We start from the raw sequence: 54,925 nt of genomic DNA on the forward strand, positions 1-54,925 counted from the left end.
CGCCGGTGACCATCGGCGGTCAAGTGGGGGACTGGCTGACCGGGGCGTACGCCGCCGCGATGACGCTGGCCTTCCGCGCCCGCGCGCAGCGCGACGGCCACGGGGAGCTCATCGACCTGTCCGAGCTGGAAGCCCAGATCCTCTGTCTGACCTACTATCCCGTCACCTACTTCGAGATGCTCGGCAGGCCGTGGCGCACCGAACGCCGGCCCACTGTGCCCGGGGTGGCGCAGGCCGCCGACGGGCTGGTGGCGCTGGGCTGCGGCACCGCCCAGCAGTGGTGGGATCTGTGCGCGATGTCGGGCCACGACGAGTGGATCGACGAGACCACGCAGCTGACCATCACCGAGCAGGCCAACCTGCACGCCGAGGAACTCTACGAGTGGTTGCGCGATCAGAACGTCGATGACGTTCGGGACCTGGCGTCGGCCTTCCGGATCCCGAACTCACCCGTCGGCAACGGCGCGAACGTCACCGCGATGGACCACTTCGTGGAGCGTGGGGCCTTCGTGCCCAGCCCCGGTGGCGAATTCACCCAGCCCGCGCACCCCTACCGGTTCACCGGCGCCGCGTTGCGTGCCCCCGCACCCGCGCCCGCGCTGGGTGAACACACCGAGCAGGTGCGCAATGCCACGCTGGTCCCGCGGCCGGCCCCCACCGCGGACGCGGACCGGGACCGGTTGCCGTTCAGCGGCCTTCGGGTACTGGACATGACCACCTTCTGGGCCGGGCCGTCGTGCACCCACGCGCTCGGCATGCTGGGGGCGGACATCATCCACCTGGAATCCACCCCGCGGCCCGACGGCACCCGGCTGATCGCCGGTATCCCCGCCACGGTCGAGCAGTGGTGGGAGCGCTCGCCGATCTTCAGTGCGCTCAACACCAACAAGAAGAGCGTCACGGTCGACTTCCAGACCGAGGCCGGCCGAGAGGTGTTGCGCCGCCTCATCGCCGACAGCGATGTGGTGGTGGAGAACTTCACCCCGCGCGTCATCGATCAACTGGGGCTGGATTTCGACTCGGTGCGCGCACTGCGTGACGACATCATCATGGTGCGGATGCCGGGTTTCGGGCTGGACGGACCGTGGCGCGACAATCCCGCGTTCGCCTACATCATCGAAGACGCCTCCGGGTTGAGCTGGCTCACCGGCTACCCGGACCGCACCCCGTTCGAGCCGTACTCGGTGGGTGATCCCAACGCGGGCGTGCATGCGCTCAACGCCCTGATGCTCGCGCTGGAGCACCGCCGCACCACCGGGCAGGCGGTCCTGGTCGAGGCGGCCATGGTCGACGCCGCGCTCAACATCGCCGCCGAGCAGGTCATCGAACACTCCGCACACGGGGTACTGCTGCAGCGCGACGGCAACCGCGGGCCGACCGCCGCGCCGCAAAACCTTTACCAGAGCGCCGAACCCGACGAGTTCGGCCGCGACGACAGCTGGGTGGCCGTCGCGGTGCAGACCGACGCACAGTGGGATGCGCTGCGTGCGGCACTCGGGCATCCGGACTGGTCGGCCGACGCTGCGCTGTCCACCTTCGTGGGGCGGCGAGCCGCCCACGATGTGCTCGACGAGCATCTGGCGGCGTGGTGTCGCACCCGCACCGGTGATGAGATCGTCGAGACCCTCTGGGGGGCAGGCGTGCCCGTGGCCAAGGTGATGCAGCCGCACCGCCAGACCGAGCTGGCCCAGCTGCGTCATCGCCGGTTCTTCGAACATGTGGGGCATCCGGTGAACACCGCCGCGGCGCACAGCACCCTGCCCGTCACGCTGGCGAACGGGCCCGACGCGTTCCACCGCCAACCCGCGCCGCTGCTCGGTGAGCACAACCACACCGTGCTCAGCGACCTGGGCCTGTCCGAGGACGAGATCGCAGCACTGGCCGAGGACGGTGTGATCGGCACCGAACCCGGTAAGGGCGGCCGCAAGGCCGCTCGCTGAGCTACCCGATTCGGCTCAACAATGCACCGAAATCGTTGTTTTCCCAGAGGTTGAGGACGTTGGTGAGCATCAGCAGCTGGGCCCGTACCGGTTCGCTCTCGCTGACCCGCGGGTCGAAGCGGTCGGGCACGTCGGCCAGGGCCGGCACGGCGGCGCGCAGATAGCCGGGCACCTCCAGCAACCACGCCACCCCCATCACGGCGGCGTACAGCAGCAGCTGATCCCGCAGCAGGTGAAGGTCCATCCGCGGGCCGCCCGAGGCGGTGTATTCGTCGGCGAACAGGGCGAGCAGCTTATCGAGATGGTCGTCCCACATGGCGGTCTCGGCGCTGCACAGGCTGCCCCACAGCGCCATCGCGACGTTCATCACGCTGACGCAGCCCCAGTCCATCAGGCCACACTCGACCCCGCCCTCGGGTCCGCGCCAGAACCAGGCGTTGTCCACGTTGGCATTCCAGTGGCACAACGCGATGTGGTCCCCGGTGGCGTGCAACCACCCCATGATCGCGTCCTCGCGCTCGGCGATCTGGGCGGCCTCGGCCCGTATGCGCCTGCCGAAATCCGGCGTCCGTAGGTGCGCCGGAAACAGGTCGGGGTGCGCGGCGCAGAATTCGACCAGACCCTCGACGCGAGCTGACAGCTCCTCGCTGGTGTAGCGGATCCGTTTGCCGACAGTCACTTTCGACTCGTCGTAGCGGAACTGCTGGTCCACTGAGGCGGGCAGTCGGCCGGCCCTGTGCGCACCCGCCAGCCGGGCGACCGAGGCGAGCAGCGTTCGGTAGTGCGTGACGGGATCAGGCATGGCGTAGTCGCGGCACTTGTCGTAGTGCGGCTCCACACCATCGGTTCCGTAGCCGACCCGATCGGTGAGCAGCATCCCGGTACACGACGCGCCGTGGTAGTCGGCGAACAGGCAGGCCGGCACGGTGATCGGCAATGCGGTGGCGGCCGACATTGCACCGAACGCGACCTCGAGTTCCATCTGGGAGGCGCCGCGATCTCGGCGCGGGTCCCCGAAATCGCGGGAGAACTTGACGAACAGTGCATCCGGTATCGCGCAGGGCTGTTCGTATTCGATGTCCAGCAGCGCCTTGCGTCCCGTGCTGCCCCCGCCGACCGCTTCGATGCGGGTGATTCGGCGGACGCTGTTGTCGGGGCTCAGGGTGCCGAACGCGTGCATGGCCGAGGTGAGGAAGTCGGCGCCGGCGTGCCCGAGGGTCTCGGGGTCGGCGGGGAAGGACACGCCCGTGGCGTCGCCGGTGGCCCAGCGCGTCATGCCCGCTGCGCGGTGAAGAACGCCACGGCGCGCTCGATGGCTCCGTGGATGGGCTCGGGTTCCCAGCCGAGTTCGCGAACCGCCTTGGAGTGGTCCAGTCGGCCCATCCGGTCGACGATGCGCATGCCGACGGCGGCGAACGGCAAGTCGCGGTTCAGGATGCGGGCCGCGAGGTCATTCACCCGGGCCCCGGCGTAGAGCACCGGCAGCCCCAACCCGATCCGTGGTCGCCGGACCCCGCCGGCCGCGGCGGCCACCTCGTGCAGTTCGCGCGAGGTCAGGTACCGCTCGGAGATGATGTAGCGCTCACCGCTGCGCCCGTGTTCGGCGGCCAACAGCATGGCCTTCGCGGCGTCCTCGATGCCGACTACCTCCAGCGAGTAGCCGAAGTAGAACGGGAAGCGGCCCGCGGCGACCATGGCCAACGCGCCGCCGTGCGGGGTCGGCTGCCAGTCGCCCGGCCCGTAGGTGGTGGAGATACACAATGCGACAGCGGGCAGGCCGCGGGTGCGGGCGTACTCGAGGACCAGATCCTCTGCGGCGATGCGGGATTCGATGTAGGGCCCACCGCCGTCCCAGTCCACCGGGTCGTCTTCGGTGACGAGTGCGCCGTCCCCGCCGGCCAGGGTCCCGACGGTGCTGGTGAAGACGAATCTGCTGACCCCGGTCGCCAGTGCCGCGTCCAGGACGTGCCTCAGCCCGTCGACATTGGTGGCGAACAGGGTTGCCGCGTCCCGTAACCACATCCGGGCGTCGACGACGCAGTAGTAGACGACATCGCAACCGGCCATCGCCGCACGCAGCGCCTCGTCGTCGAAGAGATCGCCGTAACAGCGTTGCACCGTCAGGTCATCGATGCCACGGGTCGAACTGGACCTGCGCAGGAATACCCGGACGTCGTCGCCGCGCTGCGCCAGTTGACGGGTGACATGCGAGCCGAGAAAGCCGCTCGCTCCCATCACCAGTGCGGTCACGGAGCGGCGGTGTCCAGGCTGGTGTCTCCCAGGCGGGCGCTGAGCGCCCGCCACGGGTCTGCGTAGATCCCGGGCGACTTGCGGTAGGCGCCTTGACGTTTGACGAACGCTCGGGCCGCCGGGGCGATCAGCCTGGAGGGATGACGCTTCCATCCGGTCTGGGCCCGCATCTCGTCGAGCATGGCAGGCCAGGAATGGTGCTGGAACTTCAGCACCTCTTGGGCTCTCGCGGTGTCCATCCAGTCGGTGATGAACCAGTCGTCGTCGCTGTCGGGGTCACCCGGGCGGCCGGGCGGCAGCACGCCGGGCAGGCCGCGCGCCGCGGCGAGGGCCGCGCCGACATCGCCCTGGAGCATGCGGTGCGTGTCGTCGCCGGCGATCAGCAGGACCTCACCGACCGCGTCCGCGACGGTTGCAGCGGCGAAAGCGCTTGCCACATCGCGCACATCGACCATGTGGATCCGGTTGTCGACCGGCAGCGCGCTCTCGAAGTACAGCGCGTCGAGGGTGAACGGCATGGCGTTGAGGTCGGTGCTCATCACACCGCCCAGTCGCAAAACGACCCAGTCCAGGGCCGATGCCCGGACGTAGGCCTCGGATTCGAGTTTGTGGCCGCCGTACAGTTCGGTCGGCCGCGGCGGCGTCTGCGCCGAGACCGGATCCGGATTGCGGTGCGGGTTGCGGGATCCGTAGACGGCATTGCTGGACGCCTGGACGAAGCGTGGCGGATTGGGCGCGGCAGCGGCGGCGTCCACCAGCGTCTTGGCGGCGTCGACGTTGACTTTGCGGGCCAACCTCGGGTTGCGGTAGATCGGGGGCGGGATCACCGCGGCCAGATGGATGATCGCCTCGGGGGCGACCTCGGTGATGAGCCGTTGGGCGTCGGCGGGCGCCGTCAGGTCGGCCCAGCGCGCTTCCACACCGAGTGGAAGCGCCTGGGCCTTGGCCCGATTCGCGTCGGTGGCGAGATCCGTGGCCACCACGCGGCGACCCTCGGCGGCCAGTGCTCTGACCGTTGCCGACCCGACGAGCCCGAACGCCCCCGTGACGAGGACAGTGTCGGACATCGATTACTTCAGGCAGCTACCGGCATCGACCGGCAAGGTGACGCCGGTGATGTAGCGAGCCTCATCGGAGGCCAGGAACAGCACGGCGTTGCTGATGTCCACGGCGTTGACCCACGGGATCGGCAGGGTGTGGAACATCTGGCAGATCGGCGCCATGTCGTCGGGGCCCGGGTTCTCCAGGTCCGGCCGGAACATCTTGAAGGTGCCCTCGTTGTGCAGCATGTCGGTGTTGACATGGGTGGGATGCACGGTGTTGGCGCGGATGTTGTGGTGGCCGAGCTCGACGGCGAAACCGCGCATCAGGCCGACGACGCCGTGCTTGGCGGAGACGTAGTTGCCACAGTGCGGGTAGGCCTTGAGGCCGCCGACCGAGCTGGTGAGGATGATCGAGCCACCGCGTCCGCCGGCGATGATGTGCGGCACAGCGGCTTTCACCGACTTCCACACGCCGGACAGGTTGATGTCGATCATCTCGTCCCAGTCGAGCTCGCTGGTCTCGTGCAGCGGGTCGCCGCCGTTGCCGATGCCGGCGTTGGCCACGACGATGTCGAGGCGGCCGAGCTGCTCGACACCACTGTCGACCGCGGCCTTGAGGGCGGCGGCGTCACGGACGTCCACCTCGGCGGTGACGATGCGGCGGTTGAGACCCTTGACGAGGTTGGCGGTTTCCGCCAGGTCATCGGGGGTGGAGGCGGGGATGGCCGTCTCCACGCCGGGACGGATGGGTCCTGCGATGTCGATCGCGATGATGTCGGCGCCTTCTTCGGCCAGCCGCACGGCATGGCTGCGGCCCTGCCCGCGTGCTGCACCCGTGACGAATGCGACCTTGCCTTCTACCCGCCCTGCCATCTGGTCCTCACTTCTCGAGACGTTCGTGTTTGGCACTTGCTCAGCACTCTGTCACCGGACGTCTGCCCATGTCAATGACAGAATCAAAACCAGATAATTAACCTCTCCGCTTAGAAGAATCATCTTCTCATTGCGGTGCGGCGATGCAGTTCGACGCGGCGGGCATGCGAGAACGGCATGTGCGACGGCGTGACGACCCTGTCCGAGTGCGCCGTGCGGAACGAGGCGTGAGCAACCGTCCACCGACACTCCGGTTGCGGCGATTGCGACGTCCGGAGGGGGCCGCTGCGTCCGCCGTTCTCAGATGCAGGCACTCGGGCGAGTACACCGGCGGGTCGGGCGCGGCACCAGTGTGAGTGCAGCTCTACCGCTGCGAGAATGGAGTTCTCAGTCGGCGACGGCGAAGCCATGCGCGACGAAGTCCCAGACTTCCTCGGCCGAGATCGGCTTGTTGGTTGCGTCGTCGCTGCCACTGGACTGTGCGACGAACATCACGGTCTGCATGGTCATGGCGGCCATCCGGCGAGGGTTCAAGCCCGGGCGCAGTTTGCCGGCCTCGAATGCCTCGTCCATCAGCTCGGTGAGCAGGGCCACCAGCGGGGCGTGGGCAACCTTGACCTCGGACGGATGTGACACCAGCAGGCGCGGGGCGAAGTCGGTGAACAGCGGTCGTTTGGCGCTGGGATCGGGTCGCGAGGACTCGAACAGCAACTCGATGGCGACCTTGAGACGCTCGATCGGATCGGCCTGGCTGGAGGTGGCGGCCCGGATCTGGTCCGCGGACCGGCTCAGGGCGTCCTCGAACAGGGCCAGTAGCAGCTCGTGCTTGCCGTCGAACTGCAGGTAGAAGCTGCGAAGCGACTGGCGCGAGCGGTCGACGACCTCTTGCACGGTGAAGTCCGTGCTGCCCTTCTCGATGATGATCGACTGCGCGGCGTCGAGGAACCGCTGCACGCGCTGTGCGGCACGGAGCTTGGCTGTCTTGATCGATCGTTCGACCGCGCGCTGCTTCCAGGCAGGCTCTTCGCTTGCGGTGGTCACCGGCCGCTCAACTGCCTGCCGATTTGGGAGAACATGAGGGGACTGTACCGGAGAACGCCTGGGCATTGCGGTGCTCGCCCCCCTCCTGACGGTCGTGTCGGAGATCCCAGCTTTCTCATGATGAGAATACTATTCTCATTTTCGCATTTTCAGAAGGTCTACGCGGAAAGCGGCTTTCCGGATCAGTCCGGCCCGGACATGAGTGTGGATGTCACATCCGGTCGGATATGACACCCACACTCATGTCGTGCGAATGCGGATCAGAGTTGCGCCAGGCGGGGTGCCGAGCCGCGGGCCCGCAGTCCGGCGCCGGCCTTCTTGGTCAGCTCCCGCGAGCTGCCCAGCAACCCGTCGAGCACCAGCGCGCGCTTCACGTGGTGGTGCAGGTCGTGCTCCTCGGTGAAGCCGATCCCGCCGAGGACCTGCTGGCAATGCTTGGCCGCGGTCAGTGCCGCCTTACCCGCGGCGGCCTTGGCGAGCAGCGCGGTCAGGTCGGGGTTGTCCGCACCCGGAAGGGTCAGCGTCGCCTCGGCACCTTCGATGGCCACCAGCGTTTCGGCCAACTTGTGCCGGACCGCTTGGAACGACGCGATGGGCTTGCCGAACTGCACCCGGTCCAGGGCGTGCTGGCGGGCCAGCGACAACATGGCCCTGGCCGAACCGACCAGCCACCAGGCCACTGCGACGCGCGCTTCGGCGACCCGGATCGGGTAGCCCTCCTCTTCGCGGCGCAACGGCAACCCGCCGAGCGTGGGCTCGGGGGTCTCCGCCGAGATCCGGTCCCAGACCACCCACGTGTTACCCGTGTAGGGCAGTGGAAGTTCGACGGTGTCACCGATGTTGTTGCCCGTCGCATGAAGCACGACGTCGACGAGAACCGAAGCATGCGAGCCGGTTTCGCCGAGCAGCCGGAACACCAACGGCACCGCCAGCTCGGGGACGTCGGTCAGCATCTCGGCCCAGCCGAGTTCGGTCAGCGCGGCATCCAGGGACGGACCCGAGGACGCGAGCATGGTCTTGCGCAGAGTGTCTTCGAGAAGCGTCAGCGACTCGGCGTCGAGAGACGTGGTCATCTCTACTCCTTCCCGAGATCGAGCAGGCGGCGGGCGATGATGTTGCGCTGCACCTCGGCGGTGCCGCCGTAGATGGTGGCGGCGCGCGAATACAGGTACTCGGTGCGCCATTCGGAGTCCTCGAGCTCGATGGCTCCGGGCAGCAGATCATGCGCGGTGTCATAGAGCCGCTGTTCGGCACCGGACAGCAGCACCTTGTCGATGGAGGTGTCGGGGCCCAGCTTGTGGCCCTCGGCCAGGCGGTGCTGGGTGGCGCGGGACCGGCAGCGCAGGGTGTGCAGCGCCAGATACGCCTCACCCATATCGGTGTCGACGGCCTGACCTTGTCCCTTGACCTCGTCGATCAGCGCGTCGAAACGCGAATAGAGGTAGGCGATGCGCTGCCAGAAGCAGGTCGACCGCTCGTAGGGGAGCAGGTCCATCGCCAACTGCCAGCCGTCGCCCGGCTTGCCGAGCATCCGGCTCGCGTCGACCTCGACGTTGTCGAAGTAGACCTCGCAGAACTCGTCCACGTCGTGCATGGTGTGCAGCGGGCGGATGGTGATGCCCGGGGTGTCGGTGTCGACGAAGAACGCGGTGATGCCCGCGTGCCCCTCGCCGGTGCGGGTGAGCAGGATGCAGCGATGCGAGAACTGGGCGAAGCTGGTCCAGACCTTCTGCCCGTTGATGACGTATTTGTCGCCGCGCTGTTCGGCCTTGGTGGTGAGCGACGCCAGGTCGCTACCGGACCCCGGCTCGGAAAAGCCTTGGCACCACTGCTCTTCGCCACTGAGGAGCTTGGGCACCATCTCGGCGGCCAGTTCCGGGGTGGCGTAGTCGATCATCGTCGGGGCCAACACCTCGAGCATCGAGTAGGGCCCCGGCTCGGCGAGCCGCCGGCCCACCACCTCTTCGCCGACGATGGCGCGCAGCATCGCCGGACCGCCGAGGCCGCCGGCGTGCTCGGGCCAGCCGTAGCGGCTCCATCCCGCGTCGTACAAGGCCTTCTGCACCCGCGCGAACTGGCGGATGTGGCCTTCCAGGGAGTGGTCGTCCGGGGGAGTCAGGTCGTTCTCGCCGAGCCACGTCTGTAGCGCGGCGCGGAACGCTGCGGGGTCGTGAAGCTCACTCACGCCGCTGCCTCGCAGGCTCGGCTTCGCCGTGTCAGATCCATGGTTCGCTCGCTGCGCTCGCTCACGCCGACGGCCGTCCGATGGCGTGCGGCTTGCCGTGGTCGTGGGCGCCGCTGCGCCGGATGAACGTCATGGCCCGGGTCTTGAGCCGCCAGCCTGCCTCGGTGCGCACATAGGTGTCGCGGTAGTAGCCGATCCGCATGTCGTGCGCCGAGTGCTCGATGAAGCACAGCGGCTGGGTGCCGCTGGCGGTGTCGGCACCCTCGACGAGGTCGACCAGGGCGGTGCCCGTCATGAACAGGCCCTTGGGAGCGGCGTCGACCAGCACCGGAAAGCGTTCCAGCGCATAGGTATCGCCGAAGGCGCTGTAGGTGCCGTCCGGGGTGAACACGCTGACCAGTCCCTCGACGTCACCCTGGGTGATGGTGACGGCGTATTTGGCCAGCAGTTGGTGGATTTCGACCAGGTCGTCAGTTCGGCTAGGAGCCATCTGCGTACTCATTCTTGTAGACCTTACCGCCCTTCATTACAAAGGTAACCGTCTGTGTAACGGTGATGTCTTCGAGCGGGTTGCCGGGCACGGCGATGATGTCGGCCAGCAACCCTTCGGCCAGCCGGCCGCGGTCGGTGGCGTTGATCAGATCGGCGGCGATGGTGGTGGCCGAGCGCAGCACGGCCGCGGGTGGCATACCCCACTCGACCAGGGTGACCAGTTCGTCGGCGTTCTTACCGTGCGGGATGGCCGGGGCGTCGGTGCCGACGGCGATCTTCACCCCGGCCTCATAGGCCGCCTTGAGTGATGTCTCTGCCTTCGGGAACATCACTGCCGCTTTGTCCTGCAAGGCTTTCGGAGCGTGTGAGACGTCCATGGCCTGGGCCAGACGGCGGGTGGTGACCAGGAAGCGGTCGTTGTCGACGAGCGACTGGATGGCTTCGTCATCCATCAGGAACCCGTGCTCGATGCAGTCGATGCCGCACGCGACGGCGTGCTTGACGGCCTCGGCGCCGTGCGTGTGGGCGGCCACCCGCAGCCCGCGCCGGTGTGCCTCGTCGACGATCGCGCGCAGTTCTTCGTCCGAATAGTGTTGTGCCCCAGCCTCTCCGGTGAGGGACATCACGCCGCCGGAAACGCAGACCTTGATCAGCTGAGCGCCGTGCTTGATCTGATACCGCACGGCCTTGCGGACCTCGTCGACCCCGTTGGCGATGCCCTCTTCGACCGTGAGCTCCAGCGCACCCGGCATGAAGGCCGCGAACATGGTGGGGTCGAGGTGTCCGCCGGTGGGGGTGATGGCGTGCCCGGCCGGCACGATGCGCGGACCGTCCACCCAGCCGGCATCGATCGCCTTGCCCAGCGCCACATCCAGGAGATAGCCGCCGGTCTTGACGAACAGGCCGAGGTTGCGCACCGTGGTGAACCCGGCCCGCAGGGTGCGCCGGGCATTGCCGACGGCCCGCAGCACACGGGTTGGCGGGTCGTCCTGCACCTGGGAGAGCCCGGGATTCTCACCCCGGCCACCCATCAGCAGGTTGACCTCCATGTCCATCAGACCCGGCAGGAGGATGGCGTCTCCGAGATCGATGATCTCGCCCTCGGGTTCACCGCCGATGCCGACAATCCGGTCACCGTCGACACGAACGATGCCGGGGCGAATGATCGCCCCGGCATCGACGTCGACCAGACCCGCAGCTTTGAGGGTCAGCACGACTAAACCACCGGCTCCTTGATCAGGTTGATATAGGCCGCGCCGCTGTCGAGCACGCGCGGTTGCTTCCACACCTCGATCGGGAAGCTCACCATGACGATCGACTGTCCCAGGTGGACCAGCGCCTTGGCGTCTTCGGGCATCGACGCGAGCGGGAAGCGTGCGTCGACGTAGACCATGATGTCTTCGAGGCGGGCCATGCCGGCGTCGTAGAGCTCCTGCATCTGGTCCATCGTGGAGGCGAGACGCTTCTGGTAGCGGTCCTCCTCGCTGGGCAGGCACCAATCGCTGAACCGCTCCAGATCGGCGAATTCCTCAGGCAGCTTAGACATTCACCTGCTCCTTTCCGGACGCCTTGGCGTCGCTGGCGTGCTTGCCATTGGTGTTGCCGGCCAGCGATTCCTTGTACCTGTCAACGTACTGGTGCGCCGTCATGTGCAGGTGACGAAGCAGGATCTCCTGATCGCACAAGGGGAACTCGGTGACCGCACGGGTGCCGATCTGCGTCTGGGTGGCCTCCAGGGTGTTCGCGTCCTGGAACGCGTACTCCTTGAACGTCACGGCGGCGAGCTCCTGGGAGAGGCGCTCGCGCAGGTTCTTCGGCGGCACGAAGTACAGGTCGGCCTCGAAGATGTGGCTGTCCACGCCGGTCGGCCAGTAGTTGTACGTCAGGTACCAGCCCGGCGCCCAGAACAACAGCGTCCAGTTGGGGAAGAACTCGAAAGAGTCGGTGCCCCAGGTCTTGTGGCGGCCCGGGTTGATGGCCGGCGGCAGCTCGTCGGGCAGGATGCCGGCGATGTCGGGTCGGTCCCACGGACCGAACAACCCGCTGTGCAGGATCTGCTCGATCGGCTTGACCATGTTGATGTCCTTCGGCGGGGACATGCCGCCCCACGACGACACCATCGAGTGATCACCCTTGATGTCGTAGGCCAGCGCTTCGAAGCCGAAGTTGGCCAACTTCTCGGCCTCGGCCTTCTCTGCCTGCTTCATGTGCAGGATCGGTGCGTGGTAAAACTCGGTGAACGCGTCGATGAACAGCTTCCAGTTGGCCTTGACCTCAGAGCGGTAGCTGTAGTGCTCGGTCATCTCGTGGAAGGGGTAGCCCTTCAGGCCCTCGCCGAACTCTCCGAGGAAGTCGACCAGCGGCTCGGCGTCGTCGTCGAAGTTGACGAAGATGAAGCCTTCCCAGACCTCGCAGCGCACCGACTTGAGCGGGTAGTCGGCCTTGTCGACGTCGAAGAACTCGTTTTCCTGCTGGATGAAGGTCAGGTCACCCTTGAGGTCGTAGCGCCAGGCGTGGTACTTGCAGACGAACTGCCGGCAGCTTCCGGACACCTCTTCGTTCGGGTAGTCGTTCCACACCAGCTTGTTGCCGCGGTGGCGGCACAGGTTGTAGAAGGCGCGGATCTCGTCGCCGTCGTTGACGATGATGATCGACACGCCGGGGCCCACGGACGGCAGCTCGCGGGTGACGTAGCGGCCCTTCTTCGGGATGAGCTCGATGCGGCCCATGTGCAGCCAGGTCTTGCGGAAGATGGCCTGCTGTTCGAGCTTCCAGTGTTCCGGGTCGACCGAGTCCTCGTAGTTGACCGGTGCCGTGCCGAGTTCCGGCCAGTTCTCGGTCCAGCTACCGGCGGCTGGTTTGGGGAAAAACGCCACGGTGTTACCTCTCCTGTTTGGTGCGACGGTTCGAGTGCCAGGCCGCCCCACGGTGGATTTGGCCTCGTCTTCTCCGCTACGAGAATCATATTCTCATATTCGACTAACAGATTTCCACTCTTTGGCCGTAAGGTCAATGCCAACGTCAGTGGCCGCCCTCCCTCCGCAACGCGGCGACGGACGAAAAAGCGCGGTCAGGGCCACCGAAGATCGTTTCGGACGTTGATTCTCGTACCGTGAGAAGTTAGTTTGCATTGAGGGAGAACCAAGCCCCGCGAGCGTGACGGATCGGCGAAAGGGACATCTATGCATCAAGACGACATGATTCTCATCAGCGTTGACGACCACATCATCGAACCGCCCGACATGTTCAAGAACCACCTGCCGGCCAAGTACGTGGACGAGGCGCCCCGGCTGGTCCACAACCCGGACGGGTCAGACACCTGGCAGTTCCGTGACACCGTCATCCCCAACGTCGCACTCAATGCCGTCGCCGGCCGCCCCAAAGAGGAGTACGGCCTGGAGCCCACCGGGCTCGATGAGATCCGCAAGGGCTGCTATGACGCGGCCGAGCGGGTCAAGGACATGAACGCCGGTGGTGTGCTCGCGACGATGAACTTCCCGTCGTTCCCGGGGTTCGCGGCGCGGCTGTTCGCCACCGAAGACGCCGAGTTCTCGCTGGCGCTGGTGCAGGCCTACAACGACTGGCATATCGATGACTGGTGCGCCTCGCATCCGGGCCGGTTCATCCCGATGGCCATCCCGGCGATCTGGGATCCGGTGCTGTGCGCTCAGGAGGTGCGCCGGGTTTCGAAGAAGGGCGTGCACTCGCTGACCTTCACCGAGAACCCGTCGGCCCTGGGCTACCCCAGCTTTCACGACCTGGAGTACTGGAAGCCGCTGTGGGATGCGCTGGTGGACACCGAGACCGTGATGAACGTGCACATCGGCTCCTCGGGCCGGCTGGCCATCACCGCCCCGGACGCGCCGATGGACGTCATGATCACCCTGCAGCCGATGAACATCGTGCAGGCCGCCGCCGACCTGTTGTGGTCCGCGCCGATCAAGGCCTACCCGGATCTCAAGATCGCCCTCAGCGAGGGTGGCACCGGCTGGATCCCCTACTTCCTGGACCGGGTGGACCGCACCTACGAAATGCACTCCACCTGGACGCATCAGGACTTCGGCGACAAGCTGCCCTCGGAGGTGTTCCGCGAGCACTTCATGACGTGCTTCATCTCCGATCCGGTCGGGGTGAAGAACCGCCACATGATCGGCGTCGACAACATCTGCTGGGAGATGGACTACCCGCACTCGGACTCGATGTGGCCCGGCGCCCCCGAGGAACTGTCCGCGGTGTTCGACACCTACGACGTGCCCGACGACGAGATCAACAAGATCACCCACGAGAACGCCATGCGGCTGTATCACTTCGAGCCGTTCACCCACATCCCGCGCGAGCAGGCCACCGTCGGCGCGCTGCGCAAACAGGCTGTGGGTCACGATATTTCGATCCAGGCGACCGCGCACGACAAGCGCGGTGGCTCCAGCGTCGCCGACTTCACCGCCAACGCGCGTGCGGTGTCCGGCGTCAAAGACTAGACCGAGAGCGTGATCGGCGGACGGTGCAGGGACACCTGCACCGTTTCCGTCGCGTGCCCAGACTGAGGAGGAACCGTGTCCGAGGGAATGAACTTCGAGCTGACCGAGGATCAACAGCTGATCCGAAAGTCGGTGGCGGAACTGTCATCCAGGTTCGACGACCACTACTGGATGGAAAAGGACCAGGCACACGAGTTCCCGACCGAGTTCTATGACGCCATCGCTGCGGGCGGCTGGCTGGGGATGACGATCCCCGAGGAGTACGGCGGGCACGGCCTGGGCATCACCGAGGCGACCATCCTGGCCGAGGAAGTGGCCCGCTCCGGCGGCGGGATGAACGCCGCCAGCTCCATCCACATGTCCATCTTCGGCATGCAGCCGGTGGTGGTGTTCGGCTCCGAGGAGATGAAGAAGGCGACGCTGCCGCGGATCGTCAACGGCGACCTGCACGTCTGCTTCGGTGTCACCGAACCCGGTGCCGGGCTGGACACTTCGCGTATCACCACGTTCGCGAAGCGGGACGGCGATCACTACGTCGTCAACGGGCGCAAGGTGTGGATCTCCAAGGCCCTGGAGTCCGAGAAGATCCTGCTGCTCACCCGCACCACCCCGCGCGACGAAGCCGCCAAGCCGACCGACGGTCTCACGCTCTTCCTCACCGACATCGACCGCGATCACGTCGACATCCGGCCGATCAAGAAGATGGGCCGCAACGCCGTCAGCTCCAACGAGGTGTTCATCGACGATCTGCGGATCCCGGTGGAAGACCGTATCGGCGAAGAGGGCAAGGGTTTCTCCTACATCCTGCACGGGCTCAACCCGGAACGGATGCTGATCGCCGCCGAGGCGCTGGGCATCGGCCGGGTGTCGCTGGACCGGGCGGTGAAGTACGCCAACGAGCGGGTGGTGTTCGACCGGCCGATCGGCAAGAACCAGGGCATCCAGTTCCCGCTGGCGGACTCGCTGGCCCGTCTAGACGCCGCAGAACTGATCCTGCGCAAGGCCACCTGGCTCTACGACAACGGCCAGTCCTGCGGCCGCGAAGCCAACATGGCCAAGTACCTGTGCGCGGATGCCGGCTTCGACGCCGCGGACCGGGCCCTGCAGACTCATGGCGGGATGGGCTACTCCGAGGAGTACAACATCTCCAGGTTCTTCCGGGAGTCCCGCCTGATGAAGATCGCGCCGGTGAGCCAGGAGATGATCCTGAACTTCCTGAGCGCCAACGTGTTGGGTTTGCCCAAGAGCTACTGACATCCGCCGCTCGCGAGATTGCCGTTATGGCGTCGCGCACTCGCACATCGGCGCCGTAACAACAATCTCGCGGAACCGCGGAGAGGAATGCCACTGTCATGAGGACCTATTTCGACCTGAGCGGCCGCTCGGCGCTGGTGACCGGTGCGGGCGCGGGGATCGGCGCCGGGGTGTCCGAGGCGCTGGCCGCCGCGGGCGCGGTAGTGCTGGTGACCGACATCAGCGGGGACGCGGCAGCCGCGGTCGCGGAGCGGATCAACGCCGCGGGCGGGAAAGCCGACAGTGCCGCACTGGACGTCGGCGATCGCGACGCGGCGGAGGCCGCGGCGGCGAAGGCTGCCGGCCTGACCGGCGGCAGTCTGCACATCGTGGTCAACAACGCCGGCGTCACGGCGCCCGCGATGTTCGGGAAGATGACCGAGGAAGCGTTCCGGCTGACCTTCGAGATCCACACGATGGGCACATTCCGTGTCACGCAGGCCGCACTGCCGCACATCCCGACCGACGGGACCGGGCGCGTCATCAACGTGACCTCGTCGGCGGGGATCACCGGCACCCTGGGCCAGGTCAACTACTCGGCGGCCAAGGCCGGCATCATCGGCATGACCAAATCGCTGGCCCGCGAACTAGCCACGAAGAACATCATGGTCAACGCGCTGGCCCCACTGGCGGCCACCCCGATGACCGAGACCATCCGCACCAACGAGAAGTTCGCGGCCAACATGATGAACCGCATCCCGCTCAAGCGCTGGGCCGACGCCGAAGAGGTGGCGGGCGCGTTCGTGTTCCTGGCCTCCGACGCCGCCTCCTACATCACCGGGCAGGTGCTGCCGGTCGACGGCGGCATGGTTATGTGACACCGTGACTGCTCCACTTGCCGGTATCACCGTCATCGCGATGGAACAAGCCGTGTCCGCGCCGATGTGCACCCGGGTGCTGGCCGATTTCGGCGCCCGGGTGATCAAGATCGAGAACCCCAAGGGCGGCGATTTCGCCCGCGACTACGACGACGTCGTGCTCGGCCAGGCCGCACACTTCGTGTGGGCGAACCGCGGCAAGGAATCGGTGACGCTGAACCTGAAGTCACCCGCGGGGATGGACGTGCTGCACCGGTTGCTGGAGGGGGCGGACGCGTTCGTCTCCAACCTGGCACCCGGGGCCACCGCACGACTGGGTCTTTCCCCGGCGGACCTGAAAGCCCGCCATCCACAGGTCATTCCGCTGGAGATCGACGGCTACGGGCCGGGCGGTCCGTTGTCCGAGAAGCGCGCCTACGACCTGTTGGTACAGGCGGAGTCCGGTTCGTGTGCGGCCACCGGGTACGCGGGCATGCCGGCCAAACCCGGAGCTGCGGTCGCCGACATCACCACCGGTCTGTACTCGGCACTGTCCATCATGGCGCTGCTGCTGGGCCGGGCCCGCCACGGTGACACCGGGGCGGCGCCGTCGGTGGCTGTGAGCCTTTTCGACACCATGACCGACATCATGGGTTACCAGCTGACCTACACCCAGCACTCCGGTATCGACCAGACGCCGCTGGGCATGAGCTCACCGGCGGTCGCGCCGTACGGCTCGTTCCCGACACGTGACGGGCAGACGGTGGTGCTGGGCACCACCAACGACCGGGAGTGGCAGCGGCTGGCGCGCGAGATCATCGAACGCCAGGACCTGGCCGACGACCCGAAGTTCTCCACCAACTCCGATCGCTGCGCGCACCGCGACGAACTCAACGCCGCCATCGAAAGCTGGTGCGCCCAGCATGATCTGGCGGACATTCAGCAGATCGCGGACAAGGCCGGGATCGGCAACTCCCGCTACAACCTGCCCAGCGAGGTCATCGCCCACCCGCACCTGCAGGCGCGGGACCGCTGGCGCGAGGTCGGCACCCCCAACGGCAAGATCGACGCGCTGCTGCCGCCGCCGGTGATCAGCGGCTTCGAGATGGGCATGGGTGCGGTGCCCGGACTGGGCGAGCACACCGACGCGGTGCTCGGTGAACTCGGCTTCTCCGCCGACGAGGTGGCCTCGCTGCGCACCGAGGGCGCGATCGGTCCGGAGTACGGATGAGGGCGAGCGAGAAGCCGGAGGCGGATCGCGCATGAGCGACGTGTTGCTGACCGAGGACGTCGACGGCGTGCGGACCCTGACCCTGAACCGGCCGGACCGTAAGAACGCCATCAACCCCGAACTGTGGCAGGCCCTGGCCGAGGCGCTGCGCGCCGTCGACACCGATGACTCGGTGCGCGCCGTGGTGCTGACGGGTGCCGGTGGGGCGTTCTGCTCCGGGGCCGACATCGGCACCGGCGAGGTCATCCACCCGCGGCGCAAACTGCAGCGGCTCACCGATGTCGCACTGGCCCTGCACAACCTGACCGTGCCCACCATCGCGAAGGTCACCGGGGTCGCCGTGGGCGCGGGCTGGAACCTGGCGCTGGGCTGTGATTTCGTGGTGGCCACCCCGGATTCGCGGTTCTGTCAGATCTTTTCCAAGCGCGGCCTGTCGGTCGACCTCGGTGGGTCGTGGCTGCTGCCGAAACTCGTTGGGCTGCAACAAGCCAAACGACTGGTGATGCTGGCCGACATGATCTCGGCCGACGAGGCGCACGGACTCGGCCTGGTCACCTGGGTGCAGGCGGCCACCGAGATCGACGCGTTCGTCGGTGAATTGGCGGGCCGGCTGGCCGGGGGACCGCCGTTCGCGCTGGCCCAGAGCAAGGCCCTGCTCAACGACGGTGCCGCCGTGAGCTTCGCGCAGGCGCTGGCCAACGAAGCGCGGGCCCAGCCGGGCAACTTCGCCACCACAGACTCGGGCGAGGCTTACGCGGCGTTCGCCGCCAAGCGTGACCCGTCATTCACCGGAACGTGGGCCGTCGCGCCCGTTAAGGAGAAGTAATGCGTGAAACCGTGATCGTCGGGGCCGTGCGGACCCCGGTGGGCAAGCGCAACGGCGGACTGTCCGACCAGCACGCGGCGGATCTGTCCGCGGTGGTGCTCAAGGAACTCGTCGAGCGCACGGGCGTCGACCCCGAGGTCATCGACGACGTGGTGTGGGGCTGCGTGTCCCAGGTGGGCGATCAGTCCAGCAATATCGGGCGTTACTCGGTGCTGGCGGCCGGCTGGCCCGAGCACATCCCGGGAACGACGATCAACCGCGCCTGCGGATCCAGCCAGCAGGCACTGGATTTCGCCGTGCAGGCGGTCATGTCGGGCCAGCAGGACATCGTGGTCGCCGGCGGCGTCGAGGTGATGAGCCGGGTACCGCTGGGGTCGGCGCGCCAGTCCGGGCAGCCCTACGGACCCAAAGCGCTTGCCCGCTATGACGGTTTCTCGTTCAACCAGGGCCTCTCGGCCGAACTGATCTGCCAGAAATGGGACCTGTCGCGCACCCGCTGCGATGAGTATTCGGCACAGTCGCACGAGCGGGCCGCCGCCGCGCAGGATGCCCACGCATTCACCGACCAGATCGTCCCGGTGTTCACCGAAGGTGACGTGGTCGCCACCGACGAGGGCATCCGGCGCGGAACCACCGTAGAGAAGCTGGCCGGGCTCAAGCCCGCGTTCACCGACGACGGTGTCATCCACGCGGGCAACTCCTCCCAGATCTCCGACGGTGCGGCCGCACTGATGGTGATGACGGCCGACCATGCGCTGCAGCTGGGTTTGACCCCGCTGGTGCACTACCGCGCGGGTGCCGTCATCGGCGCCGACCCGGTGCTGATGCTCACCGGGCCGATCCCCGCGACCGAGAAGGTGTTGCGCAAGGCGGGTGTCGGCCTCGACGAGGTCGGCGTGTTCGAGGTCAACGAAGCCTTCGCGCCGGTGCCGCTGGCCTGGCTCGCCGAGACGGGCGCCGATGAGGCCAAGCTCAACCCGCTGGGCGGGGCCATCGCGCTGGGCCATCCGCTCGGTGCGTCCGGTGCGGTGCTGATGACCCGGATGATCCATCACATGCGCGACAACGGAATTCGTTACGGGCTGCAGACCATGTGTGAGGGCGGCGGCACCGCCAACGCCACCCTGGTCGAGTACGTCTTCTAGTCGAAAGGGCAACACGTGCAACGTAATCTGTTCACCGAGGACCACGAGGCATTCCGCCAGCTCGCCCGCGACTTCGTCGAGAAGGAGGTCGTGCCTGCCTATCCCGAATGGGAGAAGGGTGGCCGGATGCCCCGTGCGGTGTTCGCGAAGATGGGCGCCCTGGGCATGCTCGGCATGGCCATCGACGAGGAGTACGGCGGCGGCGGCGTGCCCGACTACCGGTACAACGTGGTGCTGCAGGAAGAGGCGGCGCGCGCGCTGGTCACCCTGTCCACGGTGCGCACCCAGCTGGAAGTGATCCTGCCGTACTTCCTGCACTACGCCAATGAAGAACAGCGCAAGCGGTGGTTCCCCGGACTGGCCGACGGCACGCTGCTGACCGCCGTCGCGATGACCGAACCCGGCACCGGATCAGACCTTGCGGGCATGCGGTCCACCGCGGTGCGTGATGGCGACGAGTGGATTCTCAACGGCGCCAAGACCTTCATCACCGGCGGCATGCAGGCCGACCTGGTCATCGTCGTCGCCCGCACGTCCACCGACCCGGACAACCGGCGCCGCGGCCTGACCCTGTTCGTGGTGGAGGACGGCATGCCCGGCTTCACCCGGGGCCGCGAGCTGGAGAAGATGGGCTGCAAGGTGCAGGACACCGCCGAACTGTCCTTCGTCGACGTCCGGGTGCCCGCGGCCAACGTGCTCGGCGAGGTCGACGAAGCCTTCGGCTACCTCGGCCACAACCTGCCGCAGGAGCGGCTCACGGTGGCGGTCGGTTCGGTGGCCCAGGCGCGGTCGGCGATCGCGGCGGCCATCGCTTACACCAAGGACCGCAAGGCGTTCGGCACGCCGGTGGCTTCGTTCCAGAACACCAAGTTCGAGCTCGCCGCCTGTTCGGCCGAGGTCGAAGCCGCCCAGTGCATGCTGGACCACGCGGTGGCCCTGCACACCGACGGCGAGCTGTCGGCGCCGGATGCGGCGCGGGTGAAGCTGTTCTGCACGGAGATGCAGGCCCGGGTGATCGATCGGTGCCTGCAGCTGTTCGGTGGCTACGGCTACATGATGGAGTACCCCATCGCCCGGCTGTACACCGATGCGCGGGTGGCCCGGATCTACGCCGGCACCAGCGAGGTGATGAAGGTGATCATCGCCAAGGACCTCGGCCTGTAGCAGTTTTTTTCGTATCGCCGGCTCGCTACGCCACCCGTGTTTCCATGCGAATATAGTTTCATGGCAATAGTTTTCGTCCACGGCAATCCTGAGACGGAAGCGGTGTGGGGCCCGCTGGTGCGGGCGCTGGGCCGCGACGACGTCGTGCGGCTCTCGCCTCCCGGATTCGGCGCACCGTTGGCAGACGATTTCGCGGCGACTTCTTCCGATTACCGTGAATGGCTGGCGGATGAGCTGGAGAGGATCGAAGGGCCGATAGATCTTGTCGGTCACGATTGGGGCGGTTGCCATGTCCTCAACGTCGTCATGGCGCGTCCCGAGCTCGTGCGAAGCTGGGTCACCGACGTCATCGGACTGTTCGATCCGGACTACGTGTGGCACGACATGGCGCAGTTGTTCCAGACCCCCGATGTCGGCGAGCAGCTCGTCGACGGTATGGCGATGGCTTCGGTAGCGGAGCGGGCGCAGCAGTTGGCCGCTTTCGGCGTTCCTGAGTCCATGGCGACGGCCTTCGCCGAGGCACAAGGTCCTGAGATGGGTCGAGCGATCCTGGCGCTGTATCGCTCAGCACGCCAACCCGCGATGGAGCAGGCCGGCCGCCAGTTGGCCACGGCGGCGACCAGGCCCGGTCTGTCGCTCCAGCCGACCGAGGATCCCTTCGTAGGTACCGAAGCGATCCGGCGGCGAGCCGCCGCCGCGGCAGGTGCTCGCACCGAGGTGCTGGACGGCCTCGGCCATTGGTGGATGGTCGAGGATCCCATTCGCGCCGCGGCAGCCTTGACACGGTTCTGGGCGTCCGTCGGCTAGGTGCAACGACGCGGCCGAGTCCACGGCGACGGTGCACGTGAGGACTGCAGACGCTTCTGGGCGACCGATGGAAAATCGCCTTCGGCAATGTGAACCCTCGCGGCTTCTTTCGGTTGCTGATTCAGAAGTGCGGGATCGATGTGATGTATTGAGGGCAGAGCGGAAACTTCACCGGTGATTCCAAATTGCCATGGATGCTTGATATTTCAGTCGGCAGGCCTCACCTCCCTGTAAAGGCTGGTCTATCCTGGAACTTGGCCGGTCCGTCGAAGGACGCCTGGAGACTGTGCACGCGAAAGGTAATGGCTGATGTCGCAGTCGGATACCGTGAAACGAATGGTGGACTCCATGCGAGTTGCCGCCACCGGTGGGAGCGGATACAAGGTGGCAGACCTACTGTCAATATTGGGGCCACGCTTGTCTTTTGAGCAAGAGGTGGACGTGGCCCGTCGAGTGGCCGGGCGCGGAAGCGTACCTATTGAAGCGATCGACATCGAGTTTGCGATAGCGGAGATCACCGGCGCACTGCCGTCAGTGGGAGATGTTGACCGCGTCCGACACTCACTTGTTGCGGGCGGTTGGCCGGTCGCTGCACGTCAACGATGACTGTGTAGCGCAGGATTGGTAGGTAAGCATGGATAGCGTTCTCGCCGTGACGATCTCTTACGCCTGTGGATGGTTACGGTCCACCTACAGCTCCTGGGCGTAGCTGCTTTCTTTGGCGCCGGAAAGATCGTCTGGTGTGTCTGGCGTTTGTCTCGGCTGGGATGACTGCGCTTGAAAAGTGTTCCACTTGTAGGTAGGCCGTGCGCGCGGCGTCGGGAACGTCTGCCGCGTCTAGTGCCAGCGACTTGAATCTGGCTGCTGCGCTGCTCATTCGATGCTCAGTTCCATGAAGCTGTCCGAAACGAGGTGTCGGGTCGGAGGGCAGGTTGTCGTTCTTGCCGAAGACGCTGAACTCGGTTGCGGTGTTCAGTGCTCGGCACATTTGACGTCGCGCGTCGGTAGTGGTCAATGATGCGTCGAGTACGAGAGCGACCGCGTAGGGCCGTTCGGATAACGATGGCAGCGTTGGCGCCGTCGGTGTATTGGCGCCCAGAATGCGTAAAACAGTGTCTTCTCCTGGGGATGAGGTCATGAGCACCGCGGTGACTGCCCATCCCGCGTAGGCACGATCGACAATCCAACCCCCCGCATGGACAGCCATGTCGGCAGCCGAGGTGGCGAAGATCAGTAGCTCGAAATTGGTCGTGAATTGGCTGGCGTGCGGCTCGGTCGGGGCACACTCGAGCCTCGATTGTCGAGGCTCAAATGATGTCGGAGTGCTGGCCAGTGCTGTGTGGATCACGTCGCCTACCTGACCAACAGTGTTCGGCACGGTGGATGCGCTCACCGTGATCTGGGTGCGGCGAGTTCGCGTAGCGATGTCATGAACAATTCGTCCATGCGCGGGCTCAGTTCCGCCAGAGTTGGCGCGTCGGCACATCCTGCCGAGCCGAACACGCGCAGCAGGGCCTCGGTGGTGGTGGAAGATCCGATCGAAAGGCACAGGCACGCAACGCCATCGGAGCGGAGCTCCTCGAGGGCCTTATGTGCGTCGGCCTCGGCGTAGCGGCCTTCATAGCCGTCGTCGTAGGGGTACCCGTCGGACAGCACCACCAGCAACCGGTTCGGGGTACCGGCGTCCTTCTTGAGGATCTCACCGGCGCCGCGGATACCTGCACCGAGGCGCGTATACCCTGACGGCTGAAGTTGGTTGAGGTTGGTCCTGCCGACGGCACCGAAACGCTGCCCGAACGTCTTGATCGACATCAGGTGCACGGCATGCCGTCCCTGAGAACGGAATCCGTACACGGCGACACGATCGCCGAGTTCCTCCAGTGTCGCGGCCATGGTAGCGGCGGCCCGGCGCTGATGATCGTGTACGGCCAGTCCATCGGCGTCAGCGTCTGTCGCCGACCCGGAGGCGTCCACCAAGATCAGCACGCCCAGATTGCGGGCGATCTTTCGATGTTCCAGGTACACGTTCTCGGGTGGAGAGAAACCCGACTGCAGGTCTACGAACATGTCGATCAGAGCCTCGACATCGATCTCGTCACCGTCCGGACGTCCCCGAAGTACTTTGGGGCCGAGTCCGACCCGTGAAAGTCTGCGCCTGAGGACGTCGTCGCGGTGCACCGCGGTGGCGCTGACGTTTGCGTCGGCTTTGATCGGGAAATCGATGACCCGGCACCAGTCGGGGCGATATTTCTGCTCGTGCACATCCCATTCCGGGTGCAGCGTGCCATTGATCCCCAGCGCGACGCCGGGTTGACGATCATTGGTGAACCTGATGGGTGTGGGGATGGGACGGGCGTTGGGACCGGCTTGCTGTACCTGGCGCATCGAGCGCACCTGCATCTCGGTGCCCGGTGAGCCGTCACTGGATGATTTCGAGCTGCCGAATGTCTTGCGGAAGTAGTCCGAGATGTTCTTGGAGCTGAAGAGCGGGCTTTCGAACAGCTTGAGAATCTTGCTCTCGCCATCGGTTTCGGAATCGTCGTCTTCGTCGGTCTCCGGCAATTCCAGGGGATCGAACTTCAGCTGTAGATCTCTGTCGCCTGCCGCCGCGCCGGGCCCTGCCGCCGATGCTGTGAGCCGGGCGGGCTTGATGACGCCGAACCAGCCCGGTGGATCGTCGACTTTCGCTCGGCTCCTGGCGATATCCAGGGAATGCCGGGGATCCGTGCTGATCGGTACGCGGCCGGAATCCAGTTGGGAGACCAGGTCGGCAGCCAGCGGGAGCCGATTTGCCAGGTCACGGAGCGCGCGGTGGCCTTCCAGCGCCAGGTAGCGTCGGGCGATCACCGGGCGTGCCCGCAGGGCCTTCGCCCATTGACCGTCGAGGCTACCGGCGCCCAGTAGGGCACTTTGCAACAGGATCTGGCGTCGTTGGTCGACGGTCTCGTCCGACCCGGCGACGAAGATCGCCTGCCCGTTGGTGTAGGCTGGCTCACCCGCCGGCAACTCGGCGATGTCGACTGCCCTGCCGGTGACGAAACTGGCGAGTAGCCGGAACCGCTCGGCGCCGCTGGGGTCGGGAGCGCTCACGTTGCGGGCAGCACCGCGTCGGCGAGCTCGCCGAGTGCCCGCGCGATATCGCGATCGTCGGTCAGGGCTTGCACGATCGCCGAGTGCACGGCGCTACGCAGGCTCAGCCCTTCGGCGACAAGACCGCCGGCGAGAATGAGCATCCGGGTGGACGATGCCTCGCGCAAAGGTGATCCGTCGATGTTGCGGATGGCATTGCCCAACGTGACCAGTGCACGCGCTGTCGCGGCGTCGACCCCGGCTTCGTGGGCGACGACGTCGATTTCGACTTCCGGCGGCGGAAAATCGAGCTCGATGGCGACAAAGCGCTGCCGGGTCGACTCTTTGATGTTCTTCAGCACGCTCTGGTAGCCCGGGTTGTATGAGATCACCAGCTGAAATCCCGGGGCGGCGGGCAGCGTCACACCGAGGCGATCGATGGGAAGTTCTCGTCGATGATCGGCCAAGGGGTGTATGACGACGGTGGTGTCCTGACGGGCTTCGACGATCTCGTCGAGATAGCAGATAGCGCCTTCGCGCACTGCCCGGGTCAACGGGCCATCCACCCAGACCGTTTCACCGCCCTTGAGCAGGAAGCGGCCCACCAGATCGGCCGATGTGAGGTCTTCGTGGCCGGCGACGGTGATGAGGTCCCGGCCGAGTTCGCTGGCCATCGTCTCGACGAATCGGGTCTTGCCGCACCCGGTGGGGCCTTTCAACAGAACGGGCAGGCCGCGCCGGGCGGCCGCGCGGAAGACCGTGACTTCCTCACCCACCGGCCGGTAGAACGGTGCCCGGGTGGCTGGCTGGTCAACGCTCGGGTGCCCATTGTGGGCTGCCTCGATGGTGCCGCCAGTCGATTGGTTGCTCAATTCACTTGCCTCGTTCCAGGGGGACCATCGTCGGAAGGGTGACGCCGTCGGGCAGAACCAGCTGACCGTCGTGATTGATGTAGCCGGAGTTGTGTAGCGGTACCGGCAGGGATGGATCGGGGCACGGTCGGTCGGTGTCCTCGCCGCAGATCCCCATCAGGAAGTAGGACCGCTTCAAGACATCGTCGGGCCAGGGATCCTGGTGGAAGGCGAACCACTGCGCGGGCAGGTTGTAGAGCACGAAGAAGAATGCGCTGCACGCGGCGAAGATCGCCAGGAACCGGGTGAGCTGCTGAACGGCGAATCCGCCACGCACACTGTCGAGTCCACGTTCGACGAAGGTGCGGCCACGGTCATCGGTGAAGTAGCGCAGGCAGCAGAGGCCTGCCTGGACACCGCCCCACATGAGCCCTTCGTAGATCGGCCACTGGTAATAGGTGCCGGCGTTGATCGACAGGGCCTGGATGGCCCCGGGATAGGTGAACAACCCCATCGGCATGAGGAACAATCCTTCGATTACCAGGTCGAAGAAGAACGTCCAGGCGATGACGATGGCGATCAGGCCAAGTGTGTTGATGTTGGGCCAGCGCTGCTTGGCTTTGCGCATGATCCAGCAGCCGAGCATCGTGCACAGCAGGACGAAGGAGTATCCGGGGGCGTTCATCAGGAACGGCTCGGCCATCATGGCCCCCGGCTTCCCGAAGGACATCCAGCCCGGGATGTCCTGGACCCAGGAGCCGCGGTTCCACATCCAGGTGTTGTAGGTGCTCCAGGTGTTGAAGTAGTTCAGCAGCGGATCCTGGAAGAACAGCAGACCACACGCGGCAAAGAGCATGCCGTCCAGAGTGATTCGTCGTTCTCGTCGCCAGGGTCTGATGATGAAGTACCAGATCGCGAGCGGGTAGCCGACGATGATGACGGCCGTCCAGGTGAACAGGATCGCCTTCATGAACGTCGGAGGATCGCTGGCCCCGGCCGGTACGCGCTCGAAGTTGGGGCCGCTGATCCAGCGGATCCACACGTACAGCTGAAAGGCCAGGATCAAGCCGCCGACCGTCGCCCAGATCTTGATGGCTTTGGGCGACTTCTGCGGCTGCGTGCCCAGAGTTGCCGCGCCAGGCAATGATTCGGTACGAGCTCCGGGTTTTTTGTTCGACAGGTCGGTCATTGCACTGTCCCCTTCAGGTGTATGCCGCCGTGGGTTCTGCGACCACAGAGTCCGGTCGTACTCCCACGCCGTAAACATACCAGCTGGTATCTGTCGAACCAATAGGAATGTAAAATTCTATGGCAGAATCACCGGCATGGTGGAGCGGTGGACCCGAGAGCGGCGACAGGAACGCACACGTGCGCTCCTTCTGGATGCCGCCGAGGAGGTTTTTGCCGAGCGCGGCTTCATGGCGGCCTCCCTCGATGACATCGCGCGGACGGCTGGCTACACCAAAGGTGCTATATATCAGCACTTTTCGACCAAGGAAGAGTTGTTCTTGGCCGTCACCGATCGGTACTGGCGCCGGTACTTCGAGAACTTCGCGGAGATCACGTCCGCGGCGACGAAGATCGGTGCTCACGAGTTGGATGAGATCGCCGAGCGTTGGCGCCAACTCAGCCGGACCCGAGGCGCCGAGCATGCCGCGCTCGGTCACGAGTTCACCCTCTACCTGATCAGGAATCCCGAAGCACGAAAGGCCGTGGCGACGAAGAGGTCTGAAGTTGTGGCCGACTTCGAGAAATTCATCGTCATGGGCCTCGATCAGCTGGGCGCAACACTGACGATCCCCGCCGCGGTCTTTGCCCAGATGCTCATCGCCACCACGGACGCGGTGGCGTTGGGCAGCGAGCTCGATGATGTCGACCTTTTCCGGCCCGCATTGGAGATGTACATGTCGGCCATCAAGATGCCGGACTCTGACTGAACCAGCTGCGTCAGCTCAGGTTGGCGGGCATCGAATCCCATCCGCGCACCGTCGAGGACGACGAGAATACTGCGGCGTCCATATCGACTTCCCAGTCGGGGAACCGATTGAGGATCTCGTCCAGTGCGATGCGCCCTTCGATGCGTGCCAGCGCGTTCCCGAGGCAGTAGTGTGCGCCGACTCCGAAGCTCAGGTGCTGGCGTACGGGACGTGCGATATCGAAAGCCTCGGCGTCCGAGCCGAATCGTGCCTCGTCACGGTTGGCCGCTCCGACGAGTGCGATCAGTGCGCTACCCTCGGGCACGACTTGACCGTGGAATTCGACATCGCGCTTCACGTACCGCGCAATTTGCAGTGCCGGCGGTTCATATCGGAGGATCTCCTCGATTGCGCCGGGCAGCATGGCTCGATCGGCATGCAAGGCCCGTCGCTGGTCGGGATGCTCGGAGAGCAGTTTGCCGGTCCAACTGATCAGTCGTGTCGTGGTTTCGGCGCCGGCGACGGCCACCAATGTCATGAACATCAGAAGTTCGTCGCGGTGTAGCTTCCTGCTGACGCCGGTTTCGTCGGCGAACTCGGCGTTGATCAGCTCGGTGGTGAGGTCGTCGGCGGGATTTCGGGCACGCCAGTCGACGAACTCCGCAAATATCTGGCCATCGGTCAGAGCGCCGTCCGGGTTGTCGGTCATCTGTGTTCCGCGTTCGGTGCGCACGAAACGGTCGCCGTCTTCTTGGACTCGATGCTGAAAGTCTTCGGGGATGCCGAACAGCATGCCGACCACTCGTAGGGGCATGATCGCGCCGAGTTGGGTGACGAAATCGAACCGGTCGCCGCCGGTGAGAGGATCGAGGCAGCGCGCGGTGAACTCGCGAATGAGAGGTTCCAGCGCGTTGATCTTGCGGGGGGTGAAGGCCCGGGACAGCAGGTTGCGGTGGATGTCGTGGATCGGCGGATCCTCGAACACCAAGAGACCGGATGGGATCTCCATGCCCGATTTGATGATCTCCAGGACTGCGCCGCGTGCGGAGCTGAACGCCGCGTGATCGACCAGCGCGCGGTTGACGTCGTCGAAGCGGCTGACCGCGTAGAAGTCGTGAGTCTCGTTGTAATACAACGGTGCTTCGTCGCGGAAGCGTTTGAACATCGGGTACGGGTCGGCGTTGAGCGCGGCGTCCCAGGGGTCGTAGTAGATCCGCTCCGTGGTGGTCATGCGAACGTCAGCCCGTGCTTGGCGAAATGCTTGCCCAGGGCTTGCATGTATTCGTCGGTGTAGAACGGCCCGCGGGCGCCGATGGCCAATTCCAGGAACGGGCCGTACTCCTCGTCGTTGACGTAGGTGGACCAGTGCGTGATCTCGGCGTCGTCATTGGTGTCGACGAAGCTGATCGAATAGAACCCCATCACCTTGCCGGTGGTCTGCGAGGTGCCCTGCCACCGGTAGCGCATGACGAAGCCGTTCTCGGCGGGCCAGACCTTGAAGTCGACCGGTTTCCAGTCCGGGAACTCGATCCCGTAGGCTTTCGCTTCGATGGTGGCCGCAGTATCCCAATGGGTCGCAACATCTTTGAGGACCAGCTCCTGGTCGGCGACGAAGTAGGGCGACGTGTAGACCGCATCCTCGGTGAACACCCACTCGTCGTAGGTCTCGCCCTCCTGCACCTTCTGCAGGACGTACTTGTCGCGGTAGCTCTCGGCCATCCGGCGGTGTTTGGCGATCCGGTCTTCCAGCTTCATCCGTGTTCTCCTTCGGTGGGCAGTGCTGCACTGCCGGGTTGTGGCTGTAATCCCCAGGTGCTGAACGCCATTGCGGTCAAGGTGTAGGTACCGACGATGAAGATCAGCTCCATGGCGGCATGTTCGCCGAGCGCATCCACCAGGGCCTCCCAGGTGGACCAGTCCGCGCGCCCGTCGGCGACCAATTGGTCGGTCGCGTCCAGGGCCAGTCGGTCGGTGCCGTCGAAGCCGTCGTTGCCTTGGGCGAGTGCGGCGACGTCGTCGTCGGTGATGCCGACCGCGGCGCCCAACCGGACGTGCTGGCCCCATTCGAAGGCCGACCGGTGCCGGTGCGCCACCCGCAGGATGACGAGCTCGCGCAGGCGGCCGGGCAGTTCGCCGCGCTGCAGGAGATATCCGTTGAATCGCAGGAACATCCGCGCCATCTCGGGGTGATGGGCCAGCATGCCGATGATGTCGAAGTTCAGCGGGTCCAGGGCCTCCCCGGATCCGGCGCGGGGCACCTTGTCGGCGGGCAGGTTCAGCAGGGCACCGAATGCCGCGTACTCCGGCTCACCCCACTGGTCGGCGCGCAGCGGCGGCATCACGAGGGCAGCGCCATCTGCAGGTACAGATCGAGGCGGCGAATCCGGTCGTCGGCGCCGAACTCATAGACCGAGAGTGAATTCACCACGCTGCGGAAGTCGCCGACCACGCTGCGTTCCTCGAGCTCCAGGAACACCAGGCCGGCGTGCTCGGTGATGCGCTTGAAGCTGCACTCCCATTCCGAGGTGGTGGCCCAGCCGGTGAGGAACGCGAGGTAGGCGTCCCAATCCATCTCTTCCTTGAAGGGGCCGACCCGGAAGAAGTTGTCGGTGTCGACGAGTTCGGCCAGTGGTGACCAGCTTTCGGCGGTGAACCCGGGCTGTTTGGCCTTGGTCACCAGCTCTCCGGTGGTCTGGGCGTACTGCAGGACGGTGCGTGTTCGCCCGGTGTGCTGGCCTACGATCTCGGTCAGCCCGGTCATCCGACCGCCGCCAGGTAGCGGTCGATCACGGAGTGGTAGTGGGCGATGACGACCTCCTCGTTGACCAGTGCCATGTGGTCCAGCCGGGCGTTGCGCAACCCGCGCTGCTGGCGTGGCATCTGTTCGTAATCCTGTTGCAGCGCTTCGAAGTACTTGAAGCTGCCTGGTTCGGTGACGTCGACGAGATCGGCGGAGAACGCCGCGCGATGTTCCTCGGGCAGCCACATGAAGCTGGTGATGTGCCAGACGCACCGGTTGGGGTCGCCGTCGGGGTGCGGCGTGGACATGATGATGGTCGCCTCGCCCGCCCGGATGGTCATGAAGAAGTTGGGGAACAGGACCCAGCCGTGGTTGTCGCTCATCTGCTCGTCGGTCAGGCCGGACACGTCCAGTCCGTCGTTGGTCAGTGCGTCGCGGGTGGCCTGCTGCAGCAGTGTGCGTCCGGTCACGCCCTCGGGGAAGGTCAGTGTTCCGTCCGAGCTTCGTTGTGCATCAACGAGTTCGGTGAACCGAGGAAGTACGCGCACGACACCGGGGAAGGTCTCCGGCAGTTCCATGATGCCTTCGACCTGTTTCTCCGGTCCCATACCGTCGACGTGGGCGACCTCGAACGGGGCGACGGCAACGCTGTGTTTGTCGAGGAACCGGTACTTGGTCTTGGTGGGGTCGATGACGATGACGCGCAGCAGCTGCGGGTGGATGCCGGAGATGTGGTAGCCCTCCTCGAAGGCGTCCATCACCACTTTCCAATTGCAGTCCAACGGCTCTCGCACGTTGAGCACCGTCGTCATCTCGTCGAGGTGGTAGGGCTCGAGCATCCGGATGACGTCCGGACCGAGGAACTCGCGCAGCGGTGCCGCGTCGGGGTCCGGGTTGAGGAAGATGAACCCGGCGAAGGTGTCCACCGGCACCTGGAGCAAACCGTATGCGTCCTTGTCGATCTCGGGTTTCGAGCAGCCGCGCAGGTTGCCCTCCAGGTCGTAGGACCACAGGTGGTACTGGCAGACGATGCGCTGACGCGTGTTACCGGTTCCGCTGAACAGGGCATTGCCGCGGTGCCGGCAGGCGTTCACGAAACCTCGGAGCTGACCGTCCTTGCCGAGCATGACCACGTAGGACTGGTCGAAGATCCGGTACTCCTTGAAGTCTCCGGGCTTCTGCAGTTCGTCGACGCGTCCCACGATCTGCCAGACCCGCGTCCAGATGGCGTGGCGCTCGCGGTCGACGAACTCGGGGGAGGTGTAGCGCTCGGTGGGGATGTGCATGGGGAACAGGGCGCTGGCGGCATCGGGGGTGATGCCTTCGGCGTCAACCCATTCACCGGGCCGGGCGGACTGTGTGGAGTCGATGGACATCAAGGAATCCCTTCCGGGAAGAAGCGTCGGGGCTGTGACGGCAGTCACGACAATACAGCCTTGAATTAAAAAGACAAGACTGTATCTGAATGCGCATTCTGCAAGGATGGGGCAATGGTGGAGCGCTGGACCAGGGAACGACGGATGGAGCAGACCCGCAGCGTGCTGCTCGACGCCGCGGAGAAGATCTTCGCCAATCGCGGGTACGCGGGGTCATTGGAGGACATCGCCGAGGCGGCCGGCTACACCCGCGGCGCCATCTATGCGCAGTTCGGCGGCAAGGACGAGCTGTTCCTGGCCGTCATCGAGCGGCACCGTCAGCGCTTCCTGGACGGTTTCGCCGACGTGATGGAGTCCTATGACCGGTTCGCCGATATCGACGTCAAGGGCTTCGCTGAACGCTGGCGACTACTCAGCGGGGCCGACGCCAAACACGCGGCGGCACTGAACTACGAGTTCACCCTGTTCCTGGTGCGCAACCCGGCGGCCACCGAGCGAGTGGCCGTCCAGCGCCTCGAGACCATCCGCTCTCTCGCCGACTACATCACCAAAGGCGTTGCCAGGCTTGGCGGTACCTTGCGCATCCCGGCCGAATCACTCGCCCGGGTGTTGCTGGCCACCAACGACGGGATCACCCTGGCGAGCCACCTGGACGGCGAGGACCTCTACGACACCTTCCTGCAACTGGTGCTCTCCAGCGTGACGCCACCGCAGGGGTGACCCTCGGCGTGGAGGGGGCGCCGCGATGGTCGCGCATACGCTAACGTCGCAGCACGGCCACAGCCAAGGAGGCAGGTATGGAGCTCACCGACAACATCCTGTGGCTGCTCAAACAGGCCTTCTATTTCTCGCTGACCTCGGTGAACGAGGCGATCAGCCCGCACGGGGTGAGTACCGCGCAGATCGGTGTGCTGCGCCAGCTGGCCAACGAGCCCGGCCTGTCCGGGGCGGAGCTGGCGCGGCGGTTGCTGATCAGCCCGCAAGGTGTGCAATTGGCGCTCACCGCCCTGGAGAAGCGGGGCCTGGTCGAGCGCAAGCAGGACCCGGGGCACGGTCGCATCCTGCAGGCGTACCTCACCGACGAGGGACGCGCGGTGACCGAGGCGGTGTTCCACGACGCGGTGGCCGCTCATGAGGCCGTCTTCGGGGTACTGACGGTCGAGGAGCAGAAGACGTTGTGCGATCTGCTGAGCCGGGTGGTCGAAAAGGGTACGGGGCATGAGCTTCTCGGCGGTCAAGTTCAGGAGTGAAGTACGCCCGCGCTATATTGGCAAGTAGTTGATATTGCGCCGCTCTGGGGGTTTCCGTGGATCAAGACATCGCATCGCTCGTCGGAGCCGACGGCTGGGCGGTGACCCGCGCGGGCGACCCGATCACCGTCATCTCGCCGCACACCGAGCAACCCATCGCCGAGGTGGGTTCGGCGACGGCCGCCGACGTGGACCAGGCGGTGGCGGCGGCGCGGGAGGCCTTCGACCATGGTCCGTGGCCCCGGCTGGCACCGCAGGACCGGATTGCCGCGGTGCGCCGGTTCGCCGAAGCCTATGGCGCGCGGCGAGCGGATATGGCCCAGGTCATCAGTGCCGAGATCGGCGCGCCGATCAGTTTCGCGCAGCGCGCTCAGGTCGGTCTGCCGGCCATGATGATGAACGCCTTCTGCGCTCTGGCCGAATCCTATGTGTGGCAAGAAGATCGGCCCGGTTTCTTCGGTACGGATGTGCGTGTCCGCAAGGAGCCGGTGGGTGTCGTGGCGGCGGTGGTGCCGTGGAACATGCCGCAGTTCCTCACCATCACCAAACTCGTTCCCGCACTGCTGGCAGGGTGCACCGTGCTGATCAAACCCGCGCCCGAGTCCACCCTGGATGCGCTGCTGTTGGCCAGAATTCTGGACGAGTCGGGGTTGCCGCCGGGCGTGGTCAGCGTTGTCCCTGGCGGTGTGGAAGTCGGGGCGCACCTGGTCGGCTCGGCCGGGGTGGACAAGGTGTCGTTCACCGGATCGACCGCGGCTGGGAAGGCCGTCGCCGCCGCCTGCGCCCCCAATCTGACCAAGGTGAGCCTGGAACTGGGTGGCAAGTCGGCAGCGATCGTGCTCGACGATGCGGATCCCGCCGTGGTGGCCGCCGGCGTGCGTTCGGCGAGCCTGTCCAACAGTGGGCAGATCTGTAACGCGTTGACCCGCATCGTGGTTCCGCAGGCCAGGGCGGCGGAGTTCGTCGACGCGCTGGCGGCCGAGATGACGGCGCTGGCCGTCGGCGACCCGGCCGATCCGTCGACTCAGGTCGGACCGCTGGTGAGTGCCCGGCAGCAGCAGCGGGTGCGGGACTACATCACCGTGGGTGAGCAGGAGGGCGCCCGCCTGGTGACGGGCGGCGCACAGTTGCCCGCCGGCGTCGACACCGGCTGGTACGTGCAGCCGACCCTGTTCGCCGACGCGGACAACACGATGCGGATTGCCCGGGAGGAGATCTTCGGCCCCGTGGTGACGGTGATCGCCTACCGCGACGAGGACGACGCCGTGGCCATCGCCAACGATTCCGACTACGGTCTGGCCGGGTCGGTGTGGACTGCGGACACCGAGCGCGGTGTGCAGGTGGCCACCCGGGTGCGGACCGGCACCTTCGGGGTCAACCAGGGGTACACCATGGATCCGTTCGCGCCGTTCGGTGGCGTCAAGGGCAGCGGCTACGGTCGCGAACTCGGCCGCGAAGGCCTGGAGGGCTACCTCGACACCAAGTCGATCGCCGTCGCGGCCGGTCGGTGACTACTGGATCGGCTCGTCGCCGTTGACGGTGGTGCGCAGCATCTCGCGCGGCGAGCTCGGATCGTAGGGCGCGGCGCGGTGCAGTACCCCCTGGTTGTCCCAGATGACGGTGTCGCCGACCGACCACTGATGGCTGTACACCTTCTCGGCGGTGGTGGCGTGGGCGAGCAGTTCCTGCAACAGTTGGCGGCCTTCGTCGAGGTCCATTCCGACGATGTGGTCGGCGGAAGCGCCCAGCACCAAGGACTTTCGCCCGTTGCGATGCGTCCAGACCAGGGGATGCTCGCTCGCCGGGCGCGAACGCCACCGGGCGAGGTCGGCGTCGCTCGGGTCGGGCGTGGTGCGCCGCTGGGAGGCCTCCAGCGAATGGACCACCCGCAGCGACTCGTAGCGCTGCTTCTCTCCCGCGCTCAGTGACTCGTATGCGTCGTAAGCGCTGGCGAATTCGGTCTCGCCGCCCTGGGCGGCCACCTGCACGGCGGACAGTACGGTGGCCTTCTGCGGGCACTCGTCACCGGTCGGTGTGCACCCGTCGATGTGCCAGATGAAGGCGGCCTTGAGGTAGTCGGCCGCCTTGTTCTTGTTCTTGTCCAGCGTGATCGGGTAGATCCCCGACACTGGGTGGTGGCCGTCGGAGGAGCGGTCCACCTCGCCGAGACGCTCGCAGAACGCAACCTGATCCTCCGGGCTCAGCTGCAGACCCCGGAACACCAGGACACCGTTGTCCTCCAAAGCCTCCAGCACCGCGGCGCCCAGGCCGTCGTCGGTGCCCAGTCTCTCGGAGTCGACGTCGCTCACCTCGGCGCCCACCGACGCGGTCAGTTTGTTGATGGTCAAGACACTCATGGTGTTTCCCTCTCGTACAATCGGATTCAGGGCCGGGGTTCGCCGGTGCGGATCATCACCGCGTCGGCGGCGTCCACCGGGGCGGGCTGGTGCATGATCTCCACGGCCATGGCGACCATGATCAGCGAGTACACCAGGTGCAGCAGGTTGGTCGCATCGTCGGGTAGTTCGTCGAGCGGGAACTTGTCGCAGTAGTCGATGGCTTCCTCCACCCGGGGGAAGAAGGCATCGTAGAACTCGTGGAGTTGCGGCATGGTGCTGGCCAGCCGCTGGCTCCAGCGCTCGGTTTCGGTGGGCAGACACCAGGTTTCGGTGAAGGGCTCCAACTCGGCGAACGCGCTCGGCAGGGTCTTGGTGCTCACGCCCGCACCCCCTGCTGATGGTCGGCCACCCAGTCCACGGCCGTCTTGTGCAGATGGCGGACCAGGATCTCCTGGTCGTTGAGCGGGAACTCGTCGATCACGTCGTACTCGAGGGCGGCCTGGGTGCCGCCGAGCATGCCCGCGTCCTGCAGCGCGAATTCCTTGAGCACGACGGCGGCGACCTCGTGCTCGACGCGTTCCCGCACCGTGCGGGCCGGGTGGAAGTAGGTGTAGGCCTCGAAGCGATGGGTGTTGTGCGACGTCGGCCAGTACCGGTAGAGCAGGTACCACCCGCCGTAGATGAGGATCTCGAGGTTGGGGAAGATCTGGAAATTGCTGATGCCCCACGGCTCGATGCCGCCCGGGTTCAGCCCGTCCGGGAGGTCACCGATATCCGGTGTGCGCCAGGGACCCACCAGCCCGCTGCGGGTGGCGCGCTCGATCGGATACATGTATTCGGGTGCCAGCAGCCAGCGGCGCGTGCCCGCGGTGGACACCAGCCGGTGCGGACCGTCCAGCTGAAAGTGGCCGCAGGTGAAGCCGGCGTTGGGGTTTCGCACGGCGTCGGGCACCTGCTGGCTGTGCAGCGACGGCACGTGGTAGTACTCCTGGAAGGCGTCGGCGAAGATCTTCCAGTTGCTGTTGTTGTACGCGACCCAGTCGTAGCGTTCCGTCAGCTTGTCGAACGGGTAGTCGCTCAGTGCGGTGACCATCGGCCCGAGGAAATCGGGCAGAGTCTGCTTGGGTTCGTCGTCGAAGTTGACGAACACGAAGCCGGCCCAGACATCGCAGTGCACCGGGGCCAGTCCGTAGTCGGCGGGGTCGAGACCGGGGAAGGCATCCTGGTTGGGGACGTGGGTCAGCGCGCCGTCGGTGCCGTAGCGCCAGCCGCAGTGTGCGCACACGAATTCCGGGCAGGTTCCGGAGACGTCGGCACCGGGGCCACCGTTGGGCACGAGGACCGTGCCGCGATGGCGGCACTGGTTGTGGAAGGCCCGGACTCGATTGTCCTGTCCGGTGACCAGGATGATGGCCGCGTTCGCGGCCTCGATCCCCTTGGTGATGTAGCTGCCCGGCCCCGGGATCTCCTCCACGCGGCCGACGTTCAGCCAGGCCCGTTTGAAGATTGCTTCCCGCTCCAGCTCATAGAACTCCGGTGAGGTGGAGTCGCGGAACGAAATGGGTCCCGTTCCGAGTTCAGGGTAGTGCGCGGTCCAGGATCCTTCGACCGGCTTCGTCGATTGCGCCATGACTTCCTCCTACATCACCGAGCCGCCGTTGACACCGAGCGTCTGCCCGGTGATGAAACCAGCTTCCTCGGAAGCCAGGAAGCCCACCGCCGCTGCGATATCCGCGCCGGTACCCAAGCGGCCGAGCGGGATGTTGGCCGCGATGGTCTCGTTGGGCGGCAAGTGCCCGGCAGCTTGCGAGGCGTGCTGCATGGGCGTCTCGATGCCGGACGGTGGGATGTTGTTGACGGTGATGCCGTGCGACGCGTACTCGCGGGCAAGCGATTTCGTCAGGGTGAGCAGTGCCCCCTTGGAAGAGGCGTAGTGCGCGGCGAATGGGGTGCCGCGCTGGGCGCTGGACGAGGAGATCATCACGATGCGGCCCCAGCCTGCGGCGACCATGTCGGGTAGGGCCGACTGGCAGCTGTGGAAGGTGCCGGTCAGGTTGACGTCGAGCATCCGCTGCCACGACTGCGGGGTGATGTCGGCGAACGATGCGTACTCGAACAGGCCGGCGCTGGTGACCAACACCGCGACCGGGCCCAGCTCGCTGCGCACCTTGGCCAGCGCATCGTCGACGCCGGGACGGTCGGTGACGTCGGTGCCGATACCGACCGCGGTGACGCCCGCGGATCGCAAATCGTCGGTAACCCGCTGGGCTGCTTCGGCGTTGAGGTCGAGCACGGCGACCTTGTGCCCGCGCCTGCCCAACTCGTGGCAGGTCGCCTCACCCATACCGGAACCACCGCCGGTCACCACCGCCACCCGTGTCATCCCATTCCCCTCGACTCTCACTCGTACACCACCCGCACGGTGCGGCTGGTCGGTAATGCCTGGCAGGTCACGACCCAGCCGTCGGCGACCTCGTCATCGTCGAGGGCGTCGTTGTTGAGCATGCGGGCGCTGCCCTCGGTGACCTGTGCCATGCAGGTTCCGCAGGAGCCGGTTTCACATGATGCCGGCGCTTTGAGCCCGGCCAAGCGGGCGGTCTGTAACAACGTGTTGCCGGCCTTGTAGCGGGCGGTGACCTTCTGGCGCCCCAGTTCGATCACGATTTCTTCGGTGACCGGTGCGGTGTCGTCCACCGGCACGGCGGCGACGCTGAACCGTTCCAGGTGGATCCGGTCACGCGGTAGACCGCGAGTGAGCAGCGTCGACTCCACCGCATCCATGAAAGGTGCGGGCCCGCAGATGTAGTACTCGGCCTCGCCGACACCGTCGAGGAAGCCGGCGATCAGGTCGGGGGAGACCAGGCCGTGCCGCTCGTCGTGATGGTGGTGCAGGGTCAGGCGATCACGATGTGCGCCAGACACATCGGTGAGTGCGGCGTCGAAGATCACCGAGTCCGCGTTGCGGTTGGCGTAGAACAGCCGGGCCCGCCGGCCGGTGGTGGCCAACGCGTGCCGGATCAGGGAGTAGACCGGGGTGATACCGCTGCCGCCGGCGAACGCGACCAGTTCGCGGTCGGTGTCGGTCAGGACGAACCGCCCCTCGGGCGGCGCGGCGTGGATGTGATCACCCGGGGCGACCGTGTCGTTGAGCCAGTTGGAGACCAGGCCGTCGCGGTCGCGCTTGATGGTGATGCGCAGGTCGTTCTCCGCCGTCGGTGCCGACGACATGGAGTAGCACCGGCGATGTGGTTCGCCGTTGACGTGCACCTGAAGGGTCAGGAATTGCCCTGCGCGGTAACGGAAGCGCTCGGCGTCGGGGGTGGGTACGTCGAGCACCAGCGACACTGCGTCGGCAGTTTCGCGCACTACGTCCTTGACGAGCAGCGGCGAGAAGCCCTCGTCGATCGGGGGGGAAGGTGCGGGATCCATCGAGACCAACATATCAAGTACTTGTCATTCAATTCAACCCGTCGATGTGGTCGACGGCCATGGTGTGCCCGGTGCCCTGCTCGACGACGCGGGCCAGCAGGGTGCGCAGCTGGGTCTGTTCGGCGGGGGAGAGGACACCGAAGACCTTGTCGTGCGCGGAGATTGCGTCACCGATCACGGCGGTGGCCAACGTGCGGCCGCGCTCGGTGAGGAAGGTCTGCAGGATGCGCCCGTGCTGCGGACTCTGTTTGCGTTCGACCAGCCCGCGCTTCTCCAGTTCGGCCACCGCCAACTGGACGCCCTGCGGCGTGATGAGCAGCCGGCGTGCGAGTTCGGCGTTCGACAGCCCGGGCTCGCTGGCCAACTGGCGCAGCACACCGACATGTGACGTGCTGACGCCGTGCGTCTTGACCGCGTCGTTCACCGTGGTGAGGGAGAAATAGAAGGCCTGCTTGAGTAGCCACAGCACGTTGTCGGTCAGTTCCATGGTCAGCCGCCCGCGTATTTGTGAATCTGCCCGTCCTTCATCACGAAGCGGACGTCGAGCAGCGTCGCGATGTCCGTGCTCGGATCACCGGGAACCGCAATGACGTCGGCCAGGTAGCCCGGGGCCAGCTTGCCCAGGTTGTCCACCTCGTCGATCAGATCCGCACTGACCACGGTGGCTGCCCGGACCGCCTGCATCGGTGTCATTCCGCGTCCGACGAGCGCGATCAGTTCCTTGGCGTTCTGACCGTGCGGGACGGCGGGCGCGTCGGTGCCGCACGCGATCTTCACACCCGCCGCGATGGCCTTGGGCAGCATGGCTTTTGCCTTCGGGAAGACCTCGAGTGCCTTCTTGCGCAGCTCCGGGGCAATCCGGTCGATGGCCATGGCGTCGGTCAGGTAGGTGGTGGAGACCAGGAATGTGCCGTGGTCGACCATCATCTGGATCGTCTCGTCACTGGCCAGGAATCCGTGCTCGATACAGTCGATTCCGGCACGGATACATGCCTGGATGGCGGTGTCGCCGACGGCGTGGGCGGCCACTCGCACACCCGCGCGGTGGGCCTCGTCGGCGATGGCGGCGAACTCGGCATCGGAGTACTGCTGAGCTCCCGGCGCCGTGCTGTGTGACATCACCCCGCCCGAGGCCGACACCTTGATCAGCTTGGCTCCGTGCCGAACCTGGTAGCGGACGCAGGCGATCACGTCGGGCACGCCGTTGGCGATACCCTCGGCCACCGACAGCGGCATGATGCCCGGTGCCAACCGCTGGAACACCGTGGGATCCAGGTGCCCGCCGTATGGGGTCACCGCGTGACCGGCGGGGTAGATGCGTGGTCCGGCGTGCCAGCCCTGGTCGATGGCGCGCTGCAGGGCGACGTCGAGAAGGTAGCCGCCGGTCTTCACCATCAACCCCAGGTTGCGCACCGTGGTGAATCCGGCGTCCAGGGTGGTGCGCGCGTTGACCGCGCCCCGCAGGGTCCGGTAGGCGGGGTCGTCCTGAACCCCGTGCATGGGTGACGGCAACCCCTCGGGGCCCCCCGGACCGCCGATGAGCAGGTTCAGCTCCATGTCCATCAGGCCCGGCAACAGCGTCACGTCGCCCAGATCGATCACTGTCGCTGAATCTGACACGGGGGCTTGTGAATCCACCGAAACGATGCGGTTGCCCTCGATGATGATGACGGCGGGGGTGCGGACGGTGCCGGTGTCGACGTCGACCCAGCGCGCGGCCCGCAGGACGGTCGTCTCGGTCATGTCCGCGGCTCCGAGACGCAGTCCAGTGAGGTGGCGCCGGAGTCGGGAACACGGGGCTGTTTCCAGCATTCCACCGGAAAGGACACCGTGATCATCGAGTACAGCAGGTACATCAGTTGCTGGACGTCGTCGGGCAACTCGCCGAGGGTGAACTTGTCGCAGTAGGAGATCGCGTCCTCGGCGCGCGCGGTGATCGCGTCGTAGAAGGCTTGCATCTGCTGCATGTCTGAGGCCAAGCGCTTGGCATAGCGGTCCGCCTCGCGCGGCAGGCACCAGTCGGTGAACGGCTCCAGTTCGGCGAATTCGCTTGGTAGCACGGTGCTCATATGGTCTGTTCCTGGTAGTCGGCGATCCACGAGGCGGTCTCCTTGTGCAGGTGGCGCAACAGGATTTCCTGGTCGCACAACAGGAATTCCTGGACCACCCGGGATTCGATCGAGGTCTGGGTGGCCTCCAGCGTGTTGGCGTCCTGAAGGCCGTATTCCTTGAACGACTGCGCCGCCAGTTCCTGGGCCAGGCGTTCCCGCGGGGTGCGGGGTTCCGGGAAGTACAGGGTGCACTCGAAGGTGTGCGTGTTGAACGACGTCGGCCAGTAGTGGTAGGTCAGGTACCAGCCCTGGCCCCAGAACAGGATGACGAAGTTCGGGAACAGCTGGAATGAATCCAGCCCCCAGGGATCGCATTTCGCAGGGTTGATGCCGGCAGGCATCGGGCCGATATCGGGTGAGTCCCACGGGCCGAACAGGCCGCTCTGGCAGATGTCCTCAATGGGCTTGCGCATGTCATCAGCCATCTCCCAGGCCCGCACGCCCGAGGTGCTGACCAGCCGGTGTGGTCCGTCCAGTCGGTAGTGCGGTGCCTCGAATCCGGCTTGGGCGGCAGCCTTGGAATAAGCGGTGGGGGACTGGTTCGCGTGCAACACGGGAGCGTGATAGAACTCCTGGAAAGCGTCCATGTACAGCTTCCAGTTCGCCTTGACGTCCGACCGGTAGGTGAATCTCGAGGTCAGTTGGTCGAACGGGTAGCCCGCCAGGCTGGTGATCATCGGGCCGAGGAAGTCGCGCAGTGACTGTTCGGGAGTGTCGGCGAAGTTGACGAAGATGAAACCCTCCCAGACCTCGCAGTGCACCGAGACCAGCCCGTAGTCGCTCTTGTCGAGATCGAAGAACTCCTCCTCCTGCTGGACGAAGGTCAGATTCCCGTTGAGGTCGTAGCGCCAGGCGTGGTACTTGCAGGTGAACTGTCGGCACACCCCGCTGGTGTCCTCCAGCGGCATGTCGTTCCACACCAACTTGTTGCCGCGGTGCCTGCAGACGTTGTGGAATGCGTTGATCTCACCGGAGGTGTTGCGGCACACGATGATCGATGTGCCTGCTGCCTTCATCTCCTTGGTGAAGTAGCTGCCCTTCTTGGGGAGCTGCTCGATCCGGCCGACGTTCAGCCAGGCCCGCTTGAAGATGGCCTTGCGCTCGAGCTCGTAGATCTCCGGGCTGATGGAGTCCTCGTAGGACACGGGCCCGGTCCCGAGCTCGGGGTAGTGCTCTGTCCAGCTGCCTTCGGCAGGTTTGGGGAACCGCGCCATGTCCAACTCCTCGTCAATCCTCGGCGCCGCGGGCAGCACGGCGCCGGTGGGGTGGGAAGTGCGCTTTCGAAATTAGTCGGCCGAGGGCTCAATGACAAGTAGTTGATACTTGCGGATCGAGCCGTGTTGCGCACTACCTACGGTCAGCGGTTCTGCAGGTTGGCGATGCGGGCCGGGCCGTGGTTGTTGTGCCAGCCGGGCTTCGCGGTGGGGGCCGGGTGGGCCTTGACCTCGGGGCTGTAGGAGTAGCCGGGGCCGACGGGTGCTTGGGTGGCCGCGGCGGCGGTGCCGGCCAGGCCGAGTGCTCCGGCGCCGATGATGCCGGCGGTGACGACGCTGAGTCCGAGTGTCTTGATCATCTCTGTAATCCTTTGTGTGAGTGGCTTTCTCCGTTGAGATAAGAATGCCCAGATTCACGTGTGGGATCTGTCGGGTGACCGGTGGATGCACCGGGTGAAGTCGTTGTCCCCCGATCAGGGGAAGCGGAGGAAGCCGCGCGAGTGTGCACGCAGAGTGCGATGGGGCGCGAAACGACGATCTGAGTGCACGCTGGGCGCCCCGGCTCGTTGACTCGTCGGTGGTGGCGCAGAAGTGCGAGTAACTACCGCCCTGGCGGACGAGTCAACGCGCGGGGTTCCCGGCAAACCCGGCCACCACCACGCATGACACCTGTCAAGAAATTTGTAACCTGAGACCCTTGTCACAGCGCCCCAACCAACCTACTGTGTGTTCAGTTGGTTGGTTGGTGAGCACGAGGGAGACCGGTGGCAGCGTTATCCGAGACGGCACCAGGGCCGGCCCAGGGGACGCGGCCCTATGAGTCGCTTCTGGCCAAGGGAGAGGACCGCAAGCAGCGCATTCTCGCTGCCGCGGAGACCCTGCTGGCTCGCAACGGCTGGCGCAACACCTCGCTGGCACAGATCGCCAAGGAGGCCGGGGTCAGCGCTGCAGGCCTGCTGCACCACTTCGCGTCCAAGGAAGCGCTGCTGCACGCCGTGCTCGACGCCCGCGACTTCGACGACGACACCCACGCCGACCGCGCGGGCGACCTGCTGGCCCAGATCAGCCGCGTCGCCGAGCGCTTCGACCGCGCGCCCTCGCTGGTGGGCACGTTCACCGTCCTGCTGGTGGAGAACATCCAACCCGACGCCCCGTTGCACGACCGCCTCGTAGGGCGTCAGCGGGCCGCCGTGAACATCGTCGCCGACGGCATCCGCCGTGGTCAGCGCGACGGCCGTTATCGCTCAGACCTCGACGCGGCCACCAAGGCCGTGGAGATTCTCGCCTTCGTCAATGGAATGGAGACCGCATGGCTACTCGATCCTTCAATTCCCCAAGCCGAGGTGTTCAAGGGATACGCCCAGTCGCTCGCCCGCGACTTCGCCCCGCAACCGAGGAGTTCGACATGAGGTACCGCCTCGACGTGGTCGCACCCAGCGTGGCCGACGTGGTCCGGTCCGCCGGCGGCTGGCTGGTCGACCGAGTGATGGCCGGGTGGGACGTCACCGTGCTGATCTCCGGCGACGACGACGTGCGCCCCCTGCAGATCCTCGGGGTGGCGACGGGCGACCTGGACACCGCCATGCGCGAATGGGAGGAGCGTCCCCACCCGCAGACCGTTGCCGTGGCCGCCGATCTGTTCGCGGCGGATGCGCGGGTGCGCGAGGGTGTGCTCGGAGCGTTGGCGCAGGGCCTCACCGAGGTGACGCTGTGGGGCGAGAGCTGCCCGCAGGAACTGGCCAGCACCGTGGACACGGTGCTGCATGAGCTCAGCGGGGCCGCCCGGGCGTTCAAGGCCCAGGCGCTGGCGGCCGTCGGCGAGGGTGACCTGGTCGAGCGCGTCGAGGTTTTCCGGTGTGGGGTCATGTCCTGTCCGGCGGTCGCCGCCGATCTGGTGCCAGCCAGCTAGACATCACATCGTGCCGAGCGTGCCCAGGAACCTCACGGTGCGCTCGCGGCATGCGCGGCGGGACTCGGCATCGTCGCCCAGGGGCACCACCCTGGCGGCCAGGTCGGTGACACCCGCGTCGCGGTAGCGCTGCAGCGCCCGTAGGACCGTCGCCTCGTCTCCCGCGGCCATCGTGTCGCCGACGTCCTCGGCGTCACCGTGTTCGAGCAGTCGCACGTAGTTCGGCGACAGGTGCGCATGACCGAGCACCTCGCTCGCATGGGCTCGCGCCGCCGCAACCTCACCGGGCAGACACAAAGCCACCGGGATCCCCGCGACCACGCGAGGCCTATTGCGACCCGCTGACTCTGCCGCGGCGTTCAGGCGCGGCGCGATGTGCTCACCGATCGCCCGTTCGTCGGCCATCCAGAGGATGGTGCCATCGGCGCGTTCACCGGCGATGCGCAGCATCACCGGACCGAGGGCCGCGAGCAACACGGGCACCGTCGCATCGCTGACATCCACCGGGCTGTGCACCCGGTAGGTGTCGTTGTCGACATCCACCTGGCCGGGCCCGGTAACACCTGCGAGCAGCACGTCGAGGTAGTCGCGCACCTGCGCGACGGGGCGGTCATAGGACAAACCCAACTGGCCCTTGATGATCCAGTCATGGGATGGACCGAGGCCGAGGGTGAACCGGCCTCCGCACGCGGCCTGTGTGGTCAATGCCTGCTGGGCGAGGATCAACGGGTGCCGCGTCTGGATCGGGAGGACTGCGGTACCCAGTTCGATGGTGCCGGTATGGGCGCCGAGCAGCGCCATGGCGGTCATGGCGTCCAGGTAGCCGGGCACCTGCGGGAACCAGAACGAGCTGAAGCCGCCGGCTTCGGCGGCGGCACCGTCGGCCAGCAGGCCGGTCAACCGATCGCCTCGCGCCCGCTCTCTGTCGGAACCGACCATCAAACCGATGCGCATGGAACTCCTTCGTCAGGGCAGATATCGGTGCCAATCATGCGGAACCACCGGATGAAAAGGGGCAGCCAGCAACGGCTTCGTCGTGCGGAAGCGCTCGGTGAGCAGTGGCGCGAGCCGGAGCACGGTGGGCGCCGGCTCGTCATCGAGAAAGCAATAGGTCAGATGCTGGCCGGGGGTGGCGCTCGCGAGCTTGGGCCCGGCATCCAGTGCGGTGGTCGACCATGTGCCGACCACCCCGGGTGCCTCCAATAGGTCTGCCGTGGAACGAGGTTCACGTTCGACGAGCAGCAGGACGCCGCGAACCGGCCACCAGGGCAACACGTCGGCGCCCACCTTGACGCGTGGCGCCGCTGCCTTGTGCTGCACGTCGTACACCCCGCGCTCGGCGGGCGGCAAGAGTGCCAGCTTGCGGCCGGCGTCGCCCAGCGCCCAGGAGAGTGTCAGGAAGCCGTCGAGGCCGGCCGGGTCCGAGAAGAAATAGGTCATGACGTGGTCGACGGGGTCGAAGCGCTCGTCGGCCGCCAGGCGTGCGGCGCGGCATTCGGGGGTCGACACCAGTCGCAGTGACGCCCGGACCGCGGACAGTCGGTGTTGTTCGGGTCGGTGATCGAGGGTATGCCAGCGCAGGTATTGGGCGTCCAGGCCGTCGGGGTGCCGTAGTGCCATCGATACGAACAAGGTGGTGACATCACCGCTGCCGGTGGCCAGCACATCGGGGACCGCATCGGACGGGGTACCGGGCAATTCCATGTCAGAACTCCGGGTGGCGGGCGGCGACCATCCGGCGGAAACCTTCACGCCACGGTACCCGGGTGGTGCCGAGCACCTCGTGCATGTGGGTCACGTCGGGCCACAGCGGAGTGTGCGCATCGGCGGTGTATTCGAATGTCGGTGTGACGCCGACCAGTTCGCCCATGAACATGCAGTACTCCTCGACGCTGACGGTCTCGCTGCCTGCCCAGTTCACCACTTCCGGTGGTGTCTTGGCGATCTCCATCGCCCGGATGCCGAAGTCGACGTAGTCGTCCTCATAGATCGGGTGGTAGTTGTTCGGCGCGTCCGGGTGCAGCCGAATCGGCTTGCCCGCCAACATCGCATCGAGCCGGTCGGCGGGTGCGCCGCCCTCCGGGCCGTAGGTGGAGCAGATCCTGATGATCGTCAGGGGGATGTCGTACTGCCGGGATATCCAGGTGCAGACCGCTTCGGCGGCCACCTTGGAGAAGCTGTAGTTGGCTCGCAGCGGTACTCCGGGCGGATCGGATTCGGTCAGCGGTTGCCTGCCCCGATAGCCGTAGATGGACCCCGTGGAGCACAGCACGAAACCCTTGGCTGAGCAGCAGTGGTGGAGCAGTTGTCCGGAGTTCTGGGCGTTGGTCTCCAGGCAGCGTTCCCAGCCACCCGATCCGGGGTCGACGGCGGCGTGGAACACATAGCTGAAATCGGCTGGCAGACCGGAGAAGTCGCCGGTGGCCATGTCCAGTGGCACCGGGGTGATGCCTGCGTCGGTGAGGCGGCCGTGGTCTGCGGGTGTGCGCAGTCGGGCAGCGCCCCAAACCTCGTTGTCGGGCGCCAGGGCGCGTGCGATGGGGAATCCGATCTTGCCCGTTGCCCCGGTGATCAACACCTTCTCGCCATGGATCACCCACTAGTCATAACGCATCCGCGCTCGAATGTTAAGTACTTCATATATCGGTCGCCGCGTGCAGGGCCGAGAGGAACAACTCGTCCATCCGGGGACTCAGTTCGGTGAGGGTCGGGGCGCAGGCGTGGGATGCGGGACCGAAGACGCGTGCCAGGGCGCCGGCATCTGCTTCGGCGCCGACGGCGAGGCACAGGGAGCCGACGCCGGCCGCCCGCAACTCCTCGAGTGCCTTGACGACATCAGCCTCGGCGTAGTAGTCACCCTCGTAGCCGTGGTCGTATGCGTAACCGTCGGACAGTACGACCAGCAGTCGGTGCGGCGTGCCGGCCCGAGTCTTGAGTATCTCGCCCGCCCCGCGGATACCCGCGCCGAGCCGTGCGGCTCTTCGCGATGGCGAGAGAGTGCGTGCTGCTGGATGATTCGAGGTCGACGCCCCCGTGCAGAGCCGCGGCGACCGGTAACCGGGCGGCGGCTTCGGCCAGTGCGCGATACCCTTCCACCGCCAGATAGCGACGGGCCAGCGGCGGTCGGGTCCGCAGAGATTTCACGATCTCGCGGTCCAGGCTGCCGGCGGCCAGGAGCGCACCCTGCAGCACCACCTCGCGCCGCTGCTGCTCGGCCGGCAGATCGGCCGCCACGAAGATGACCCGCCCATCGGTGTGCGAGAGCCGGCCGGCCGGCCGGCGCCGCGGCGACATCGACGGTCCGCCCGGCGATGTGACTGGCGAGGAGCCCGAACCGCCGCGGGCCGTCCGTCTCCGGTGCGCTCATGTCAGCCCGGCAGCACCGCGTCGGCCAGTTCGCCGAGGGCGCGCACGATATCCGGATCGTCCGAGAGGGCTTGCACCACCGCGGATCGGACCGCTGTATGCGGCGGTAGTCCTTCCGCCACAAGGATTCCCGCGAGGATCAGCAGGCGGGTCGACGCCGCCTCACGCAGCGGTGAGCCTTGTAGGCCCCGGATCGCACTGCCGAGTCTGACCAGAGCACCCGCGGTCTGCGCGTCGATACCGGCCTCGTGCGCCACGATTTCGGTTTCCACGTCGTTGGGCGGGAAGCCGAGCTCGATGGCGACGAACCGTTGGGCGCCCTCCCGCACGGCCCGGGTGAGGGGGCCGTCCACCCATACCGTTTCGCCACCTCGGAGCAGGAACCGGCCGATCAAGTCGGCCGATGTCATGTCCTCGTGGCCGGCGACGGTGATCAGCTCGCGCTTCAGCTCATGGGCCATCGCCTCCACGAACCGGGTCTTGTCGCAGCCGGTCGGTCCCTTCAGCAGTACCGGAACGCGCGGCGTGCCGCGGCGCGGAAGATCGCCGCTTCCTCTCCCAACGAACGGTAAAACGGTGCGGCCATGCGGTTTTGAGAGATGTCAGGATGGCTGTCGGTCAGCACTTCAGTTGCCCGGCTCGAACGGCACCGTTCGCGGCACCTGGGCACCCTCCGGCAGGACCAGCTGCCCGTCGGTGTTGATGAACCCGGAGTGTTTGGTGGGTATCGGCAGGATGGGATCGGGGCACGGCGTGTCGGTGCCGTCACCACAGATGCCGCCGTTGAAGTACGACCGTTTGAGGTGATCGGCCGGCCACGGGTCGGAATGCAGGCCGATCCACTGGGCGGGCACGTTGTAGAAGAAGAAGAAGCACGCGCTCACTGCGGCGAAGATGGCAAGGAACCGGGTCAACTGCTGCTTGGCGAAACCGCCACCGATCTGGTCGAGACCCCGTTCGACCACTGTCCGGCCGCGATCGTCGGTGAAGAAGCGCAGACAGCACAGGGCCGTCATCACGCCGCCCCACATCAGGCCCTCGTAGATGGGCCACTGGTGGTACGTGCCGGCGAACACCGAAACCGACCGGATAGCACCGGGATACGTATAGAGACCGAACGGGAGCATGATCAGCCCCTCCATCACGAAGTCCGCGAGGATGGCGATGGCATAGGTGACCAGGATCAATCGCAGATTGCTGATGCCCGGCCGGCGCGTCTTGATCTTGCGCATGATCCAGCAACCGCCGATGGTCAGCATCAGCACCATCCCGTAGCCGGTCGCGTTGATCAGCAACGGCTCGGCGACTTGGCGCCCGGGCGATTCCGGTGACACCCAGCCCGGGATGTGCGACGACCAGGAACCGCGGTTGAACAACCAGGTGTTGTAGGTGCACCAGGTGTTGACGTAGTTCAGCAACGGGTCCTGGAAGAAGAACAGGCTGCAGGACGCCAGCAGCAAGCCGTCGAGCGTGATCCGTCGTTCCCGGACCCAGGGCCGGATGAGGAACCACCAGACGGCGACGGGAAGGCCGATGCACATCAGCACCGCATTGGTGGTGAGCATGACCTTCATGTACATCGGGGGATCGCTGGGTCCCGCCGGCACCCGCACGAAATACGGACCGGTGATCCACCTGGTCCAGACGTAGATCTGCAGTATCAGCAGCAATCCACCGACAATGGCCCAGATCTGGACCGGTTTGATCTTCTTCTCCAGCTCGGTGCCCACCAGGGCATCGGAATCTCGGGATTTCCTCGAGAGGTCACTCATCGGCGTTGTGCCCTTCTACTGCGCCGCGTGTTCAGCGGCCGACTCGCTGCGAATATACCCATCAGTATCTGATTGGAGAAGAAGTTTCTGATATTCGTGGCAGAATCGCTGCATGGCTGAGCGATGGACGCGGGAGAGGCGCCTTGAGCACACCCGTTCACTGCTGCTCGACGCTGCTGAGAAGGTGTTCGCCGAGAAGGGCTTCACGTCCGCCACTCTCGACGACATCGCGTACGCGGCGGGCTACACCAAAGGGGCGATCTACAAGCATTTCGCCGCCAAGGAGGATCTCTTCCTGGCGGTCAGTGATCGGTACTGGCGGCGCTACTTCGAGAATTTCGCCGAGATCCTGGGCCGGTCAACCGAAGTCGGCGCCCGCGAACGCGATGGTATAGCTGAGCGGTGGCGCCAGCTCAGCGCCGACCGCGGGGCCGAACATGCCGCGCTGGGTCACGAGTTCACGTTGTATCTACTTCGCAACCCGGAGGCGCGCGAACGGGTGGCGGTGAAGCGTGCCGAGGTGGTCGCATCGTTGACGACGTTCATCGGCGAGGGCCTGGACCGGCTGGGCGCCACCCTGCTGATCGCGCCGGAGACCTTCGCGCGCACCCTCATCGCGACCAGCGATGCCGTGGTCCTGGGCAGTGCACTCGACGACGTCGACCTGTACAAGCCGATCGTCGAGATGTACATGTCGGCGATCAAACTGGACTGACCGCTGTGCCGGTCGCCGAGGTGTCGCTACTTCCCGCATACCGGAAGATCAGCGGATCAAGCGGTGAATCGACAAGTCGGGCAGAGTCTGCGGATGAGCGCATGGCTTTCGTCTCCGCTCGTGGACCAAGGGTTTCCGTCAGCTCAGCGTTCGCTCCTGTATCGGCTTGTTGAGCTCACTGCGCACCTGACGGCTGAGGTCGTCGGCGAGTACTTCGCTTGCCCCGCTCTCTATTCCGTCGAGGACCTGGCGCACGATGTCAGCGGGATCGGCTTTGGGGCTGTCGGCGAAGGACGCCATGTCGGTGTCGACGAGACCGAAGTAGACCCCGACCACCTGAACGCCGCGCGAGGCGAGCTCGAGGCGCATGGAGTCTGTCGCGTTCCACAGGGCAGCTTTAGACACCCCGTAGGTGGCGCCCACAGGTAGCCATGCCAGCACGGAGGCAACATTGACGATCGCCCCGTTGTTGTCGGCGATGCGGTCGGCAAAGGCAGATGACAAGGCCAACGGGCCGAAGAGATTTGTTTCCAGCTGTTCCCGCAGTTTCGAGCTGTCGGGGTCGAGCACCGAGTTCATCCGGGCGATACCGGCGTTGTTGATGAAGATGCTGACGTCTGGGGCTGTTTGCGCGACGGCGGCAACCGATGCGGCGTCGGTGACGTCCAGCGCCAGAGTGATCACGCGCGGGTCGTCGATCTCGATCTGTTGCGGTTGGCGGGCGGCAGCGTAGACCTTGGCTGCCCCGCGTTCCAGGAGCTGACTGATGTATTCGCGGCCCATGCCGCGGTTGGCTCCGGTGCCGAGGACATTCTGATTCGCCAGTGAGGTCATGTGGTTCTCCTGATCGGTGTTCGTGACGGTGGGTGGGTTGGGAAGGGGTGGTCAGGCGACGGTGATGACGACCTTGCCGGCTTTGGCTCAACCGCCCTCTACATAGGCCAACGCCTGCAGGGTCTCATCGAAGCTGAAGGTGGAGTCGATGACCGGGCGCAGGTGGCCGGCGTCATAGAGGGCGGCTAGTTCGCGCAACTGCGCTTCGCTGGCGTGCATGAAAAAGAACGAGTAGCGCACGCCGAGTTTCTTGGCGGCCTTGCGGACCTTGCGGCTCAGCAGTGCGAGGACGAATTCGAACGGTTTGGGTGCGCCGATTTGCTTGGCGAATCCGGCGTCGGGTGGGCCGGTGACACCAATCGCCAGGCCTCCGGGTCTGAGCACGGTGAAGGACTTCATGAGGTTCTCACCGCCCACCGAATCCACCACGAGGTCATAGCCGGACAGGATCTGGGAGAAGTCCTGAGCGGAGTAGTCGATGATTTCGTCGGCTCCGAGTTCACGGACGAGGTCGGCGCTGGCGGCGCCGGGTCCTCTCCGAAGTCCTACATCGTCGTATCCCGGGATCGCAACTGATCATCTATCCCAACTCCGGCCACGGCGGCATCTTCCAATACCACCGCGAATTCGCCTCAGCAGCAATCGCATTCCTTGACACGTGATGAACGGCGCCTACACCCACTGACGGACCTGCGGAGCGCAGCGTCTGGAGCACAGGTGGAACACCCCCGCCGCCGCGACAGCCGGACGCGTCGCGGGACACGCACCAGAGGGACGTGCGTGGTCGGCATACGTTCAGCCCTAGGCGATTCCGGGAGCCTGGAACTGTCCTTCCAACGCCTCGATTGCGGAGGCGGTAAGACTGTTCTGGATATGCAGTCGCGCCAGCGCCTGGGCTGCAGCGGCATCGCGGTCGACGACGAGGTCGAGCATCTGGTGGTGCTGATTGAAGTCGGTCATCCGGGGCTCGTCTCCGGCCGGCAGCATCAGGCCCAGGCGGCGGTAGCGGTCCGATTTGGCCCACAGGTCATCAAGGGTCTTGATCATCACGTCGTTGTGCGCGGCGACATACAGCGTGCGGTGGAATGCGCTGTGCGCGCATAACCCGTCTTCGCCCCATTCCCGGGTGACCGGGACCAGATCGGCCAGTGCCGTTCGCATGACCGTGATGTCGTCGTCGGTGTGGCGCTCGGCGGCCAGCGCGACAGCCGCGGGCTCTAGCGCCAGCCGTACTTCGAACAACTGGCGGGCCTCGTCGGCGCCGATGGATGACACGCGGGCATCTCGGTGATTGTCGAGTTCGATGAGGCCTTCGCCGCTGAGCCGGCGGATCGCCTCCCGTAGTGGGGTGATGCTCATCCGCAACTGCTCGGCCAGCTCGTACTGGGAAAGTCGCGACCCCGCAGGCAAGCCGCCACTGAGTATCAGCCGCCGCAGCTCGGCGTACGCAACGTCGCTTTTGCTGGAGAAGACGTTAGTGACCTGCGGTGATGTCATGTGCGCCCCATCTCATTGAGCTCCGTCGTGTGACCCGGACGTCACCTTGCCTCTTGTGCTCAGGGTCACAGAGAGTCTAACATCGCCACTCATCAGTTACATCTCATATCTTATAAGATACAAGGAAGGTCGACCATGAAGATCCTGTCCGTGCATGAGGGCGTCGTCCCGATCAGTTCGTCGATCCGCAACGCGTGGATCGACTTCAGTTCGATGGACTGCTCGATCGTGGCGATCGTCAGCGACGTGATGCGTGACGGCGAGCCGGTCATCGGTTACGGCTTCAACTCCAACGGCCGCTACAGCGCAGGGGAGATCCTGCGGCGGCGAGCCATCCCGCGCCTGCTCGACGCCGATCCGGAGAGCCTGCTCGACCAGGCCGGCAACCTCGACCCGACACTGGCGTGGCCGATCATGATGAACAACGAGAAACCCGGAGGCCACGGCGAACGCTCCGTCGCGATCGGTGTCCTCGACATGGCGCTGTTCGACCTCGCCGCCAAGATCGCCGGTCAGCCGCTGTACCGCTACCTGTCCGACCGCCACGGCGATGGCAAACCCGACGACTCGGTTTTCGTCTATGCCGCCGGCGGCTACTACGCGCCCGGAAAGACGCTCACGGATCTGCAGGACGAGATGCGCCGATTCCTCGACATGGGCTACTCGGTGGTCAAGATGAAGATCGGTGGCACCGATCTCGCCGACGATCTCAAGCGCATCGAGGCGGTTCTGGAGGTCCTGGACGGTGACGGTTCCCGTCTGGCCGTCGACGTCAACGGCCGCTTCGATCTGCAGACCGCCCTGGATTACGGACGGGCCATCGAGCCCTACGGTCTGTTCTGGTACGAGGAGGTCGGCGACCCGCTCGACTACCGGCTCAACGCCATCCTCTCGGAGAACTACCGCGGCCCGATCGCCACCGGCGAGAACCTGTTCTCCGTCCAGGACGCCCGCAACCTGATCCGCTACGGCGGCATGCGCCCGGACCGCGACTACATCCAGGTCGACCCGGCGCTGAGCTACGGCCTCACCGAATATCTCCGCGTGCAGGACATGCTGAAGGAGCACGGCTGGTCTTCCCGCCGCTGCATTCCGCATGGTGGGCACCAGTTCTCGCTTCACATCGCCGCGGCCCTCAAGCTCGGTGGCAATGAGTCCTACCCTGGCGAGTTCCAGCCGACCGGCGGGTTCGCGGACGACGCTGTGGTGTCCGACAGCCAGGTCGGGCTCACCGAGATCCCCGGCATCGGCTTCGAAGCCAAGAGCGCCTTCTACAAGGTTCTGCGCGAGCTGCACCACTGACCGCTGTTCCGGTGCCACCCGGTGTTTCCAATGCCCGGCGGCGCGCACGACATCGCCGGCCGGCGGGGGCCTCCCCGTCGGGCCGCTCGCCCAAGACCGGCCGCGTCCAGAACTACGCCTCCCGGCCGGCAAGACCCAACGCTGCACCGGACCAAAGGAGTTCCCCGTGTCCACCACCACCGCTGACGCGACCGCCCCAGCCCTGTCCGGCCGATCCAGATTCGGCAACCTGACACGTCAACTGTGGTTCCAGGTCATCGTCGGCGCTGTCCTCGGCATCGCCGTCGGAATCCTGGCACCCGACCTGGGTAAGGCCGTCAGCCCGCTCAACGACTGGTTCATCGGACTGGTCAAAATGATCGTCGTCCCCGTCGTATTCTGCGTCGTCACCCTCGGCATCGCCTCGATGGACAGCCTGCGCAAAGCAGGTCGCATCGGCGTCAAGGCGCTTGGTTACTTCCTCGTCCTCTCGTTGGGGTCGATGCTCATCGGGCTGGTCGTCGCCAACATCTTCAAGCCCGGCCAGGGCATGAACATAGACCCCGCCACCCTCGACGCCAGCACAATCCCCGGCGTCGACTCAGGGGAGAAGGTCGGCGCCGTCGAGTTCGTCACCAACGTCATCCCGGACTCACTGTTCGGCGCCATCACCGGCCACGCGATCCTCTCGGCACTGCTGGTCTCGCTGCTGATCGGCTGCGCCCTCAACGTCACCAAGGCCCGCAGTGCCGCGATCACAGCGCTGATCGAGTCGCTGTCGCACGTGGTGTTCAAGATCGTCAGCTGGGTGATGCGGCTGGCCCCGATCGGCACCTTCGGCGCCCTGGCCTCGGTGGTTGCCAAGTACGGCGCCTCCAGCTTGCAGAATCTCGGCTTCTTGATTCTGCTGTTCACCGGAACCTGTGTCATCTACGTCGTGGTCATCTTGGGCCTGATCTCCCGGGCGTGCGGACTCAACGTCTTCACCCTGATGCGCTACTTCAAGACCGAACTGCTCATCGCGCTGTCCACCTGCTCGAGTGAAGCGGTGCTGCCGCAACTGGTACGCAAGCTCGAACACCTCGGCGTGGAACGCTCCGTCGTAGGCCTGGTCATCCCGGCCGGGTTTTCCTTCAACCTCGACGGCTCCGCGGTCTACCTGACCATGGCCTCGCTGTTCCTGGCCCAGGCCGTCGGCATCGACCTGTCCTGGCAGCAGCAATTGGTGATGGTGGGAGTGATGATGCTGACCAGCAAGGGCACCGCCGGTATCGCCGGAGGAGCGTTCATCGTGCTGGCTTCCACCATCACCGCCGTCGGGCACGTCCCACTGGCCGCACTGGCGCTGATCGTCGGCATCGACCGCCTGCTCAACGAGGGCCGTGTGTTCATCAACGTCCTGGGTAACGCGCTGGGCGCCATTGTAATCGGCAAGTGGGAGAAGGGATTCGACGCCGATCGTGCCCATGAGGTCCTCGCCGGCAACGTTCCGTTCTCCGTCGAAGACGACGGTGACGTCGACGCGCCCGCTGTGGTCACAGAACACGCCGGCGCTTCGCCGCGGGCCGTCGCGCAGGCGTCCTCCTGACCACCGCTACTCAGAGAGGAATCGCATTGTCCCGCGTTCTGGTGACCACCGACTACCTCCGTCGCGGTGACGAGGTGGACGAGCTGTTGCGCGGCCACGGCCA

The 54,925-nt window shown here is 65.8% G+C and carries 57 protein-coding genes and 3 pseudogenes (2 of these 60 cut by a window edge); 21 read left to right on the top strand and 39 right to left on the bottom strand.

The genetic code is table 11. The features are described from left to right. Positions 1–1,940 carry the 3' portion of a CaiB/BaiF CoA transferase family protein gene (locus tag AC1DY7_RS22955; RefSeq protein ID WP_477496024.1) on the top strand. It extends 451 nt beyond the left edge of the window, so only the last 1,940 of its 2,391 coding nucleotides appear in the window; its start codon lies off the left edge, out of view; it ends in the stop codon at positions 1,938–1,940. Between the two features lies 1 nt (position 1,941). On the opposite strand, the gene AC1DY7_RS22960 is transcribed toward AC1DY7_RS22955, so the two are convergent. The 11 genes from AC1DY7_RS22960 to AC1DY7_RS23010 all read right to left on the bottom strand — a co-directional run bounded on the left by AC1DY7_RS22960 (position 1,942) and on the right by AC1DY7_RS23010 (position 12,700). Then, complete coding sequence (locus tag AC1DY7_RS22960) at positions 1,942–3,216, bottom strand: hypothetical protein (protein WP_477496025.1); 1,275 nt, start codon at positions 3,214–3,216, stop codon at positions 1,942–1,944. Then, complete coding sequence (locus AC1DY7_RS22965; protein ID WP_477496096.1) at positions 3,213–4,175, bottom strand: NAD-dependent epimerase/dehydratase family protein; 963 nt, start codon at positions 4,173–4,175, stop codon at positions 3,213–3,215. Before AC1DY7_RS22965 ends, AC1DY7_RS22960 begins: the two co-directional genes overlap by 4 nt. An 11-nt stretch (positions 4,176–4,186) precedes the next feature. Continuing rightward, positions 4,187–5,257, bottom strand: coding sequence for an NAD-dependent epimerase/dehydratase family protein (locus tag AC1DY7_RS22970; protein WP_477496026.1), 1,071 nt, complete (start codon positions 5,255–5,257; stop codon positions 4,187–4,189). A gap of 3 nt (positions 5,258–5,260) precedes the next feature. After that, positions 5,261–6,106 (bottom strand): mycofactocin-coupled SDR family oxidoreductase, encoded by an 846-nt coding sequence (locus AC1DY7_RS22975; RefSeq protein ID WP_447711235.1) that lies wholly within the window; start codon positions 6,104–6,106, stop codon positions 5,261–5,263. 387 nt (positions 6,107–6,493) lie between these two features. Continuing rightward, positions 6,494–7,213, bottom strand: a complete 720-nt coding sequence (locus tag AC1DY7_RS22980) for a TetR/AcrR family transcriptional regulator (protein ID WP_477496027.1) — start codon at positions 7,211–7,213, stop codon at positions 6,494–6,496. Positions 7,214–7,407: 194 nt separating this feature from the next. Then, on the bottom strand, positions 7,408–8,220 hold the full coding sequence (locus AC1DY7_RS22985) for an acyl-CoA dehydrogenase family protein (protein WP_477496028.1): 813 nt from the start codon (positions 8,218–8,220) through the stop codon (positions 7,408–7,410). A 2-nt stretch (positions 8,221–8,222) separates the two neighbouring features. After that, positions 8,223–9,332, bottom strand: coding sequence for an acyl-CoA dehydrogenase family protein (locus AC1DY7_RS22990; RefSeq protein ID WP_477496029.1), 1,110 nt, complete (start codon positions 9,330–9,332; stop codon positions 8,223–8,225). 61 nt (positions 9,333–9,393) lie between these two features. Beyond that, positions 9,394–9,834 carry a nuclear transport factor 2 family protein gene (locus AC1DY7_RS22995; protein ID WP_477496030.1) on the bottom strand — a complete coding sequence of 147 codons (441 nt, stop codon included), beginning with the start codon at positions 9,832–9,834 and terminating at the stop codon, positions 9,394–9,396. Then, positions 9,812–11,038, bottom strand: a complete 1,227-nt coding sequence (locus tag AC1DY7_RS23000) for a metal-dependent hydrolase family protein (RefSeq protein WP_477496031.1) — start codon at positions 11,036–11,038, stop codon at positions 9,812–9,814. The genes AC1DY7_RS22995 and AC1DY7_RS23000 overlap by 23 nt, the downstream gene beginning before the upstream one ends. A 2-nt stretch (positions 11,039–11,040) precedes the next feature. Continuing rightward, positions 11,041–11,370 carry a hypothetical protein gene (locus AC1DY7_RS23005; protein ID WP_477496032.1) on the bottom strand — a complete coding sequence of 110 codons (330 nt, stop codon included), beginning with the start codon at positions 11,368–11,370 and terminating at the stop codon, positions 11,041–11,043. Continuing rightward, positions 11,363–12,700 carry an aromatic ring-hydroxylating oxygenase subunit alpha gene (locus AC1DY7_RS23010; protein ID WP_477496033.1) on the bottom strand — a complete coding sequence of 446 codons (1,338 nt, stop codon included), beginning with the start codon at positions 12,698–12,700 and terminating at the stop codon, positions 11,363–11,365. The genes AC1DY7_RS23005 and AC1DY7_RS23010 overlap by 8 nt, the downstream gene beginning before the upstream one ends. 306 nt (positions 12,701–13,006) lie before the next feature. Here AC1DY7_RS23010 and AC1DY7_RS23015 point away from each other — a divergent pair, with 306 nt between their 5' ends. From AC1DY7_RS23015 to AC1DY7_RS23055, 9 genes are all read left to right on the top strand, one after another. Continuing rightward, positions 13,007–14,302, top strand: a complete 1,296-nt coding sequence (locus tag AC1DY7_RS23015) for an amidohydrolase family protein (protein WP_477496034.1) — start codon at positions 13,007–13,009, stop codon at positions 14,300–14,302. An 87-nt stretch (positions 14,303–14,389) separates the two neighbouring features. Then, positions 14,390–15,556 carry an acyl-CoA dehydrogenase family protein gene (locus AC1DY7_RS23020; RefSeq protein ID WP_477496097.1) on the top strand — a complete coding sequence of 389 codons (1,167 nt, stop codon included), beginning with the start codon at positions 14,390–14,392 and terminating at the stop codon, positions 15,554–15,556. Positions 15,557–15,654: 98 nt separating this feature from the next. After that, entirely contained in the window at positions 15,655–16,413 is a 759-nt protein-coding gene (locus tag AC1DY7_RS23025) for an SDR family NAD(P)-dependent oxidoreductase (RefSeq protein ID WP_477496035.1), read from the top strand. Positions 16,414–16,417: 4 nt separating this feature from the next. Beyond that, entirely contained in the window at positions 16,418–17,623 is a 1,206-nt protein-coding gene (locus AC1DY7_RS23030) for a CaiB/BaiF CoA transferase family protein (protein WP_477496036.1), read from the top strand. A 31-nt stretch (positions 17,624–17,654) separates the two neighbouring features. Beyond that, complete coding sequence (locus AC1DY7_RS23035) at positions 17,655–18,449, top strand: enoyl-CoA hydratase/isomerase family protein (RefSeq protein ID WP_477496037.1); 795 nt, start codon at positions 17,655–17,657, stop codon at positions 18,447–18,449. Further along, on the top strand, positions 18,449–19,594 hold the full coding sequence (locus AC1DY7_RS23040; protein ID WP_477496038.1) for a thiolase family protein: 1,146 nt from the start codon (positions 18,449–18,451) through the stop codon (positions 19,592–19,594). Before AC1DY7_RS23035 ends, AC1DY7_RS23040 begins: the two co-directional genes overlap by 1 nt. 15 nt (positions 19,595–19,609) lie before the next feature. Then, positions 19,610–20,758 carry an acyl-CoA dehydrogenase family protein gene (locus AC1DY7_RS23045; protein WP_477496039.1) on the top strand — a complete coding sequence of 383 codons (1,149 nt, stop codon included), beginning with the start codon at positions 19,610–19,612 and terminating at the stop codon, positions 20,756–20,758. A 60-nt stretch (positions 20,759–20,818) separates the two neighbouring features. After that, a complete protein-coding gene (locus tag AC1DY7_RS23050; RefSeq protein WP_477496040.1) occupies positions 20,819–21,565 on the top strand; it encodes an alpha/beta fold hydrolase in 747 nt (248 codons plus the stop codon). Positions 21,566–21,913: 348 nt separating this feature from the next. Further along, a complete protein-coding gene (locus AC1DY7_RS23055; protein WP_477496098.1) occupies positions 21,914–22,171 on the top strand; it encodes a DUF3349 domain-containing protein in 258 nt (85 codons plus the stop codon). 783 nt (positions 22,172–22,954) lie between these two features. Here the strand turns inward: AC1DY7_RS23055 and AC1DY7_RS23060 are convergent. From AC1DY7_RS23060 to AC1DY7_RS23070, 3 genes are read right to left on the bottom strand one after another with little or no spacing between them, the layout of a single operon-like run. Next, positions 22,955–24,655 carry a nitric oxide reductase activation protein NorD gene (locus AC1DY7_RS23060; RefSeq protein ID WP_477496041.1) on the bottom strand — a complete coding sequence of 567 codons (1,701 nt, stop codon included), beginning with the start codon at positions 24,653–24,655 and terminating at the stop codon, positions 22,955–22,957. Then, positions 24,652–25,479 carry an AAA family ATPase gene (locus AC1DY7_RS23065; RefSeq protein WP_477496099.1) on the bottom strand — a complete coding sequence of 276 codons (828 nt, stop codon included), beginning with the start codon at positions 25,477–25,479 and terminating at the stop codon, positions 24,652–24,654. Before AC1DY7_RS23065 ends, AC1DY7_RS23060 begins: the two co-directional genes overlap by 4 nt. A 28-nt stretch (positions 25,480–25,507) precedes the next feature. Next, the gene (locus AC1DY7_RS23070; protein ID WP_477496042.1) at positions 25,508–26,674 is read right to left on the bottom strand and encodes a spirocyclase AveC family protein; all 1,167 of its coding nucleotides are present in this window, start codon (positions 26,672–26,674) and stop codon (positions 25,508–25,510) included. A gap of 136 nt (positions 26,675–26,810) precedes the next feature. On the opposite strand from AC1DY7_RS23070, the gene AC1DY7_RS23075 reads away from it, so the two are divergent. After that, positions 26,811–27,422, top strand: a complete 612-nt coding sequence (locus AC1DY7_RS23075) for a TetR/AcrR family transcriptional regulator (protein ID WP_477496043.1) — start codon at positions 26,811–26,813, stop codon at positions 27,420–27,422. A gap of 10 nt (positions 27,423–27,432) precedes the next feature. On the opposite strand, the gene AC1DY7_RS23080 is transcribed toward AC1DY7_RS23075, so the two are convergent. Genes AC1DY7_RS23080 through AC1DY7_RS23100 form a run of 5 tightly spaced genes read right to left on the bottom strand, consistent with a single transcriptional unit; the run spans position 27,433 to position 31,517 of the window. Beyond that, positions 27,433–28,632 carry a cytochrome P450 gene (locus tag AC1DY7_RS23080; protein ID WP_477496044.1) on the bottom strand — a complete coding sequence of 400 codons (1,200 nt, stop codon included), beginning with the start codon at positions 28,630–28,632 and terminating at the stop codon, positions 27,433–27,435. Beyond that, the gene (locus AC1DY7_RS23085) at positions 28,629–29,156 is read right to left on the bottom strand and encodes a hypothetical protein (protein WP_477496045.1); all 528 of its coding nucleotides are present in this window, start codon (positions 29,154–29,156) and stop codon (positions 28,629–28,631) included. Before AC1DY7_RS23085 ends, AC1DY7_RS23080 begins: the two co-directional genes overlap by 4 nt. Next, positions 29,153–29,740: a carboxymuconolactone decarboxylase family protein gene (locus tag AC1DY7_RS23090; RefSeq protein ID WP_477496100.1), complete on the bottom strand. Its 588-nt coding sequence runs from the start codon at positions 29,738–29,740 to the stop codon at positions 29,153–29,155. Before AC1DY7_RS23090 ends, AC1DY7_RS23085 begins: the two co-directional genes overlap by 4 nt. Further along, positions 29,740–30,162: a hypothetical protein gene (locus AC1DY7_RS23095; RefSeq protein WP_477496046.1), complete on the bottom strand. Its 423-nt coding sequence runs from the start codon at positions 30,160–30,162 to the stop codon at positions 29,740–29,742. The genes AC1DY7_RS23090 and AC1DY7_RS23095 overlap by 1 nt, the downstream gene beginning before the upstream one ends. Beyond that, positions 30,159–31,517 carry an aromatic ring-hydroxylating oxygenase subunit alpha gene (locus AC1DY7_RS23100; protein WP_477496047.1) on the bottom strand — a complete coding sequence of 453 codons (1,359 nt, stop codon included), beginning with the start codon at positions 31,515–31,517 and terminating at the stop codon, positions 30,159–30,161. Before AC1DY7_RS23100 ends, AC1DY7_RS23095 begins: the two co-directional genes overlap by 4 nt. Positions 31,518–31,631: 114 nt before the next feature. Here AC1DY7_RS23100 and AC1DY7_RS23105 point away from each other — a divergent pair, with 114 nt between their 5' ends. The 3 genes from AC1DY7_RS23105 (at position 31,632) to AC1DY7_RS23115 (ending at position 34,278) form a co-directional block, all read left to right on the top strand. Next, entirely contained in the window at positions 31,632–32,237 is a 606-nt protein-coding gene (locus AC1DY7_RS23105; RefSeq protein WP_477496048.1) for a TetR/AcrR family transcriptional regulator, read from the top strand. 77 nt (positions 32,238–32,314) lie between these two features. Continuing rightward, complete coding sequence (locus AC1DY7_RS23110; RefSeq protein WP_477496049.1) at positions 32,315–32,767, top strand: MarR family winged helix-turn-helix transcriptional regulator; 453 nt, start codon at positions 32,315–32,317, stop codon at positions 32,765–32,767. A 56-nt stretch (positions 32,768–32,823) separates the two neighbouring features. Continuing rightward, complete coding sequence (locus AC1DY7_RS23115; protein WP_477496050.1) at positions 32,824–34,278, top strand: aldehyde dehydrogenase; 1,455 nt, start codon at positions 32,824–32,826, stop codon at positions 34,276–34,278. Here AC1DY7_RS23115 and AC1DY7_RS23120 read toward each other — a convergent pair whose 3' ends face one another. From AC1DY7_RS23120 to AC1DY7_RS23165, 10 genes are all read right to left on the bottom strand, one after another. Then, positions 34,279–35,124 (bottom strand): TauD/TfdA dioxygenase family protein, encoded by an 846-nt coding sequence (locus AC1DY7_RS23120; protein ID WP_477496051.1) that lies wholly within the window; start codon positions 35,122–35,124, stop codon positions 34,279–34,281. A gap of 26 nt (positions 35,125–35,150) precedes the next feature. Continuing rightward, the gene (locus AC1DY7_RS23125) at positions 35,151–35,486 is read right to left on the bottom strand and encodes a hypothetical protein (RefSeq protein WP_477496052.1); all 336 of its coding nucleotides are present in this window, start codon (positions 35,484–35,486) and stop codon (positions 35,151–35,153) included. Then, entirely contained in the window at positions 35,483–36,736 is a 1,254-nt protein-coding gene (locus tag AC1DY7_RS23130) for an aromatic ring-hydroxylating oxygenase subunit alpha (protein WP_477496053.1), read from the bottom strand. Before AC1DY7_RS23130 ends, AC1DY7_RS23125 begins: the two co-directional genes overlap by 4 nt. A gap of 9 nt (positions 36,737–36,745) precedes the next feature. Next, positions 36,746–37,489 (bottom strand): SDR family NAD(P)-dependent oxidoreductase, encoded by a 744-nt coding sequence (locus tag AC1DY7_RS23135; protein WP_477496054.1) that lies wholly within the window; start codon positions 37,487–37,489, stop codon positions 36,746–36,748. Positions 37,490–37,506: 17 nt separating this feature from the next. After that, positions 37,507–38,535 (bottom strand): 2Fe-2S iron-sulfur cluster-binding protein, encoded by a 1,029-nt coding sequence (locus AC1DY7_RS23140; protein ID WP_477496055.1) that lies wholly within the window; start codon positions 38,533–38,535, stop codon positions 37,507–37,509. A 28-nt stretch (positions 38,536–38,563) separates the two neighbouring features. After that, positions 38,564–39,022: a MarR family winged helix-turn-helix transcriptional regulator gene (locus AC1DY7_RS23145; protein ID WP_477496056.1), complete on the bottom strand. Its 459-nt coding sequence runs from the start codon at positions 39,020–39,022 to the stop codon at positions 38,564–38,566. A 2-nt stretch (positions 39,023–39,024) separates the two neighbouring features. Further along, positions 39,025–40,278, bottom strand: coding sequence for a metal-dependent hydrolase family protein (locus AC1DY7_RS23150; RefSeq protein ID WP_477496057.1), 1,254 nt, complete (start codon positions 40,276–40,278; stop codon positions 39,025–39,027). Continuing rightward, the gene (locus AC1DY7_RS23155) at positions 40,275–40,604 is read right to left on the bottom strand and encodes a hypothetical protein (RefSeq protein WP_477496058.1); all 330 of its coding nucleotides are present in this window, start codon (positions 40,602–40,604) and stop codon (positions 40,275–40,277) included. Before AC1DY7_RS23155 ends, AC1DY7_RS23150 begins: the two co-directional genes overlap by 4 nt. After that, positions 40,601–41,860, bottom strand: a complete 1,260-nt coding sequence (locus AC1DY7_RS23160; RefSeq protein WP_477496059.1) for an aromatic ring-hydroxylating oxygenase subunit alpha — start codon at positions 41,858–41,860, stop codon at positions 40,601–40,603. The genes AC1DY7_RS23155 and AC1DY7_RS23160 overlap by 4 nt, the downstream gene beginning before the upstream one ends. 143 nt (positions 41,861–42,003) lie before the next feature. Continuing rightward, positions 42,004–42,219 (bottom strand): hypothetical protein, encoded by a 216-nt coding sequence (locus AC1DY7_RS23165; protein WP_477496060.1) that lies wholly within the window; start codon positions 42,217–42,219, stop codon positions 42,004–42,006. Positions 42,220–42,624: 405 nt separating this feature from the next. Between AC1DY7_RS23165 and AC1DY7_RS23170 the strand changes: the two genes are divergently transcribed. Together AC1DY7_RS23170 and AC1DY7_RS23175 are read left to right on the top strand one after the other, a co-directional pair. After that, a complete protein-coding gene (locus tag AC1DY7_RS23170) occupies positions 42,625–43,269 on the top strand; it encodes a TetR/AcrR family transcriptional regulator (protein WP_477496061.1) in 645 nt (214 codons plus the stop codon). After that, a complete protein-coding gene (locus tag AC1DY7_RS23175; protein WP_477496062.1) occupies positions 43,266–43,769 on the top strand; it encodes a hypothetical protein in 504 nt (167 codons plus the stop codon). Before AC1DY7_RS23170 ends, AC1DY7_RS23175 begins: the two co-directional genes overlap by 4 nt. 3 nt (positions 43,770–43,772) lie before the next feature. Here AC1DY7_RS23175 and AC1DY7_RS23180 read toward each other — a convergent pair whose 3' ends face one another. The 7 genes and pseudogenes from AC1DY7_RS23180 to AC1DY7_RS23210 form a co-directional block, all read right to left on the bottom strand. Further along, complete coding sequence (locus AC1DY7_RS23180) at positions 43,773–44,723, bottom strand: TIGR03564 family F420-dependent LLM class oxidoreductase (RefSeq protein WP_477496063.1); 951 nt, start codon at positions 44,721–44,723, stop codon at positions 43,773–43,775. A 12-nt stretch (positions 44,724–44,735) separates the two neighbouring features. Beyond that, on the bottom strand, positions 44,736–45,473 hold the full coding sequence (locus AC1DY7_RS23185; RefSeq protein ID WP_477496064.1) for a hypothetical protein: 738 nt from the start codon (positions 45,471–45,473) through the stop codon (positions 44,736–44,738). 1 nt (position 45,474) lies between these two features. Continuing rightward, positions 45,475–46,365, bottom strand: coding sequence for an NAD-dependent epimerase/dehydratase family protein (locus AC1DY7_RS23190; protein ID WP_477496065.1), 891 nt, complete (start codon positions 46,363–46,365; stop codon positions 45,475–45,477). A gap of 40 nt (positions 46,366–46,405) precedes the next feature. After that, positions 46,406–46,741, bottom strand: a pseudogene (locus tag AC1DY7_RS23195) (VWA domain-containing protein); the annotation flags it as partial. Next, positions 46,623–47,063: a hypothetical protein gene (locus AC1DY7_RS23200; protein WP_477496066.1), complete on the bottom strand. Its 441-nt coding sequence runs from the start codon at positions 47,061–47,063 to the stop codon at positions 46,623–46,625. The gene AC1DY7_RS23200 and the pseudogene AC1DY7_RS23195, both read right to left, overlap by 119 nt. 74 nt (positions 47,064–47,137) lie before the next feature. Further along, positions 47,138–47,721 (bottom strand): annotated as a pseudogene (locus tag AC1DY7_RS23205) (CbbQ/NirQ/NorQ domain-containing protein). Between the two features lie 40 nt (positions 47,722–47,761). Beyond that, positions 47,762–48,907, bottom strand: coding sequence for a spirocyclase AveC family protein (locus tag AC1DY7_RS23210; RefSeq protein WP_477496067.1), 1,146 nt, complete (start codon positions 48,905–48,907; stop codon positions 47,762–47,764). A gap of 112 nt (positions 48,908–49,019) precedes the next feature. Here AC1DY7_RS23210 and AC1DY7_RS23215 point away from each other — a divergent pair, with 112 nt between their 5' ends. Then, positions 49,020–49,622 (top strand): TetR/AcrR family transcriptional regulator, encoded by a 603-nt coding sequence (locus AC1DY7_RS23215; RefSeq protein ID WP_477496068.1) that lies wholly within the window; start codon positions 49,020–49,022, stop codon positions 49,620–49,622. Positions 49,623–49,760: 138 nt separating this feature from the next. On the opposite strand, the gene AC1DY7_RS23220 is transcribed toward AC1DY7_RS23215, so the two are convergent. Beyond that, a complete protein-coding gene (locus AC1DY7_RS23220; RefSeq protein WP_477496069.1) occupies positions 49,761–50,456 on the bottom strand; it encodes an SDR family oxidoreductase in 696 nt (231 codons plus the stop codon). Between the two features lie 87 nt (positions 50,457–50,543). Beyond that, positions 50,544–51,023 carry a zinc-binding dehydrogenase gene (locus AC1DY7_RS23225; RefSeq protein WP_477496101.1) on the bottom strand — a complete coding sequence of 160 codons (480 nt, stop codon included), beginning with the start codon at positions 51,021–51,023 and terminating at the stop codon, positions 50,544–50,546. Between AC1DY7_RS23225 and AC1DY7_RS23230 the strand changes: the two are divergent. Then, a pseudogene (locus tag AC1DY7_RS23230) lies at positions 50,987–51,118 on the top strand (alpha/beta fold hydrolase); the annotation flags it as partial. The gene AC1DY7_RS23225 and the pseudogene AC1DY7_RS23230 overlap by 37 nt on opposite strands. A 139-nt stretch (positions 51,119–51,257) precedes the next feature. Here AC1DY7_RS23230 and AC1DY7_RS23235 read toward each other — a convergent pair. Continuing rightward, on the bottom strand, positions 51,258–51,953 hold the full coding sequence (locus tag AC1DY7_RS23235; RefSeq protein WP_477496070.1) for a GntR family transcriptional regulator: 696 nt from the start codon (positions 51,951–51,953) through the stop codon (positions 51,258–51,260). 135 nt (positions 51,954–52,088) lie between these two features. On the opposite strand from AC1DY7_RS23235, the gene AC1DY7_RS23240 reads away from it, so the two are divergent. The 3 genes from AC1DY7_RS23240 to AC1DY7_RS23250 all read left to right on the top strand — a co-directional run. Next, positions 52,089–53,255, top strand: a complete 1,167-nt coding sequence (locus AC1DY7_RS23240; protein WP_477496071.1) for a mandelate racemase/muconate lactonizing enzyme family protein — start codon at positions 52,089–52,091, stop codon at positions 53,253–53,255. Positions 53,256–53,421: 166 nt separating this feature from the next. Continuing rightward, on the top strand, positions 53,422–54,822 hold the full coding sequence (locus AC1DY7_RS23245; RefSeq protein WP_477496072.1) for a cation:dicarboxylate symporter family transporter: 1,401 nt from the start codon (positions 53,422–53,424) through the stop codon (positions 54,820–54,822). A gap of 26 nt (positions 54,823–54,848) precedes the next feature. Beyond that, on the top strand, positions 54,849–54,925 hold the beginning of the coding sequence (locus AC1DY7_RS23250; RefSeq protein WP_477496073.1) for a phosphoglycerate dehydrogenase. Its footprint extends 871 nt past the window's final position; only the first 77 of its 948 coding nucleotides appear in the window; its start codon is at positions 54,849–54,851; its stop codon lies off the right edge, out of view.

The organism is Mycobacterium sp. P2_H7 (assembly GCF_056403275.1).

What these genes read in the sequence shown, in the direction of transcription:
- AC1DY7_RS23050 (WP_477496040.1), top strand. Translation starts at nt 20,819, where the DNA reads ATGGCAATAGTTTTCGTCCACGGCAATCCTGAGACGGAAGCGGTGTGG.
- AC1DY7_RS23210 (WP_477496067.1), bottom strand. Translation starts at nt 48,907, where the DNA reads ATGAGTGACCTCTCGAGGAAATCCCGAGATTCCGATGCCCTGGTGGGC.
- AC1DY7_RS22960 (WP_477496025.1), bottom strand. Translation starts at nt 3,216, where the DNA reads ATGACGCGCTGGGCCACCGGCGACGCCACGGGCGTGTCCTTCCCCGCC.
- AC1DY7_RS23135 (WP_477496054.1), bottom strand. Translation starts at nt 37,489, where the DNA reads ATGACACGGGTGGCGGTGGTGACCGGCGGTGGTTCCGGTATGGGTGAG.
- AC1DY7_RS23130 (WP_477496053.1), bottom strand. Translation starts at nt 36,736, where the DNA reads ATGGCGCAATCGACGAAGCCGGTCGAAGGATCCTGGACCGCGCACTAC.
- AC1DY7_RS23005 (WP_477496032.1), bottom strand. Translation starts at nt 11,370, where the DNA reads ATGTCTAAGCTGCCTGAGGAATTCGCCGATCTGGAGCGGTTCAGCGAT.
- AC1DY7_RS23235 (WP_477496070.1), bottom strand. Translation starts at nt 51,953, where the DNA reads ATGACATCACCGCAGGTCACTAACGTCTTCTCCAGCAAAAGCGACGTT.
- AC1DY7_RS22995 (WP_477496030.1), bottom strand. Translation starts at nt 9,834, where the DNA reads ATGAGTACGCAGATGGCTCCTAGCCGAACTGACGACCTGGTCGAAATC.
- AC1DY7_RS23040 (WP_477496038.1), top strand. Translation starts at nt 18,449, where the DNA reads ATGCGTGAAACCGTGATCGTCGGGGCCGTGCGGACCCCGGTGGGCAAG.
- AC1DY7_RS23185 (WP_477496064.1), bottom strand. Translation starts at nt 45,473, where the DNA reads ATGGAATTGCCCGGTACCCCGTCCGATGCGGTCCCCGATGTGCTGGCC.
- AC1DY7_RS23020 (WP_477496097.1), top strand. Translation starts at nt 14,390, where the DNA reads ATGAACTTCGAGCTGACCGAGGATCAACAGCTGATCCGAAAGTCGGTG.
- AC1DY7_RS23215 (WP_477496068.1), top strand. Translation starts at nt 49,020, where the DNA reads ATGGCTGAGCGATGGACGCGGGAGAGGCGCCTTGAGCACACCCGTTCA.
- AC1DY7_RS22965 (WP_477496096.1), bottom strand. Translation starts at nt 4,175, where the DNA reads ATGGGAGCGAGCGGCTTTCTCGGCTCGCATGTCACCCGTCAACTGGCG.
- AC1DY7_RS23165 (WP_477496060.1), bottom strand. Translation starts at nt 42,219, where the DNA reads ATGATCAAGACACTCGGACTCAGCGTCGTCACCGCCGGCATCATCGGC.
- AC1DY7_RS23150 (WP_477496057.1), bottom strand. Translation starts at nt 40,278, where the DNA reads ATGACCGAGACGACCGTCCTGCGGGCCGCGCGCTGGGTCGACGTCGAC.
- AC1DY7_RS23155 (WP_477496058.1), bottom strand. Translation starts at nt 40,604, where the DNA reads ATGAGCACCGTGCTACCAAGCGAATTCGCCGAACTGGAGCCGTTCACC.
- AC1DY7_RS23025 (WP_477496035.1), top strand. Translation starts at nt 15,655, where the DNA reads ATGAGGACCTATTTCGACCTGAGCGGCCGCTCGGCGCTGGTGACCGGT.
- AC1DY7_RS23090 (WP_477496100.1), bottom strand. Translation starts at nt 29,740, where the DNA reads ATGCCGCCGCTGCGCGCCGACCAGTGGGGTGAGCCGGAGTACGCGGCA.
- AC1DY7_RS23055 (WP_477496098.1), top strand. Translation starts at nt 21,914, where the DNA reads ATGCGAGTTGCCGCCACCGGTGGGAGCGGATACAAGGTGGCAGACCTA.
- AC1DY7_RS23035 (WP_477496037.1), top strand. Translation starts at nt 17,655, where the DNA reads ATGAGCGACGTGTTGCTGACCGAGGACGTCGACGGCGTGCGGACCCTG.
- AC1DY7_RS23180 (WP_477496063.1), bottom strand. Translation starts at nt 44,723, where the DNA reads ATGCGCATCGGTTTGATGGTCGGTTCCGACAGAGAGCGGGCGCGAGGC.
- AC1DY7_RS23070 (WP_477496042.1), bottom strand. Translation starts at nt 26,674, where the DNA reads ATGACCGACCTGTCGAACAAAAAACCCGGAGCTCGTACCGAATCATTG.
- AC1DY7_RS22975 (WP_447711235.1), bottom strand. Translation starts at nt 6,106, where the DNA reads ATGGCAGGGCGGGTAGAAGGCAAGGTCGCATTCGTCACGGGTGCAGCA.
- AC1DY7_RS23120 (WP_477496051.1), bottom strand. Translation starts at nt 35,124, where the DNA reads ATGAGTGTCTTGACCATCAACAAACTGACCGCGTCGGTGGGCGCCGAG.
- AC1DY7_RS22980 (WP_477496027.1), bottom strand. Translation starts at nt 7,213, where the DNA reads ATGCCCAGGCGTTCTCCGGTACAGTCCCCTCATGTTCTCCCAAATCGG.
- AC1DY7_RS23140 (WP_477496055.1), bottom strand. Translation starts at nt 38,535, where the DNA reads ATGGATCCCGCACCTTCCCCCCCGATCGACGAGGGCTTCTCGCCGCTG.
- AC1DY7_RS23085 (WP_477496045.1), bottom strand. Translation starts at nt 29,156, where the DNA reads ATGAAGCTGGAAGACCGGATCGCCAAACACCGCCGGATGGCCGAGAGC.
- AC1DY7_RS23015 (WP_477496034.1), top strand. Translation starts at nt 13,007, where the DNA reads ATGCATCAAGACGACATGATTCTCATCAGCGTTGACGACCACATCATC.
- AC1DY7_RS23240 (WP_477496071.1), top strand. Translation starts at nt 52,089, where the DNA reads ATGAAGATCCTGTCCGTGCATGAGGGCGTCGTCCCGATCAGTTCGTCG.
- AC1DY7_RS23105 (WP_477496048.1), top strand. Translation starts at nt 31,632, where the DNA reads ATGGTGGAGCGCTGGACCAGGGAACGACGGATGGAGCAGACCCGCAGC.
- AC1DY7_RS23220 (WP_477496069.1), bottom strand. Translation starts at nt 50,456, where the DNA reads ATGACCTCACTGGCGAATCAGAATGTCCTCGGCACCGGAGCCAACCGC.
- AC1DY7_RS23080 (WP_477496044.1), bottom strand. Translation starts at nt 28,632, where the DNA reads ATGACCACCACGGAGCGGATCTACTACGACCCCTGGGACGCCGCGCTC.
- AC1DY7_RS23175 (WP_477496062.1), top strand. Translation starts at nt 43,266, where the DNA reads ATGAGGTACCGCCTCGACGTGGTCGCACCCAGCGTGGCCGACGTGGTC.
- AC1DY7_RS23095 (WP_477496046.1), bottom strand. Translation starts at nt 30,162, where the DNA reads ATGACCGGGCTGACCGAGATCGTAGGCCAGCACACCGGGCGAACACGC.
- AC1DY7_RS23110 (WP_477496049.1), top strand. Translation starts at nt 32,315, where the DNA reads ATGGAGCTCACCGACAACATCCTGTGGCTGCTCAAACAGGCCTTCTAT.
- AC1DY7_RS22970 (WP_477496026.1), bottom strand. Translation starts at nt 5,257, where the DNA reads ATGTCCGACACTGTCCTCGTCACGGGGGCGTTCGGGCTCGTCGGGTCG.
- AC1DY7_RS23075 (WP_477496043.1), top strand. Translation starts at nt 26,811, where the DNA reads ATGGTGGAGCGGTGGACCCGAGAGCGGCGACAGGAACGCACACGTGCG.
- AC1DY7_RS22985 (WP_477496028.1), bottom strand. Translation starts at nt 8,220, where the DNA reads ATGACCACGTCTCTCGACGCCGAGTCGCTGACGCTTCTCGAAGACACT.
- AC1DY7_RS23200 (WP_477496066.1), bottom strand. Translation starts at nt 47,063, where the DNA reads ATGTCGCCGCGGCGCCGGCCGGCCGGCCGGCTCTCGCACACCGATGGG.
- AC1DY7_RS23145 (WP_477496056.1), bottom strand. Translation starts at nt 39,022, where the DNA reads ATGGAACTGACCGACAACGTGCTGTGGCTACTCAAGCAGGCCTTCTAT.
- AC1DY7_RS23100 (WP_477496047.1), bottom strand. Translation starts at nt 31,517, where the DNA reads ATGTCCATCGACTCCACACAGTCCGCCCGGCCCGGTGAATGGGTTGAC.
- AC1DY7_RS23160 (WP_477496059.1), bottom strand. Translation starts at nt 41,860, where the DNA reads ATGGCGCGGTTCCCCAAACCTGCCGAAGGCAGCTGGACAGAGCACTAC.